The 55195-nt window shown below is 68.7% G+C and carries 55 protein-coding genes and 2 pseudogenes (1 of these 57 cut by a window edge); 25 read left to right on the top strand and 32 right to left on the bottom strand.

Annotated elements, in window-relative coordinates; genetic code table 11:
* Nucleotides 1–218: 218 nt before the first annotated feature.
* Nucleotides 219–1493, bottom strand: a complete 1275-nt coding sequence (locus ACFPJ1_RS37120) for an MFS transporter (RefSeq protein ID WP_465261103.1) — start codon at nt 1491–1493, stop codon at nt 219–221.
* 70 nt (nt 1494–1563) lie between these two features.
* Here ACFPJ1_RS37120 and ACFPJ1_RS37125 point away from each other — a divergent pair, with 70 nt between their 5' ends.
* The gene (locus ACFPJ1_RS37125) at nt 1564–2547 is read left to right on the top strand and encodes a GlxA family transcriptional regulator (RefSeq protein ID WP_380110991.1); all 984 of its coding nucleotides are present in this window, start codon (nt 1564–1566) and stop codon (nt 2545–2547) included.
* 28 nt (nt 2548–2575) lie between these two features.
* Here ACFPJ1_RS37125 and ACFPJ1_RS37130 read toward each other — a convergent pair whose 3' ends face one another.
* Nucleotides 2576–3703, bottom strand: a complete 1128-nt coding sequence (locus tag ACFPJ1_RS37130; RefSeq protein ID WP_380110992.1) for a M24 family metallopeptidase — start codon at nt 3701–3703, stop codon at nt 2576–2578.
* An 87-nt stretch (nt 3704–3790) separates the two neighbouring features.
* On the opposite strand from ACFPJ1_RS37130, the gene ACFPJ1_RS37135 reads away from it, so the two are divergent.
* The 6 genes from ACFPJ1_RS37135 (at nt 3791) to hrpA (ending at nt 12893) form a co-directional block, all read left to right on the top strand.
* Nucleotides 3791–4588, top strand: coding sequence for an alpha/beta fold hydrolase (locus ACFPJ1_RS37135; RefSeq protein ID WP_380110993.1), 798 nt, complete (start codon nt 3791–3793; stop codon nt 4586–4588).
* Between the two features lie 40 nt (nt 4589–4628).
* Nucleotides 4629–5513, top strand: coding sequence for an SDR family NAD(P)-dependent oxidoreductase (locus ACFPJ1_RS37140; RefSeq protein ID WP_380110994.1), 885 nt, complete (start codon nt 4629–4631; stop codon nt 5511–5513).
* Between the two features lie 36 nt (nt 5514–5549).
* On the top strand, nt 5550–7205 hold the full coding sequence (locus ACFPJ1_RS37145) for an AMP-binding protein (RefSeq protein WP_380110995.1): 1656 nt from the start codon (nt 5550–5552) through the stop codon (nt 7203–7205).
* A gap of 139 nt (nt 7206–7344) precedes the next feature.
* A complete protein-coding gene (locus tag ACFPJ1_RS37150) occupies nt 7345–7767 on the top strand; it encodes a universal stress protein (RefSeq protein WP_380110996.1) in 423 nt (140 codons plus the stop codon).
* A gap of 80 nt (nt 7768–7847) precedes the next feature.
* Nucleotides 7848–8717 (top strand): TIGR03619 family F420-dependent LLM class oxidoreductase, encoded by an 870-nt coding sequence (locus ACFPJ1_RS37155; RefSeq protein ID WP_380110997.1) that lies wholly within the window; start codon nt 7848–7850, stop codon nt 8715–8717.
* 45 nt (nt 8718–8762) lie between these two features.
* Nucleotides 8763–12893, top strand: coding sequence for an ATP-dependent RNA helicase HrpA (gene hrpA / locus ACFPJ1_RS37160; protein WP_380110998.1), 4131 nt, complete (start codon nt 8763–8765; stop codon nt 12891–12893).
* Here the strand turns inward: hrpA and ACFPJ1_RS37165 are convergent.
* Entirely contained in the window at nt 12880–13701 is an 822-nt protein-coding gene (locus ACFPJ1_RS37165) for an alpha/beta fold hydrolase (protein WP_380110999.1), read from the bottom strand. The two genes, hrpA and ACFPJ1_RS37165, sit on opposite strands and share 14 nt — an antisense overlap.
* Before the next feature lie 387 nt (nt 13702–14088).
* Between ACFPJ1_RS37165 and ACFPJ1_RS37170 the strand changes: the two genes are divergently transcribed.
* On the top strand, nt 14089–14988 hold the full coding sequence (locus ACFPJ1_RS37170; RefSeq protein ID WP_380111000.1) for an LTA synthase family protein: 900 nt from the start codon (nt 14089–14091) through the stop codon (nt 14986–14988).
* 17 nt (nt 14989–15005) lie between these two features.
* On the opposite strand, the gene ACFPJ1_RS37175 is transcribed toward ACFPJ1_RS37170, so the two are convergent.
* Nucleotides 15006–15857, bottom strand: a complete 852-nt coding sequence (locus ACFPJ1_RS37175; RefSeq protein ID WP_380111001.1) for a helix-turn-helix transcriptional regulator — start codon at nt 15855–15857, stop codon at nt 15006–15008.
* Between the two features lie 93 nt (nt 15858–15950).
* Between ACFPJ1_RS37175 and ACFPJ1_RS37180 the strand changes: the two genes are divergently transcribed.
* Complete coding sequence (locus tag ACFPJ1_RS37180; RefSeq protein WP_380111002.1) at nt 15951–16742, top strand: phytanoyl-CoA dioxygenase family protein; 792 nt, start codon at nt 15951–15953, stop codon at nt 16740–16742.
* Nucleotides 16743–16819: 77 nt separating this feature from the next.
* Here the strand turns inward: ACFPJ1_RS37180 and ACFPJ1_RS37185 are convergent, their stop codons facing one another.
* Nucleotides 16820–17239: a VOC family protein gene (locus ACFPJ1_RS37185; RefSeq protein WP_380111003.1), complete on the bottom strand. Its 420-nt coding sequence runs from the start codon at nt 17237–17239 to the stop codon at nt 16820–16822.
* 180 nt (nt 17240–17419) lie between these two features.
* Here ACFPJ1_RS37185 and ACFPJ1_RS37190 point away from each other — a divergent pair.
* From ACFPJ1_RS37190 to ACFPJ1_RS37200, 3 genes and pseudogenes are all read left to right on the top strand, one after another.
* Nucleotides 17420–18394: pseudogene (locus ACFPJ1_RS37190) on the top strand (MFS transporter); the annotation flags it as partial.
* A gap of 274 nt (nt 18395–18668) precedes the next feature.
* A complete protein-coding gene (locus tag ACFPJ1_RS37195; RefSeq protein ID WP_380111004.1) occupies nt 18669–19433 on the top strand; it encodes a fructosamine kinase family protein in 765 nt (254 codons plus the stop codon).
* 80 nt (nt 19434–19513) lie between these two features.
* Nucleotides 19514–21124 carry a beta-N-acetylhexosaminidase gene (locus tag ACFPJ1_RS37200; protein ID WP_380111005.1) on the top strand — a complete coding sequence of 537 codons (1611 nt, stop codon included), beginning with the start codon at nt 19514–19516 and terminating at the stop codon, nt 21122–21124.
* 10 nt (nt 21125–21134) lie between these two features.
* Here the strand turns inward: ACFPJ1_RS37200 and ACFPJ1_RS37205 are convergent, their stop codons facing one another.
* On the bottom strand, nt 21135–21431 hold the full coding sequence (locus ACFPJ1_RS37205; RefSeq protein ID WP_380111006.1) for a protealysin inhibitor emfourin: 297 nt from the start codon (nt 21429–21431) through the stop codon (nt 21135–21137).
* 482 nt (nt 21432–21913) lie between these two features.
* Between ACFPJ1_RS37205 and ACFPJ1_RS37210 the strand changes: the two genes are divergently transcribed.
* A complete protein-coding gene (locus tag ACFPJ1_RS37210) occupies nt 21914–22117 on the top strand; it encodes a cold-shock protein (protein ID WP_012921273.1) in 204 nt (67 codons plus the stop codon).
* Between the two features lie 171 nt (nt 22118–22288).
* On the top strand, nt 22289–22786 hold the full coding sequence (locus ACFPJ1_RS37215) for a DUF6328 family protein (RefSeq protein ID WP_380111007.1): 498 nt from the start codon (nt 22289–22291) through the stop codon (nt 22784–22786).
* On the opposite strand, the gene ACFPJ1_RS37220 is transcribed toward ACFPJ1_RS37215, so the two are convergent.
* Complete coding sequence (locus ACFPJ1_RS37220) at nt 22767–23624, bottom strand: LLM class flavin-dependent oxidoreductase (RefSeq protein WP_380111008.1); 858 nt, start codon at nt 23622–23624, stop codon at nt 22767–22769. The two genes, ACFPJ1_RS37215 and ACFPJ1_RS37220, sit on opposite strands and share 20 nt — an antisense overlap.
* 138 nt (nt 23625–23762) lie before the next feature.
* On the opposite strand from ACFPJ1_RS37220, the gene ACFPJ1_RS37225 reads away from it, so the two are divergent.
* Entirely contained in the window at nt 23763–24560 is a 798-nt protein-coding gene (locus ACFPJ1_RS37225) for a dioxygenase family protein (protein ID WP_380111009.1), read from the top strand.
* 93 nt (nt 24561–24653) lie between these two features.
* On the opposite strand, the gene ACFPJ1_RS37230 is transcribed toward ACFPJ1_RS37225, so the two are convergent.
* Nucleotides 24654–25640, bottom strand: a complete 987-nt coding sequence (locus ACFPJ1_RS37230; protein ID WP_380111010.1) for an SMP-30/gluconolactonase/LRE family protein — start codon at nt 25638–25640, stop codon at nt 24654–24656.
* Between the two features lie 176 nt (nt 25641–25816).
* Between ACFPJ1_RS37230 and ACFPJ1_RS37235 the strand changes: the two genes are divergently transcribed.
* Nucleotides 25817–26236, top strand: a complete 420-nt coding sequence (locus ACFPJ1_RS37235; protein ID WP_380111011.1) for an SRPBCC family protein — start codon at nt 25817–25819, stop codon at nt 26234–26236.
* Between the two features lie 39 nt (nt 26237–26275).
* Here ACFPJ1_RS37235 and ACFPJ1_RS37240 read toward each other — a convergent pair whose 3' ends face one another.
* Nucleotides 26276–26779: a DinB family protein gene (locus ACFPJ1_RS37240; protein ID WP_380111012.1), complete on the bottom strand. Its 504-nt coding sequence runs from the start codon at nt 26777–26779 to the stop codon at nt 26276–26278.
* A gap of 114 nt (nt 26780–26893) precedes the next feature.
* On the opposite strand from ACFPJ1_RS37240, the gene ACFPJ1_RS37245 reads away from it, so the two are divergent.
* Entirely contained in the window at nt 26894–27712 is an 819-nt protein-coding gene (locus ACFPJ1_RS37245; protein WP_380111013.1) for an LLM class F420-dependent oxidoreductase, read from the top strand.
* 81 nt (nt 27713–27793) lie between these two features.
* Nucleotides 27794–28402 carry a peptide deformylase gene (gene def, locus ACFPJ1_RS37250; protein ID WP_380111014.1) on the top strand — a complete coding sequence of 203 codons (609 nt, stop codon included), beginning with the start codon at nt 27794–27796 and terminating at the stop codon, nt 28400–28402.
* A gap of 51 nt (nt 28403–28453) precedes the next feature.
* On the opposite strand, the gene ACFPJ1_RS37255 is transcribed toward def, so the two are convergent.
* Nucleotides 28454–29011, bottom strand: coding sequence for an AAA family ATPase (locus ACFPJ1_RS37255; RefSeq protein ID WP_380111015.1), 558 nt, complete (start codon nt 29009–29011; stop codon nt 28454–28456).
* A gap of 52 nt (nt 29012–29063) precedes the next feature.
* On the opposite strand from ACFPJ1_RS37255, the gene ACFPJ1_RS37260 reads away from it, so the two are divergent.
* Nucleotides 29064–30116, top strand: coding sequence for a LacI family DNA-binding transcriptional regulator (locus ACFPJ1_RS37260; protein WP_380111016.1), 1053 nt, complete (start codon nt 29064–29066; stop codon nt 30114–30116).
* 177 nt (nt 30117–30293) lie between these two features.
* Here ACFPJ1_RS37260 and ACFPJ1_RS37265 read toward each other — a convergent pair.
* The 4 genes and pseudogenes from ACFPJ1_RS37265 to cobT form a co-directional block, all read right to left on the bottom strand.
* Nucleotides 30294–30644: pseudogene (locus tag ACFPJ1_RS37265) on the bottom strand (GNAT family N-acetyltransferase); the annotation flags it as partial.
* Between the two features lie 19 nt (nt 30645–30663).
* Nucleotides 30664–31479, bottom strand: coding sequence for a TrmH family RNA methyltransferase (locus tag ACFPJ1_RS37270; RefSeq protein WP_380111017.1), 816 nt, complete (start codon nt 31477–31479; stop codon nt 30664–30666).
* On the bottom strand, nt 31476–32693 hold the full coding sequence (gene cobA / locus ACFPJ1_RS37275) for a uroporphyrinogen-III C-methyltransferase (protein ID WP_380111018.1): 1218 nt from the start codon (nt 32691–32693) through the stop codon (nt 31476–31478). The genes ACFPJ1_RS37270 and cobA overlap by 4 nt, the downstream gene beginning before the upstream one ends.
* Nucleotides 32690–33742, bottom strand: a complete 1053-nt coding sequence (gene cobT / locus ACFPJ1_RS37280; RefSeq protein ID WP_380111019.1) for a nicotinate-nucleotide--dimethylbenzimidazole phosphoribosyltransferase — start codon at nt 33740–33742, stop codon at nt 32690–32692. The genes cobA and cobT overlap by 4 nt, the downstream gene beginning before the upstream one ends.
* Nucleotides 33743–33922: 180 nt before the next feature.
* Between cobT and ACFPJ1_RS37285 the strand changes: the two genes are divergently transcribed.
* Nucleotides 33923–34459, top strand: a complete 537-nt coding sequence (locus ACFPJ1_RS37285; protein ID WP_380111020.1) for a YbhB/YbcL family Raf kinase inhibitor-like protein — start codon at nt 33923–33925, stop codon at nt 34457–34459.
* A 57-nt stretch (nt 34460–34516) separates the two neighbouring features.
* On the opposite strand, the gene ACFPJ1_RS37290 is transcribed toward ACFPJ1_RS37285, so the two are convergent.
* From ACFPJ1_RS37290 to ACFPJ1_RS37310, 5 genes are all read right to left on the bottom strand, one after another.
* Nucleotides 34517–35404, bottom strand: a complete 888-nt coding sequence (locus ACFPJ1_RS37290; RefSeq protein ID WP_380111021.1) for a carbohydrate ABC transporter permease — start codon at nt 35402–35404, stop codon at nt 34517–34519.
* The gene (locus ACFPJ1_RS37295) at nt 35404–36357 is read right to left on the bottom strand and encodes a carbohydrate ABC transporter permease (protein WP_380111022.1); all 954 of its coding nucleotides are present in this window, start codon (nt 36355–36357) and stop codon (nt 35404–35406) included. Before ACFPJ1_RS37295 ends, ACFPJ1_RS37290 begins: the two co-directional genes overlap by 1 nt.
* Nucleotides 36354–37637, bottom strand: coding sequence for an ABC transporter substrate-binding protein (locus ACFPJ1_RS37300; RefSeq protein ID WP_380111023.1), 1284 nt, complete (start codon nt 37635–37637; stop codon nt 36354–36356). Before ACFPJ1_RS37300 ends, ACFPJ1_RS37295 begins: the two co-directional genes overlap by 4 nt.
* A gap of 348 nt (nt 37638–37985) precedes the next feature.
* Nucleotides 37986–40130, bottom strand: coding sequence for a 3-hydroxyacyl-CoA dehydrogenase NAD-binding domain-containing protein (locus ACFPJ1_RS37305; protein WP_380111024.1), 2145 nt, complete (start codon nt 40128–40130; stop codon nt 37986–37988).
* A complete protein-coding gene (locus ACFPJ1_RS37310; protein WP_380111025.1) occupies nt 40127–41353 on the bottom strand; it encodes an acetyl-CoA C-acetyltransferase in 1227 nt (408 codons plus the stop codon). Before ACFPJ1_RS37310 ends, ACFPJ1_RS37305 begins: the two co-directional genes overlap by 4 nt.
* A gap of 103 nt (nt 41354–41456) precedes the next feature.
* Here ACFPJ1_RS37310 and ACFPJ1_RS37315 point away from each other — a divergent pair, with 103 nt between their 5' ends.
* Nucleotides 41457–42224 (top strand): MerR family transcriptional regulator, encoded by a 768-nt coding sequence (locus ACFPJ1_RS37315; RefSeq protein WP_380111026.1) that lies wholly within the window; start codon nt 41457–41459, stop codon nt 42222–42224.
* A gap of 49 nt (nt 42225–42273) precedes the next feature.
* On the opposite strand, the gene ACFPJ1_RS37320 is transcribed toward ACFPJ1_RS37315, so the two are convergent.
* The 10 genes from ACFPJ1_RS37320 to ACFPJ1_RS37365 form a co-directional block, all read right to left on the bottom strand.
* A complete protein-coding gene (locus tag ACFPJ1_RS37320) occupies nt 42274–42552 on the bottom strand; it encodes a DUF6510 family protein (RefSeq protein WP_132300301.1) in 279 nt (92 codons plus the stop codon).
* Nucleotides 42549–43304: a ferredoxin reductase gene (locus tag ACFPJ1_RS37325; RefSeq protein ID WP_380111027.1), complete on the bottom strand. Its 756-nt coding sequence runs from the start codon at nt 43302–43304 to the stop codon at nt 42549–42551. The genes ACFPJ1_RS37320 and ACFPJ1_RS37325 overlap by 4 nt, the downstream gene beginning before the upstream one ends.
* Nucleotides 43274–43870 (bottom strand): molybdopterin-dependent oxidoreductase, encoded by a 597-nt coding sequence (locus ACFPJ1_RS37330; RefSeq protein ID WP_380111028.1) that lies wholly within the window; start codon nt 43868–43870, stop codon nt 43274–43276. Before ACFPJ1_RS37330 ends, ACFPJ1_RS37325 begins: the two co-directional genes overlap by 31 nt.
* Before the next feature lie 77 nt (nt 43871–43947).
* Nucleotides 43948–45090 (bottom strand): acyl-CoA dehydrogenase family protein, encoded by a 1143-nt coding sequence (locus ACFPJ1_RS37335; protein ID WP_380111029.1) that lies wholly within the window; start codon nt 45088–45090, stop codon nt 43948–43950.
* Between the two features lie 25 nt (nt 45091–45115).
* On the bottom strand, nt 45116–46240 hold the full coding sequence (locus ACFPJ1_RS37340; RefSeq protein ID WP_380111030.1) for a CaiB/BaiF CoA transferase family protein: 1125 nt from the start codon (nt 46238–46240) through the stop codon (nt 45116–45118).
* Between the two features lie 34 nt (nt 46241–46274).
* Complete coding sequence (locus ACFPJ1_RS37345; protein WP_380111031.1) at nt 46275–46682, bottom strand: hypothetical protein; 408 nt, start codon at nt 46680–46682, stop codon at nt 46275–46277.
* Nucleotides 46679–47428, bottom strand: coding sequence for an SDR family oxidoreductase (locus tag ACFPJ1_RS37350; protein ID WP_380111032.1), 750 nt, complete (start codon nt 47426–47428; stop codon nt 46679–46681). Before ACFPJ1_RS37350 ends, ACFPJ1_RS37345 begins: the two co-directional genes overlap by 4 nt.
* Nucleotides 47429–47446: 18 nt before the next feature.
* Entirely contained in the window at nt 47447–48373 is a 927-nt protein-coding gene (locus tag ACFPJ1_RS37355) for an RNA polymerase sigma-70 factor (protein ID WP_380111033.1), read from the bottom strand.
* A gap of 41 nt (nt 48374–48414) precedes the next feature.
* A complete protein-coding gene (locus ACFPJ1_RS37360; protein ID WP_380111034.1) occupies nt 48415–48984 on the bottom strand; it encodes a DinB family protein in 570 nt (189 codons plus the stop codon).
* Between the two features lie 33 nt (nt 48985–49017).
* On the bottom strand, nt 49018–50502 hold the full coding sequence (locus ACFPJ1_RS37365) for a cobyric acid synthase (RefSeq protein ID WP_380111035.1): 1485 nt from the start codon (nt 50500–50502) through the stop codon (nt 49018–49020).
* Nucleotides 50503–50611: 109 nt separating this feature from the next.
* On the opposite strand from ACFPJ1_RS37365, the gene ACFPJ1_RS37370 reads away from it, so the two are divergent.
* The 3 genes from ACFPJ1_RS37370 (at nt 50612) to ACFPJ1_RS37380 (ending at nt 52399) form a co-directional block, all read left to right on the top strand.
* A complete protein-coding gene (locus tag ACFPJ1_RS37370; protein ID WP_380111036.1) occupies nt 50612–50914 on the top strand; it encodes a GNAT family N-acetyltransferase in 303 nt (100 codons plus the stop codon).
* A complete protein-coding gene (locus tag ACFPJ1_RS37375) occupies nt 50911–51444 on the top strand; it encodes a YbaK/EbsC family protein (protein ID WP_380111037.1) in 534 nt (177 codons plus the stop codon). The genes ACFPJ1_RS37370 and ACFPJ1_RS37375 overlap by 4 nt, the downstream gene beginning before the upstream one ends.
* A gap of 130 nt (nt 51445–51574) precedes the next feature.
* The gene (locus ACFPJ1_RS37380; protein ID WP_380111097.1) at nt 51575–52399 is read left to right on the top strand and encodes a helix-turn-helix domain-containing protein; all 825 of its coding nucleotides are present in this window, start codon (nt 51575–51577) and stop codon (nt 52397–52399) included.
* A gap of 53 nt (nt 52400–52452) precedes the next feature.
* Here the strand turns inward: ACFPJ1_RS37380 and ACFPJ1_RS37385 are convergent, their stop codons facing one another.
* On the bottom strand, nt 52453–52881 hold the full coding sequence (locus ACFPJ1_RS37385; RefSeq protein ID WP_380111038.1) for an organic hydroperoxide resistance protein: 429 nt from the start codon (nt 52879–52881) through the stop codon (nt 52453–52455).
* Nucleotides 52882–52920: 39 nt separating this feature from the next.
* Nucleotides 52921–53874 carry a quinone oxidoreductase family protein gene (locus ACFPJ1_RS37390; RefSeq protein ID WP_380111039.1) on the bottom strand — a complete coding sequence of 318 codons (954 nt, stop codon included), beginning with the start codon at nt 53872–53874 and terminating at the stop codon, nt 52921–52923.
* Between the two features lie 103 nt (nt 53875–53977).
* Here ACFPJ1_RS37390 and ACFPJ1_RS37395 point away from each other — a divergent pair, with 103 nt between their 5' ends.
* Nucleotides 53978–54643, top strand: coding sequence for a TetR/AcrR family transcriptional regulator (locus tag ACFPJ1_RS37395; protein WP_380111040.1), 666 nt, complete (start codon nt 53978–53980; stop codon nt 54641–54643).
* 7 nt (nt 54644–54650) lie between these two features.
* Here ACFPJ1_RS37395 and ACFPJ1_RS37400 read toward each other — a convergent pair whose 3' ends face one another.
* Nucleotides 54651–55195, bottom strand: the 3' portion of a protein-coding gene (locus ACFPJ1_RS37400) for a sulfite exporter TauE/SafE family protein (RefSeq protein WP_380111041.1). 202 nt of this gene lie beyond the right edge of the window; the window shows 545 of its 747 coding nt (coding positions 203–747); its start codon lies beyond the right edge, outside the window; it ends in the stop codon at nt 54651–54653.

Consider the following 55195-nt stretch of genomic DNA (forward strand, 5'->3'; position numbering starts at 1 on the left):
CTTTCCAACACCACCCGACCCCAGCCAGGACCTACCCAGGCGCGTCACCCAAAAAGCAACAGGCTCTCGAGGTCCCCAGATGGTGTTCGGACCCACCACAGATGCTCGGCTGACAAAGACACCTGGGGGCCGGGCGTGGGTGGCTGGTGGGGCCTGGGCGATCACCACCGCGGCATACGAGCTCCGTGGCCAGCTGCGGGAGGTCGGCCGGGTACGGGCTAGGTGGCTACGACTAGTTTGCGGCCGATGCTGGCGGACATCAGGGCCGCGGCGGCGCAGAGGCCGCCGGCCAGGTACCAGGCGAGGTTGTACGTGCCCTGGGCGTCGCGGATCGCGCCGGCGCCGGTCGCCGCGAACGCCGCGCCGATCTGGTGCGACGCGAACACCCAGCCGAACACGATCGGCCCGTCCACGCCGAACCACTCGCGGCACAGCGCGACGGTCGGCGGAACGGTCGCGACCCAGTCCAGCCCGTAGAAGATGATGAACACCCAGATGCTCGGTTGAGCGGACGACCCGAGCAGCGACGGCAGCACCAGCAGCGACAGACCACGCAGCGAGTAATACGCGATCAGCAGGTAGCGGGGATCCCAGCGGTCGGTCAGCCAGCCCGACGCGATCGTGCCGCCGACGTCGAACACACCGACCAGCGCAAGCAGGGAAGCAGCGGTCGTCGCGGGCATGCCGTGATCGTGGGCGGCCGTGACGAAGTGAGTGCCGATCAGTCCGTTCGTCGACGCGCCACAGATCGCGAACCCACCCGCGAGCAGCCAGAAGGCCGGCCGATGCATGGCCTTCCACAACGCCGTGACCGCGCGCACCGCACTACTGCCGGTCGTCTCGACCCGCTGCCCGACCGTGCTGCCCTCGGGAGCCCCGTACGCCGTGAGGCCGACGTCGCTCGGGTAGTCGCGCAGGAAGAGCAGCACCAACGGGATCACTGCGAGCGCGGACGCGGCAGCTACCAGCGCGGGCACGCGCCAGCCGTACGCCCCGGCGAGCGCCGCGATCAGCGGCAGGAAGATCAGCTGACCAGTGGCTCCAGCGGCAGTGAGTATGCCGGTGACGAGTCCACGGCGCTGCACGAACCAGCGCCCGGTGATGGTCGCGACGAACGTCATCGACATGGACCCAGTACCGATGCCGACCAGAAGTCCCCAGCAGATCAGGAGTTGCCACGACGAGGTCATGAAGATCGTCAGGCCGCTGCCGAGCGCGATCAGCAGGAGTGCTCCGCTGACCACCCGGCGCAGGCCGAGGCGGTCCATCAGGGCTGCCGCGAACGGCGAGATCAGGCCGTAGAGGAGCAGGTTGATCGACACTGCGGCCGAGATCGTCGCGTGCGACCAGCCGAACTCGTCGTGTAGCGGATCGAGCAGGACGCCCGGCACGGAACGGAAGCCGGCGGCTCCGATCAGGGTGATGAAGCCGACCGCGGCGACGGGCCAGGCGCGGTGCAGCCGGACCGTCTTCTTCTCCAGGATCTCAGTCACCAGAAGAGTTTGCCGATTTCGCCGCCGCGGAAACAGTGGCCAGAACGCCACCATGTGTCAAGATATGGCCATGGCCCGTCGTCTGAGCTCCGTCCGCCCGCACCGGATCGCCGTCCTGGCTCTCGAGCCGGTGGTCGGCTTCGACCTGACCATCCCGCCGACCGTCTTCGGAACGGCCACCCGCTCCGACGGCACTCCCCTGTACGACGTTCAGGTGTGCGGGCTGGAGGTGGCGCCGGTCCGCGTCAGCGCGGGGTACAGCCTCATCCCGCAGTACGGCGTGGAGGCGCTGGCCGAGGCGGACACCGTGATCATCCCGGGCACGTACATCCCGCAGCCACGGTACGAGGGGACCCTGCCCGACGACCTGGCCGCAGCGCTCGCCACGATCCGGCCGGGTACGAGGATCGCGTCGATCTGCACCGGCGCGTTCGTGCTCGCCGCCGCCGGATTGCTCGACGGCCGTCCGGCGACCACGCACTGGGAGCGTGCCGACATGTTCCGCGCGCTCTATCCGAAGGTGCTGCTCAACGAGGACCTCCTCTTCATCGACGACGGGGACATCATCACCTCGGCCGGACTCGCGGCAGGCGTGGATCTCTGTCTGCACCTGATCCGTCGCGACTACGGCAGCGAGGTGGCCAACCGGGCCGCGCGACACTGCGTCGTACCGCCGTGGCGTGACGGTGGACAGTCCCAGTTCATCGAGCGGGTCGTCCCGGAGGAGGGCACCGACGGCACCGCGCCGACCCGCGCCTGGGCGCTGGAGAGGCTGGACGAGGAACTCAGCCTCGCCGCGATGGCCGCGCAGGCGAAAATGAGCGTCCGGACGTTCAGCCGGCGGTTCAAGGCCGAGACGGGTCAGTCGCCAGGCACCTGGCTGATGCAGCAACGCGTCCGGCACGCGTGCCATCTGCTCGAGACCACAGACCTCTCGGTCGACCGCGTCGCCGAGTCGGCCGGTCTCGGCACGGCGGCCTCGTTGCGTCATCACCTTCGCTCCGAGCTCGGCGTTTCTCCTCTCGCTTACCGCAAGACCTTCCGGGCCGGCTGATCCCACACGGAAGGTCCCACGAGGTTTCTCAGACGATCGCCAGCTCGTGCGGACGCTGGTTGACGGACTCGACACCGCCCTCGGTGACCACCACGATGTCCTCGATCCGCGCACCCCACCGGCCCAGTTGGTAGATGCCCGGCTCGACGCTGAACGCCATGCCTGGTTCGAGAATCAGCTCGTTCCCACTGACAATGTACGGCTCTTCGTGCACGTCCAGCCCGATCCCGTGACCCGTCCTGTGGATAAAGAACTCGCCGAACCCGGCGGCCTCGATCACCTCGCGCGCGGCCGCATCGATCGATTCGGCAGACACTCCCGGCCGCACCGCATCCACCGCCGCCTGCTGCGCCAGCCGCAGTACCTCGTAGGTCGCCGCGACGTCGGCGTCACGCGGGTCGCCGACCGAGTAAGTCCGAGTGGAGTCGGAGTTGTAGCCCTCGGGCAGCGGTCCGCCGATATCGACCACAACCACGTCCCCACGTTCGATCACGCGATCCGACACGTCGTGGTGCGGGCTTGCTCCGTTGGGGCCACTCGCGACGATGACGAAGTCCGCCTCGGCGTGGCCCTCCTCGACAATGGCCGCGGCGATGTCGGCACCGACCTCGGCCTCAGTCCGGCCCGCCCGCAGCAGGTCGCCGACGCGCGCATGCACCCGATCGATCGCGGCGCCTGCCTTGCGAAGAGCATCGACCTCGGCCGCATCCTTGCGCATCCGCAACTCCCGCACGATCGGCCCGGCCAGTACCTGCTCAGCCGCCGGGAGGGCCTCGCGGAGCGCCAGTACATGCAAGGCCGGGGTGAAGTCGCTCACCGCGACCCGGTCGGATCCACCCAGTCTCTTGGCGGCAACGGCATACGGGTCGTCGCCGTCGACCCAGGTGATCACGTCGACGCCGAGCTCATCCATCGGCACGTCGGCATACCCGGGCGCTTCGAGCTTCGGTACTACGAGCGCCGGTGCGCCGTCGGCCGGGATGACCAGGGTGGTCAGCCGTTCGAAGGAGCCGCCGGCCTGGCCGAGCAGATAGCGCAGGTCGGAGCCCGGCGCGATCAGCAGGCCGGTACCTCGAGCGGCTTCGCGAGCGCGGTCCAGCCGGGCTCGCAGTACGGCGGAATCGGGCGCGGGATGATGCAGAGATCGACGTGACATGAGGCGAGCCTAGTTCCGCCGACGAGAACTGTCGGCGGCATTTGTTAGAACTCGTCCCGCAAGATCGGCACAGTGAAAGGGCACGACATGACGCTCCACCACGTCTCGCACGGCGAGGCCATCCCGGTGCTCGCGCTGCATGGCTGGTCCCCCGACCATCGGCTGATGACCGGCTGTCTCGAGCCGATCTTCGCGGACCTCCCGGGGTACCGAAGGCTCTACCCCGACCTGCCCGGGATGGGGCAGAGCCCGGCCGGATCGATCGACAGCTCGGACGGCATCCTGGCGGCCGTCGAGGAGTTCATCGACGCCGAGATCGGCGCCGAGCCGTTCGTGCTGATCGGCGAGTCGTACGGCGGCTACCTCTCGCGCGGCCTGATCGCGAAACGACCCGAGCAGATCCTCGGGCTCGGGCTGATCTGCTCGATCGGTGTCGAGTTGGAGAACGCCGACCGGACCGTGCCGGAACACGTCGTCCTGCAGCTGGATCCGGGCGTGCTCGACGGGTTGACCGAGCAGCAGGTCGGCGACTTCACCGAGATCACCGTCGTCCAGACCGCCGAGACGTACCGGCACTATCGCGACGACGTGGTGCCAGGGCTGGACGCCGCCGATGACGAGGCGATGGAGCGGATCCGGAAGAACTGGGCTCTCACGATCGCGCCGGAGAGCGGACCGCGGTACGAGCGGCCCTCGCTGATCCTGTGCGGACGACAGGACTCCGTCACCGGGTACGAGGACCAGTACCCGCTGCTCCCGCACTACCCGCGCGCCACGTACGCCGTACTGGACATGGCCGGCCACAATCTCCAGATCGAGCAACCCGGACTGCTCGCGGCGCTCGTGCGCGAGTGGCTCGGCCGGGTGGCGGGGGAGGCCGGCTGAGGGCTGCCCAGAATGGCTACCAGCCGGTAATGTCGAGGTCATGGTGACTGGGAAGCGTCCGATCGGGTGGCCTCTGCTGGTGGCGTTGACCAACGGGCGGACGCGGATTCCCGACGATCGCCTCGCGGCCGCCGTCCGAGGCAAGGTCGTCCTGGTCACCGGTTCGTCGTACGGGATCGGTGAGGCGACGGCCCAGCGATTGGCGCGCGCAGGAGCGACCGTCCTGCTGGTGGCCCGGACGGCCGATCGACTCGAGATCGTCGCCGAGGAGATCCGGGCGGACGGCGGCAAGGCATTCACGTATCCGGCGAATCTGGCGGAGCCGACGGCGATCGAGGAACTGGTCGCGAAGGTGCTGGTTGAGCACGGTCAGGTGGACGTGCTGGTGAGCAATGCCGGGAAGTCGATCAGGCGGTCGGTCGCGGATTCGTACCAGCGGTTCCACGACATCGAGCGGACGAACTCGGTCAACTATCTCGGTCCTGCCAAGCTCGTACTGGAGTTGTTGCCCTCCATGCGCGAACGCAGGGCAGGACATATCGTCAACGTGTCGACAGCCGGTGTGCGTACTCCGCCGATGGCGCGGTGGTCGGCCTATCTGGCGTCGAAGAGCGCGTTCGATGTGTGGTTGCGGTGCGTGGCGCAGGAGGTTCGCGATGACGGGGTGACGACCTCGACGGTCTACATGGGGCTGGTGCACACGCGGATGAGCGAGCCCACTCCCCTGCTCAACAAGATGCCCGGGCTGAGTCCGGAGCAGGCGGCTGATCAGGTGTGCACGGCGGTGGCCGACAAGCCGCACAACATCACGCCACCGTTCGTCCGGCCTGCCGGTGCCCTGGGCAATCTCTTCCGGGTGCCGACGGACCGCCTCTTCGAGCAGTACTACCGCCGAACCAACCGCCCGCGAAAGGAAGAACCGTGACCGGGCGGAGCTGGAGTGCCCGATGAGGAGCGCTCGATGAAGGGTGCGATGAGGCCGCGGCCGATCGCGCCCATCCGGCCGCCCGGGTGGCTGGTCAAGGGGGCTGCCGAGGTCGGTGGGATGTCGGTCGCACTCGTGAGGTCGGGGGTGTGGCGGTCGGCTCGACCTTCGCACCTGGTGCCGATCGAGCGGGCGCTGCGGCAGTGGGGTCAGTCGATGGCGGCGCTCGGGGTGATCGCCGCGATCCGGTACCCGGATCAGCCGGCCGTGATCGACGAGCGGGGCACGATCACCTACCGCGAGTTGGACCAGCGCTGTTCGCGACAGGCCGCCGCGCTGCACGTGCGGTACGGGATTGTTGCTGGGAGCAAGGTTGCGGTGTTGTGCCGGAACCATCGGTGGTTCCTGCAGGCCACGCTGGCAGCGTCGCGGCTCGGGGCGGACGTGTTGTTCGTGAACACGGAGTTCGCCCCGCCGCAGTTGAACGCGGTGCTCGAGCAGCATCGGCCGGATCTGCTCATCCACGATCAGGAGTTCACCGACGCTCTGCCCGACGACCTGCCCACCGTGCTGGCCTGGGTCGACGGCCCGAGCGAGACCGCGAGCCTCGATGACCTTGCCGCTGCCCGCCAGGATGCCGAGGCCGAACCACCCAAGCCGGACAAACCAGGCCACATCACGATCCTGACCTCCGGCACGACCGGCGCTCCGAAGGCCGCGCCGCGCACGCCGACCGCGCTCGCGCTCGCCGGACTGACCGTCAGCGCGCTCAATCGGATCGGCCTGCGCTCCGGTGAACCGATGGTGATCTGCCCGCCGCTCTTCCACGGACTCGGCCTGCTCAACTCGATGCTCGCGCTGTTCCTCGGCTCGCCTCTCGTGCTGTCCCGCCGGTACGACGCTGCGGAGGTTCTCGCCGCGGTCGACCAGAACCGCGTCGGCTCGATCGTCGCAGTACCGGTGATGCTGCAGCGGATGCTCGACCTCGGGCCGGCCGCGATCGCCGACCACGACCTGAGGTCGCTGCGTGCGGTCATCTCCGGCGCCTCGGCGTTGGGCCCGGCTCTGGCGGAGCGGTTCATCGCGCAGTTCGGGCCGGTGCTCTGCGACGCGTACGGGTCGAGCGAGATCGGGATCGCCACCATCGCCACCTCGGCGGACCTTCTCGCGGCGCCGGGCACCGTCGGCCGACCCTGCCTCGGGAGTTCGGTGCGGATCCTCGACGCCGACGACCGACCGGTGCCCGTCGGTGAGACCGGGCGTATCTTCGCCGGCGGCGGCCTGGTCTTCGGCGGCTACTCCGACGGCAGCAGCAAGACCGTCGTCGACGGCCGGATGAGCACCGGTGACCTCGGGCACCTCGACGGGTCCGGCCGGTTGTTCGTGGATGGCCGCGAGGACGACATGATCGTTTCGGGCGGCGAGAACGTGTACCCGGTCGAGGTCGAGGACTGCCTGATGAGCCACCCGGCCGTCGTCGACGCGGCGGTGGTCGGCGTCCCCGACGAAGAGTTCGGCCAGCGACTCATCGCGTACGTCGTACCGAGCGGTCCCGTGACGGAGGACGAACTCATCGCCCACGTCCGCGCAAACCTGGCCCGCTTCAAGACCCCCCGCAAGATCGTCCTGGTGGACGACCTCCCCCGCAACGCGACAGGCAAGGTCCTCCGGAATCGCCTCAACGAGAGCTAGCCCGCCAGTCCCCTGGCCGGCGATTCACTATCGTGCTGACCGTGCTGACGCTGTTCGTCCCCTGACTTCCGCGTATCGTCGCCCGCATCCGGGTACCGAGGCTAGCCGGGGCCGGCTCACCTTCGGTGAGGACGACTTGATGACGGGAGAGGGCCGAGTGAAGATCCTGGTCGGGTACGTGCCGACGGCCGAGGGCGAGGCCGCACTGGATGCGGCCGCCGCCGAGGCCAAGCTTCGCGGCGCCTCCGTGCTGCTGCTCAACACCAGCCGCGGCGACTCCTACATCGACACCCGCTACGCGAACCAGGCCGAGCTCGACGCCGCCGGGGCACGCCTGCGGGAGCTCGGGGTCGAGGTGACGATCCAGCAGGCGGTGAGCAGCGGCGACGTCGCGCACGAACTGCTGAAGGCCGCCGAGGCGAACGACGTCAAGCTGATCGTGCTCGGCCTGCGCCGCCGCAGCCCGGTCGGCAAACTCATCCTCGGCAGCACCGCCCAACGCGTCCTCCTCGAGTCCCCCGTCCCGGTGCTGGCCGTGAAGGTTCCCTCACCCCGCGACTGATTGTCAAGAACGTCCGCGCGGCTCCGTACTACGAGGTAGGAGCCGCCCTGTCGTGGGCGGTGCGACGAGAGGACGACGGGATGAGCTATCCGCAGGTTGGGGTCGGGCTGCCGATCCTGGGGGCGCAGGCGACTCCCCGGGCGATCGTGGAGGTGGCTTCGGCCGCCGATCGGCTCGGGTTCCAGGCAGTGGCCGTGTTCGAGCGGTTGCTGTTGCCCGCGGCACCCGACTGGGTGAACTACGCCGGTCTGCCCGAGGACCCGGCGTACGACGCGCTCGAGACGCTGACGTGGGTCGCGGCGGCGACTGAGCGGGTCCGGCTGCATACCGCGGTGCTGGTGCCGTTGTTCCAGCAGCCCGTTGTGCTGGCCCGGCGGGTGGCGACGATCGACCACTTCTCCGGTGGGCGGATGGACCTCGGCATCGCGCTCGGCTGGCTGCCGGAGGAGTTCGTCGCGACCGGAGTACCGGAGCGGGGCCGGGTGGCGGCGTACGAGGAGGCGGTCGCGGTACTGCGCGCCTGCTGGGGGCCGGACCCGGTGGAGTTCAGCGGGAAGCACTTCACGATCCCGCCGGCCAAGATCGGGCCGAAACCGCTCTCCCAGCTCTCCCTGTACGGCGGTGGGGTGACACGACCGGCGATCGAGCGGGCGGCCCGGATCACCGACGGGCTCACTCTGGCGTTCCGGGACTGGGACTCCTGCCGCGAGAGCATCAAGTGGTACCGCGACGCGGGCGGCACCGGCGACATCATCCTCCGCGCCGGCCCGATGAAACCCCACCCGATGCTCGAGGGTCCACCCGCGTTCACCCAGGACTCCATCCTCGACGACCTCCAACGGGCCGCCGCCGAAGGCATCACCCGAGTCGACTGGGACCTCAACATCATCGACACCCCGATCCCGGAGCAGCTGACCGCGTTCCAGAAGCTCGCGGAGCGTGTCTGGTAAATCCGGGTGAGTGGCTGGGGTGGGGCGCCTAAACTGGCTGGTGACATGCCTGATGCCCGGACCGAATCGACCAGTCCTGCCCCAGCCACCGGTTCCGCACAGGACCCCGGGCGGCCGCGCCGACCCCGCCGCCGGCGCCCCAAGAAACCCGCAGGCGCTCAACCCACCCCGACCACCGGTACTGCGGACGCAGCAGCCGCTACTGCGGGACGGGGTGCGGGTGCCACACGCGGACGTGGTCCGGACGCCTCCGCGGCCACTGGTGTTGCTGAGCTGGCGGCGCGGCTGGAAGGCCTGGCTGCTGCTGATCGGGAGCAGTTGGGGCGGCGGTTGGAGCGGTTGCGGGGGCTGCGGGAGGACGGGAAGCGGCAGGGAGCGCTCTCAGACATCACCGCGCGGATCGAGCAGGCCGAGGAGCGGGTCGAGCGGCGCAGGCTGTCCGTTCCCGAGATCACGTATCCGGAAGAGCTGCCGGTCAGCCAGCTCAAGGACGACATCGCCGCCGCGATCCGGGACCACCAGGTCGTCGTGATCGCCGGTGAGACCGGGTCCGGCAAGACCACCCAGATCCCGAAGATCTGCCTCGAGCTCGGCCGCGGCGTACTCGGCATGATCGGGCACACACAGCCCCGGCGGCTCGCGGCGCGGACGGTGGCCGAGCGGATCGCCGAGGAGCTCCACACCGAGCTGGGCGACGCGATCGGGTACGCGGTGCGCTTCACCGACAAGGTGAGTGAGCGCTCTCTGGTGAAGCTGATGACGGACGGCATCCTGCTCGCCGAGCTGCAGCGGGACCGCGACCTGAGCCGGTACGACACGCTCATCATCGACGAGGCGCACGAGCGCAGCCTGAACATCGACTTCATCCTCGGCTACCTCAGGCAACTGCTCCCCCGCCGCCCGGACCTGAAGGTGATCATCACCTCGGCGACGATCGACCCGGAGCGCTTCGCCGAGCACTTCGCGGACAGCAAGGGCGAGCCCGCCCCGATCGTCGAGGTGTCCGGCCGCACGTACCCCGTCGAGGTCCGCTACCGGCCGATCAACGACCCGGACGACCCGAGCACCCTCGATCGCGACCAGACCCAGGCGATCCTCGACGCCGTGGACGAGCTCGCGCACGAGGCGCCAGGCGACGTACTGGTGTTCCTCAGCGGTGAGCGGGAGATCCGCGACACGGCGGACGCTCTCGCCGACCGCAACCTGCGGAACACCGAGATCCTGTCGCTGTACGCGCGGTTGTCCAACGCGGAGCAGCATCGGGTCTTCCAGTCGCACGGCGCGTCGCGACGGATCGTGCTGGCCACGAACGTCGCCGAGACGTCGTTGACCGTGCCCGGCATCAAGTATGTGATCGACCCCGGCACCGCCCGGATCAGCAGGTACTCCCACCGCACGAAGGTCCAGCACCTCCCGATCGAGCCGGTCTCGCAGGCCAGCGCGAACCAGCGCAAGGGCCGCTGTGGCCGCACCAGCGACGGCATCTGCATCCGGCTGTACTCCGAAGAGCATTTCGAGGGCCGGCCGGAGTACACCGACCCTGAGATCCTGCGCACGAACCTCGCCTCGGTCATCCTGCAGATGACGTCGATCGGTCTCGGCGACATCGCCGCGTTCCCGTTCATCGACGAGCCGGACAAGCGCAGCATCACCGACGGCCTGCAGTTGCTGACCGAGCTCGGCGCGATCGACTCGGCCAAGGCGGCGGACCGCTCGCGCCGACTCACCCCGACCGGCCGTCAGCTCGCGCAGATCCCGCTCGACCCCCGGCTGGCCCGGATGATCGTCGAGGCGGACAAGCACGGCTGTGTCCGCGAGGTGATGGTGATCGCGTCCGCGCTCTCGATCCAGGATCCCCGCGAGCGCCCGACCGATGCGGAGGCGCAGGCCACCCAGGCGCACGCGCGGTTCCGCGATCCGAACTCCGACTTCCTCGGCTTCCTGAACCTGTGGAACTACCTCAAGAAGCAGCAGAAGGAGCTGTCCGGCAACCAGTTCCGCCGGATGTGCCGCAGCGAGTACCTGAACTACCTGCGCGTCCGCGAGTGGCAGGACATCTTCGCGCAACTGCGCCAGGTCGCGAGCCAGATCGGTGTCACCCTCAACTCCGGTGAGGCGGCGGACCCACAGAGCGTGCACGTCTCGCTGATGGCGGGCCTGCTCTCCCACCTCGGCATGAAGGACCCCGCGAACCAGCACCAGTACCTCGGCGCGCGTGGCACCAAGTTCGCGATCTTCCCGGGCTCCGGGCTGTTCAAGAAGCCGCCGCAGTTCGTGATGGCCGCCGAACTGGTGGAGACGTCCCGCCTGTGGGCCCGGGTGAACGCGAAGATCGAGCCCGAGTGGGCCGAGGACATCGCCCAGCACCTGATCAAACGCAGCTACTCCGAGCCGCACTGGGAACGCAAGGCCGGCGCCGTGATGGCCTACGAGAAGGTCACCCTGTACGGCGTGCCGATCGTTGCCCGGCGCAAGGTCAACTACGGCAAGGTGGACCAGGAGGTGTCCCGCGAGCTGTTCATCCGGCACGCGCTGGTCGAGGGCGACTGGGACACCCACCACAAGTTCTTCCACGAGAACCGCAAGCTGATCGAGGAGGTCGAGGAGCTGGAGGAACGCACCCGGCGCCGCGATCTGCTGGTCGACGACGAGACGCTGTTCGCCTTCTACGACGAACGCATCGGGTCCGACGTCGTCACCGGGAGGCACTTCGACACCTGGTGGAAGACGGCCCGGCAGCGCGATCCGGATCTGCTCGACTTCGAGCGGTCGCTGGTGGTCCGTGAGGGTGCGGAGGTCAAGGAGGAGGAGTTCCCGCTCACCTGGACCCAGAACGGGATGACCTTCGACCTGACGTACGCCTTCGAGCCCGGCACCGACGCGGACGGTGTCACCGTGCACCTCCCGCTGCTGGTGCTGAACCAGGTCACCGCCGACGGCTTCGAGTGGAGCGTGCCCGGCTTCCGCGAGGAGCTCGTCACGACCCTGATCAAGTCGTTGCCGAAGGCGATCCGGCGCAACATCGTGCCGGCGCCCGACAACGCCCGGCAGGTGCTGCCGCTGCTCGATCCGGCCTCGGGTCCACTGACCGATGCGCTGGCCCGGGAATTCCGCTCGCTGCGGGACGTGGTGATCGAGCCGGAGGACTGGGACTGGACGCGGGTGCCGGAGCACTTGCGGATGACTTTCCGGGTCGTCGACGACCAACGGAAGACTGTGGCCGAGGGCAAGGATCTCGCGGCGTTGAAGGAGCGGCTGAAGCCTAGGACGAAGGCGGCGATCTCCCAGGTCGCGTCGAAGGCGGTCAGCGGTCTGGAGCGCTCCGGGCTGACCGACTGGACCTTCGGCGACCTGCCGCGCAGCTTCTCCGAGCACCGCAACGGTCTGACCGTGGCGGGATACCCGGCGCTGGTCGACGAGGGCAAGACCGTGGCGATCCGGCTGCAGGAGACCGAGCGGGACCAGGCGGCGGCGATGTGGAACGGCACCCGGCGGCTCCTGCTGCTGACGATGCCCTCCGTCATCGACGTGGTGCAGCGCAGCCTGACCAACCAGCAGAAGATGACGCTGCTGGCCGGGCCGCACCGCAATGTCGGCGACCTGCTGGACGACGCGATCTCCGCGGCGGTCGATCAACTGATGGCGGGAGCGGGTGGCCCGGTCTGGAACCTCACTGGTTTCGCCGGTCTCCGTGATGCCGTTCGGTCGAATCTCGCCGACACCGTGCTGACGATCCTGCAGCAGGTCGAGCAGGTCCTGGCGCACGCGCGCACGGTGGACAAGCAGATCTCCAGGTCGTCCAGTCCGGCCCTGCTCGCGGCGCTGTCCGACGTACGGGGTCAGCTGGAGGGGCTTGTGCACCGCGGCTTCATCACCGAGGCCGGAGCGAAGCGGCTGCCCGATCTGGTGCGTTATCTGCGCGGGATCGAGCAGCGGCTGGACAAGATCGGCGCCAACGCGATGCGGGATCGGTCGGGGATGGCGATCGTGCAGACACTGACCGACGAGTACCAGAAGCGGTTGCGCGCGGTACCGACCGGGAAGTACCCGAGCCCGGAGCTCCTCGAGGTCCGGTGGATGCTCGAGGAACTCCGGATCAGCCTCTTCGCTCAGACCCTCGGCACGCCGTACCCGGTCTCGGACAAGCGCATCCGCAAGGCACTCACGACTGCGTAGCCTCCGGCATCGGGGCGTCGAGGAAGGTCAGTACGACGTCGCTGACCAGGTTGGTACGAGCCATCCCGAAGAAGTGGGTCGTGCCGGGGAACACCGCGAGCTGCGACGCGGGGACACCGACGAAGTCGCCGTTGACGTCGCTGCCGCGTAACTGCGCGAACTTCACCGCGTGCTCCAACTTCACGGCGTCGTTGTCGCCGACGGTGTACAGCGTGGGCGCGGCGATTCCGCGGATGTCGTCGTCGGACCAGCCGCTGGTGCCGCGGTCGTAACCGCCCAGCTTGTTGAGCAGCACCTGCAGGTGCTCGAGGTCGGGGTGCGGCGACTTGGCCAGGTAGGCCGCTTCCATCGGCGTGCCGGCGATCATCTCGACCTTCATCTCACCCACCGCGTCGGCGTTCTCCGCACGGTCGCCGTCCGGGTGGAAGGACGCCGAGGAGATGATCGCCTTCCGGATCAGCTCGGGGTTGCGGATCGCGAGATGCAGGGCGACCGCGCCGCCCACGCTGAAACCGAAGACGTCGACCTTCGGCACGCCGAGGTGCTCGAGCAGGCCGATCACGTCGGAGGCCAGGGCGACGGTCCCCAGCGCCCGATCGATGTCGTTGGTGCGCCCGTGGCCCTGGAAGTCGGTGGCGATCACCTGGCGGTTCTCCGCCAGACTCGGCAGCACCGCTCCGAACTGCTGGTCGATGTCGAACAACCCGCCGTGCAGCAGGAGCAGCGGCGTACCGCCCTCGCCGTGGATCTCGTAGTACATCTGCAGGCCGTTCACCGGCGCGTACCCGGTCTGCGGTGCGTTGGTCACGACGTTCTCCCCTTGGGTCGGATGCTCCCTGGATATCAGGCCCCGGGGGCACCCGACCATCCGTCAGGGGTAGCTGACCACGTAGCGCCGCAATCAGGAGATGGACGGGGCGGCATCCAGCGGACCGTGGTGATCGACCACGGGCCACCTTGTCCTGCAGGTAATGAGAGAGCGTTCTCCCAGAGAGTGACCCGTCGCCCCCGGACAGTCAAGGGAACGTTCCCCGAGTCTGGTTCCGGAACTTGGGAGCAGCTTGATCCAGTGGGGTCTTGCCGTCCGCGTCTCCGGCTGCCAGCGTGGAAGACACCCCCCGGGCGCGACCACGGCAATTGTTGCCATGGCCATCTATCTGGAAGCGAGTAGCAGAACCCCCAGGGAAGTGATCTCATGAAGGAACTCGTGAAAGACCTCTGGCGCGAGGGTCGGTTCACGCCGGCAGCGCCGTACCAGCGCTTCGCCTACGTGTGCGGCGCGCTGCTGATCCTCAGCGGCATCTTCCACGCTTTCGTGTACCTCGTCGACGGCGGTCCGTGGACGGGACCGGTGTCCTGGCGGAAGCCGATCGTGTTCGGCCTGTCCTTCGGCATCACGCTGATCACCTTGTCGTGGTTCATGACGTTCCTGCGGCCGAGGCGGATCATCGCCTGGCTCGCGCTCGGTGTCTTCGCACTCGCCTCGCTCGGCGAGGTCTTCCTGATCAGCCTGCAGAAGTGGCGCGGGGTCGCGTCCCACTTCAACGAGACCACGACGTTCGACGAGAGCATCTTCTCGATGATGGGGATGCTGGTGGCACTGGTGGCGCTCGTCACCGTCTACGTCACGATCCGGTCGTTCTTCCGCGTCGACGCAGCGCCCAGCCTGGCCTGGGCCATCCGCATCGGCCTGGTCCTGATGCTGGTCAGCCAGGCGGTCGGCGTACAAATGATCGCCGAAGGTGGCAACACGTTCGGCACGGCCGGAGCGTTGAAGATTCCGCACGCGGTCACGCTGCACGCCGTCCAGGTGCTCCCGGCGCTGGCCCTCGTGCTCGGACTGTCCGCGTACGCCGAGCGCCGCCGGCTCCGGATCGTGGCTCTCGGCGCGAGCGGCTACGCCGTCCTGATCGCCTCGACCATGGTCCAGACGTACGACGGCCGCGGCCCCCTGGACCTCAGCTTCCTCACCTCCGGGCTCGCACTGATCGGGCTCGGACTCCTCGCCGCGAGCGCGGTGATCGCCCTGCGCGGCATCGCCCCCCGGCTTCGGTCCACTCCCCCCATTCTCGGCTCGCCGACCGCGGGGAGTTGACGGCTCTCGCCGATCGGTCAGGGGACGAAGGCGCGTTGGGCCTGGTGGCGGAACGCCCGGGGGGACATGGCGTGGGCGGCGGTGAAGCAGCGGGTGAAGTAGGACTGGCTGGAGAAGCCACAGCGGACGGCGATCTCCGCGATCGGGTCGGTGGTTGCCGCCAGCAACGAGGCGGCGTGCTCGAGGCGGAGATCGGCGACGAAGTCCGTCGGCCTCATCCCGTACGCCGTCCGCAGGGTGCGGGACAGATGCGCCGGACTGACCCGGGCCAGCTCGAGCAGCCGCGGCACTCCCCCGCGCAGGTTGTCCTCGGCGCGCATCGCCCCGCAGGCCTCCACCAACCAGTCCGGCGCCTGCTGGCCGGATGCGGTCGCGGGCAGCTCCTCGGGCGATACCTGCGGGAGGAGATCGATCCAGAAGTGCATCAGGTCGAAGGTTCCGGGACCGTCGGAGAAGCGCTCCAGGGCGCTCTCGAACGTCGCCACCACGCCGTCCGGATCACCCGGCCGGAAGGTAATCGGTTGCCGGGCCGCGTCCCAACTGCCGGTCGGATTCGTCCTGGTCAGGTTCAGGAATCCCTGCCACGCCGAGCTCGGGAAGGCCACGTTGACGAACTCCAGACCGTCCGGCGCCGAGCCTCGAAACGCGTGCTGGTCGCGTGGCCGGACGAGGACGACGTCGCCCGGCTCCAGAGGGACCGCGCCGGTGTCCAGCAGGTGTTCACCACGGCCGCGGATCACGCCCATGAACTCGTGGAAGTCGGCATGCGTGTGCGGTTCGGACGGACGTGTCCGCGGGGTCAGCAGCACCCGCGCCGCGTGGTACGGACGTCCGAGCGCCCAGGACGCGAACCGCAGTACCTGACTCACATCAACAAGCTACAAGTTTGCGTCAGCTCGCTGCTAGCCCGGCCACGCGCCGTCCCGGAGGATTCTGACAGGACGACCAGAGGGAGACACGGCATGACTTCAGTGGCGCAGAACCAGCTCTCCGGGGACGCGGTCGAGGCTTTCGAGCGCGACGGCTCCGTCATCTTCCGCGGCGTGATCGACGAGCAGCTGATCAACGAAGTGAACGATCACGTCGGGTGGCTGCAGGCCAGGCATCCGGATGTCCGGCCCGAACAACTCGGTCACGTGTTCCTGCGCGACGACCCGTTCTGGGTACGGCTGGTGAGCGATCCGCGGTTGCTCGAGGTCGCCTCGCTGTTCGTCGGGCCGGACCTCGCGCTCTTCGCCTCGCACTACATCTCCAAGCCGCCGTACTCCGGTCAGCCGGTGCTCTGGCACCAGGACGCCGCGTTCTGGCCGCTCGACCCGATGAGCGTGGTCACGTTGTGGCTCGCGGTCGACCACTCGACCCCGGAGAACGGCTGCGTGCGGGTGATCCCTGGCAGCCACCGCGGGCCGATCGCCGAGATGCGCGACAACGAGACCGTGGAGAGCGTTCTCGGCAAGGAGATCGCGGTCGAGGTGGACGAGTCCGAGGCGGTCGACATGGTGCTGGCGCCGGGCGACGTCGAGGTGCACCACCCGAACATCGTGCACGGCAGCAACGCGAACACCTCACCGAACAGGCGCTGCGGCCTGACCATCCGCTACATCCCGACCTCGACCCGGATCACCGATCCCGAGGTGCCGTACCCGAGCGCGTTCCATCTCCAGGGCTCCCCCGGCGTGAACAGCTACCAGCCGCGCCCGCGGTACGTCGAAGGTCGCGATTTCCCGTTCGCCGGGTGCTCCGAGTGGACCTGAGCTGGCGCCCGACCACGGCGCGCACGCGAAACCACCCGGCTCAGCGATGGTTCCTGAGCCGGGTGGTGCGTGCGGAGTCACTCCAGGCAGATCCTGAAGGGGTGGCCGGCCGGGTCGGCGTACACACGCCAGCCGCGCTCGTTCTCGGCGGGCGGGGCGTCGACCGGGTCGAGGGGTTCCGCCCCGAGGGCGACGACCGTCGCGTGTCCGCTCGACAGGTCGTCGACGATGAGGTCGAGGTGGAGTTGCTGACCATCGGCACCGGTCGAGCCGGCCGGCCCGGGCCAGGTGGCCGGGACGTAGTCCTCGGAGCGACGGAAGCCGAGCGTCGACCCGGGGCCGGTCAGGCTCCGCCAGTCGTCGTCACCGTGCTCGTCGATCTCGAGGCCGAACAGCGCCGAGTAGAACCGGGCGAGCTCGAGCGGGTCCGGGCAATCCAGCACCACCGAGCCGAGCCGCCCGGCAGTGCTGCCCGGCTGCTCTGCCACCTGCGTCATCTGTCCTCCAGCTTCCTTGTCAGGATGATCACTGAGCCGCGCCCACTCTGGTTGGCAGGCCCGACCGACCGCCAACGATGACAGGTCGGACCGACAGTCCGCATCTTTCGACACGCCTTGTTGAGGAGTCAGTCGTCTCCGGCCGACGAACATCCAGGCGAACACCGCGAGGAGTAACCCATGGCTGTCCCGGTCAACGCTCCGGCCGTGTCCCCCCGGCGCGCGGCCGCCGCCTTGACGGTGCTGGCGGTCTCGACGTTCACGTTCGTGACCACCGAGGTCCTGCCGATGGGACTTCTCACGGTGATGGCGGACGACCTCGACCGGTCCCGGTCTGAGGTCGGGCACCTCGTCACCGGCTACGCGGTCGTCGTGGTGCTCGCCTCCCTGCCCCTCGCGCGCCTGACCCAGAAACTGCCGCGCAGGCTCGTGCTGACCTGCACTCTCGGCGTCTTCGGTGCAGCGACACTGCTGTCCGCGCTGGCCCCCAGCTACCCGGTTCTGCTGGCCGCTCGCCTCGTCATCGGGCTCACCCAGGCGCTGTTCTGGTCAGTGGTCGCACCGGCCGCCGTCGGACTGTTCCCGCCTGAGAGACGCGGGCGCGTCGTCGCCCGGCTGGCCATCGGTACTTCGCTCGCTCCCGTGCTGGGTATCCCCTTGGGCACGTGGCTCGGCCAGCAGGCCGGCTGGCGGACGCCGTTCGTCGTGATGGGCGCCCTGGGCCTCCTGGCCTGCGCGGGCATCGCGGTGCTCCTGCCCACGATCGCCCCGGCGGACAGCAACTCGGCCCGCGGGAGCGCTCCGGACCTCCGCCGGTACCTGCTCCTGATCTTCAGCTCCGCGGTCGCCGTCACCGGACTCCTGACCGTCAACACCTACGTCGCGCCGTTCCTCCTCGATGTCAGCGGCTTCTCACCTGCCCTGCTCGGGCCCGTCCTGCTCGCGACCGGACTCGGCGGCCTGGTCGGCACGCTGGTGGTCGGAACACTCCTCGACCGGCACCCCTGGGCAGCGGTCGTCTGGCCGCTCGGACTCGCCACCTGCGCGCTGCTCAGCCTCTTCGCCCTGGGCCAGTACCGGCCTGTGGCCATCGCCCTGCTCACGGCGATCGGTGTGGCCTTCAGCGCGTTCGCCGTCGCCGGGCAGAACAGGACCCTCCAGGTAGCACCGGGTAGTACCGACATCGCGCTGGCAGGCAGCAGTTCCGCTTTCAACGTGGGTATCGCCGGGGGCGCGCTGATCGGTGGACTGCTGATCGACAACACAGGGGTGCGCAGCATCGCAATGGTCGGGGGCCTGCTGACGGCCGTGGCCGTCGCAGCCATGCTCACCGAACCCTGGCTGGCTCGCCGGTCCCGGAGCAACGGCGGCCAAGGTGAGGCTGATCGCTATTTCCTCGATGACGAAGGCTTCGTGGCAGAGTGCCGCCATGATCGACGCCTTCGTGAAGGAGAGGCACGACGCTCCGCCCGGGTTCTTCGAGGTCGAGGCCGCCGGTCTGCGCTGGCTGGACGTCCCCGGCGGCGTCCCGGTGGTGCAGCCGCTGCAAGTGTCCCCCGGCCGCCTGGCGACCCCACGGCTCCGTCCGGCGCCGCCGAAGGGCGCTGCCGCTGACGAGTTCGGCCGGAGGCTGGCAGTCCTGCACGACGCCGGCGCGCGCCACTTCGGCGTACCGCCTGACGGGTGGGAGACGGACGGCTACATCGGCACGATCGAGTTGCCGCACAGCTCGGAACCGACGAAGGCGTGGGGTGAGTTCTACGCATCTCTGCGGATCCAGCCCTATCTGCGGATGGCCTACGACCAGGGCACGATCGACGACCACCAGCTGGCCGTCTTCGAGCGCCTGTGCCGCAGGTTGACCGACGGCGCGTACGACGACCCGGCGGAGCAGCCGTGCCGGATCCACGGTGACCTGTGGTCCGGCAACGTCTTCTGGACCGCTGACGGAGTGCACCTGATCGACCCAGCGGCTCACGGGGGCCACCGCGAGACGGACCTGGCCATGCTCGGGCTCTTCGGCATGCCGAAGTTGGAGCGAGTACTGCGCGCCTACGACGAGGCCCACCCCCTGACAGACGGGTGGCGTGACCGGGTCGGCCTGCACCGGCTCCACCCGCTGCTGACCCATGTGGTGATGTTCGGCTCGTCGTACGTGCCCCAGGCCCTGGCGACGGCGCGGAAGTACGACTGAGTTCGCCGTACGCACGAGTAATGCAGAGAGATTGCCGAAAGACCTTGACTGGGGCTGTGAGCAGACGTTCACTTCGGGTCATGACACGACTCGCACGCCCCAGCCGTCGGGTCTCGCTGGCCGGCCTCCTCACCGCCGCCCTGCTAGCGACTCCCCTGATCGCCACCACCACGCCGGCCGCGGCCCAGCCGCAGACCGCCTCCACACCCGCCCTGATCCCCAAGCCGGTGTCCCAGCACGCTCTCGTCGGCCAGGACTTCACTCTGAAGCCCTGGAGCATCGTGGGCGTCGCTTCGAGCGCCAAGGAGAGTAAGGCCGCCCGCAAGGTCGCAGACCAGCTCACTACTCAGCTGCGACGGTCCACTGGCTACCCGCTGCCGGTGATCCCGCTTGTGCCTGGGGTGGCCGACATCAAGCTGTCCACCAACGGCCCGGCGTCTCTCGGGGCCGAGGGATACCAGCTGCGCGCCGACCGCTCCGCCGTGAGTGTGACAGCGGCCACCCCCGAGGGCCTGTTCCGCGGGGTCACCACACTCCGGCAGCTACTGCCCGCCAAGGCCGACGCTGCCAGCCGCCAGGCCGGCCCGTGGCGCGTCGCCGGTACTACGATCGCCGACTCCCCGCGGTACGGGTATCGCGGCGCCATGCTCGACGTGTCCCGGCACTTCTTCTCGGTGGCCGAGGTGAAGCGCTACATAGATCTCATCTCGCTCTACAAGCTGAACAAGCTCCACCTGCATCTCGCGGACGACCAGGGCTGGCGGATCCAGGTGGACTCCTGGCCGAGGCTCACGACGTACGGGGGCAGCCTGGAGGTCAACGGCACGCCCGGCGGCTCGTACACGAAGGCGGACTTCGCCGAGATCGTCCGGTACGCCGCCGACCACTACCTGACGGTGATCCCGGAGATCGACACCCCGGGTCACACCAACGCCGCGCTGGCGTCGTACGCCGAGCTGAACTGCGACGGGGTGGCTCCGCCGCTCTACACCGGCACGGACGTGGGCTTCAGCTCGCTCTGCGTCGGCAAGGAGATCACCTACGAGTTCCTGGACGACGTATTCCGTGAGGTCGCGCAGCAGGCGCCCGGCGACGTCATCCACCTGGGCGGCGACGAGGCGCACTCCACACCGCACTCGGATTACCTCACCTTCGTCCCGAAGGCGGCCGCACTCGTCACCAAGCAGCACAAGCGGGTGATGGGTTGGCAGGAGATCGCCGAGACACCCCTGCCCGCCGGCAGCATCGCGCAGTACTGGGGTACGGACGACGCGCGTTCGCAGGAACTGGCCCGCAAGGCCGCCGCTCAGGGCGCCAAGGTCGTGATGTCCCCGGCGAACCGGGCGTACCTGGACATGAAGTACGACGACAGCACGCCGTACGGGCAGGACTGGGCCGGTCTGGTCGACGTGCAGACGGCGTACGACTGGAACCCGTCCACGCTGGTCCCCGACCTGCCGGAGAGCGCTGTCGCCGGGGTGGAGGCGCCGATCTGGACGGAGACCTTGGACGACCTCGACAAGCTCGAGTACATGGCATTCCCGCGTCTGCCGGGCGTGGCCGAGCTGGGCTGGTCGCAGGCGTCCGCGCTCGACTGGACCGCCTACAAGGACCGCCTGGGCGCCCAGGGCTCCCGCTGGGACGTCCTCAGCGTGAACTTCTACCGCGCACCCGAGATCAACTGGCGCTGACTGGCGCGGGCTAGGCTCCGCCGCCTGGCTCCTGGGACTGCAGCACGCGGTCCAGGAGCCAGGCGGTCTCCTGGTCGAGGTCCTGCTCGGCCAGGGTGAGCTCCGTCGGGTCCGCGTCGTCGCTGTCACGCACCTCGAGCTGGTAGACGTACCTGTCGGGCTGCGGGCGCCCGGAGCCCAGTCGAGCCTGGTCCAGGCCGCGGGCGACCCGTTCGAGCCGGTCCGCGTCCGGATCAGACGACGTGTCGAGCTCGCCCCGCGCCATCAGGCCGGCGAAACCACCGCTGCGTACCACTCTGAGGATCAATGCCGGGCCTCTCGTCCGCGTCGTACCAAACCTTTGCCCGCGCCGCGGCGGTTGTCCAGCGCCGTACGACACGCCGGAGGAATTCACACCGGACTTGCGGCCATTACCGGGCGTACAGGGCCTGTTGTCCACCCTTGTCGGGGGTCCGGACCCGCTGCCGCATCCCTGCCTGAGCGCGAATCTGCAGGTCCGCGGGGGTTTCGTTGTCCACGGCCTGGCCGGGCCAGCCCCGCGGGAATCGGTCATCTTGAGTGGCCGAAGACCACGGAGCGTGGTGGAGCGCGACTTTCCGCGACACGTGTTCGCGGTCACCCCCCACACGAGGCTCCAGATCGGCTACAGTTATCGCGTTGCAGTTTTGGACTCCCACTGACTTTTGCTGTGCTGTACGGCCGGTTTCGTCGTCTGGGGCCTTTCGGCGACACGCGGTTCATGAGGTGTGGATCGCGTCTTGTTACAAGCCATCAAGGAGATAGACAACAATGGCTGTCGGTACTGTCAAGTGGTTCAACGCTGACAAGGGCTTCGGCTTCATCACCCCGGATGACGGTGGCGCGGACGTGTTCGCGCACTACTCGGCCATCCAGACCTCGGGCTTCCGCTCGCTGGACGAGAACCAGCGCGTTGAGTTCGAGATCACCCAGGGCCAGAAGGGCCTGCAGGCGGAGAACATCCGCCCGATCTGATCCGAGGATCAGGACCTTCTAAGAACTGAATAACGCGAGGGCCGCTCACCAACCGGTGAGCGGCCCTTTCGCTTCCCCTTGTTCGCTGGCCCCGTTGGCCTGCCCCTTCGCCTGCCGGGTAGGAGCGGCCACAGTTTCCTCGCGGGGTACCTGTCCGGCGTGAGGAGACAGATGACCGACGAAGACCGTCCCGGCGACTACCGGCGTAAGGAAGAGGACGAGGGCGAGCGCCTCGACCGGCACTGGAACGAGTTGCTGCAGGAACTCCGGCTGGCCCAGACCGGCACGCAGATCCTGTTCGCGTTCCTGCTCAGCATCGCCTTCACCAACCGGTTCCAGGATGCGGACGCCTTCACCCACGACGTCTACGCCGGCACCCTGATCGCGTCCGCCCTGGCGATGGCCCTGTTCCTGGCGCCGGTGTCCTTCCACCGGATCGTCTTCCAGAAGAAGTTGCGGGACCGGATGATCCCGATCGCGCATCACCTCACCAGTGGCGGCCTGGTCTTCCTGCTGATCGCGATCTGCGGTGGCGTGCTGCTGGCGATCGACGTGGTGCTGAGCCGCACGGTGGCGATCATCACCGTCGCGCTCGTGCTCGCCTGGTTCGTCGCCTTCTGGTACGTCCTGCCCGCCTACGTCCGCCGTACTAGCGAAGACGAGGAATGACCTCGGTCGCGATCTTCTCGAGGGTGTCCTCACTGCCGGCGTAGACGCCTTCGGTGCGGGGCCAGTGGGTGATGACGTCGGTGAAGCCGAGGTCCGCCGCGCGGCCGACGACGTCCTCGAAGGCGTCGACGCTGCTCAGGGAGTAACGCGCCGAGTCCAGCGCGAGGTACCGGTCGAACGCCCGCCCCTCATCCAGTACGTCGTCCAGCCGGTGGCTGAGGTCGCGCACCGAGGAGAACCAGGTCTCGTAGTCGGCCGACTTCAGCCCGGTGGTCACCCAGCCGGCGCCGTACCTGGTGGCCAGGCGGAGTGAGCGCGGGCCGTTCGCCGCCATGATGAAGGGCACCCGCGGTTGCTGGACGCACCCGGGCAGCGTGCGGGCGTTCCGGGTCTCGAAGTACTCGCCCTGGTGGTCGACGCCGTCCGTGGTGAGCAACGTGTCGAGCAGTCCGACGAACTCCTCGAACCGGTCGACCTTCTGCCGCGCCGTCAACTCGTCGCCGCCGAGGATGGTCTGGTCGATGCCGCCGCCGGAGCCGATCCCGCAAAGGAAGCGGCCCCGCGAGATGTCGTCCAGGGCGAGGATCTCGCGGGTCAGCGTCAGCGGGTGCCGGAAGTTCGGCGAGGTGACGAACGTGCCGAGCTTGATCGTCGAGGTCACCAGCGCCGCCGCGGTGAGCGTCTGCGTGGTCCCGTACCACGGGGAGTCCTGCAGGCCGTGCCAGGTCAGGTGGTCATAGGTCCAGGCGTGATCGAAGCCGAGCCCCTCCGCCCGTCGCCACTTCGGCTCCGCCTCGGACCAGCGGTACTCCGGCAGGATCGTGATTCCGAATCGCATGATCCGCACAGTAACGCGAGCGCCGGCGAACGGCCGCGGCAGCGCGACTCGCCACCTCGCCGACCCCGGAGCCGTAGAAATAAATTGAGTGTTCAACTACATTGGAAGGAGCAAGAACCCGAGAGGCGGAGAGCGACGATGAGCGACACCCTGGAAATCAGCCGGACGCCGGTGCTGTACCTGAGCCACGGCGCGCCCCCGCTGGCCGACGACCGGCAGTGGACGGCCGAGCTCGCCGCCATCTCCCCCGGCTTCACCAGGCCGAAGGCGATCCTGATCGTGTCGGCGCACTGGGAGGCCGCGCCGCTCACCCTCGCCGCTACGGAGACCGTGCCGCTGCTGTACGACTTCTGGGGCTTCCCGGAGCGCTACTACCAGGTCCAGTACGCCGCTCCCGGCGCGCCCGAACTCGCCGACCAAGTCCGCAAACTTCTGCACTCCCCGGCGACTCCCGTGTACGACGACCCCACCCGCGGCCTGGACCACGGTGCATACGTGCCGTTGAAGGAGATGTACCCCGAGGCAGACATCCCCGTCCTGCAGATCTCGATGCCAACGCTGGACCCGAAGCAGTTGTTCGACATCGGCCGCAAACTCGCGCCGCTCCGCGACCAGGGCGTGCTGATCGTCGGCAGCGGGTTCACCACGCACAACCTGAGCGCGGTCAACCTCGGCGGCTCGCCCGACGGGGCCGCGCCGAACTGGTCGATCGAGTTCGACGACTGGGCCAGGCGAGCACTCGCCGCCCAGGACGTCGACTCGCTGATCGACTTCCTGCACAAGGGACCGGCCGCGTCGATCGCCCACCCGCGGACCGAGCACTTCGCGCCGCTGTTCGTGTCGCTCGGCGCCGCAGAGGACTCGCTCGGCTCGGCCGACACCGTGGTGGACGGCTTCTGGTACGGCCTGTCCAAACGCTCCTGGCAGCTCGGCTGACCGTTCCTACCCTTGCGTCCGAAGAACCGAGGGCTATGACCTCGGCTTCTTCGGACGCAAGCGGGTTGGCGGACGCAAGCGGGTTGGCGGACGCTAGCGCGTCGGGGTGTCGAAGGTCGCGAGGTGGGTGGTGCCGATGCTGCTCAGCCACACCTTCCCGTCGCGCTCCCGTACTCCGGTGGGCATCCGGAAGTCCGGGTGCTTGCCCCGCAGATCGTGCACCAGGTTCCCGTCGTCGTCGTACGCCTGGATCTCGATGATGTCGGCCGCCTTCGGCTTCAGCGACTCGGGCAGACCCCAGACCACCTTGCGCAGTACGGGCGGCTTGGGCAGCAGGAAGTCCAGCAGGGCGTTGCGCGGTGAGCCGACCGCGACCCAGATCAGGCCGTCCGAGCCGCGCGCGATGTTGTCCGGCAGCCCGGGGATCATCGCGACCAGTTCGGGCTCGGCGTCCTCGGTGGTCAGGTCGAGCTTGAACAGGCCGTAGCTCGCGGTCTCGGCGAAGAACAACGTGTTCTGGTCACCGCTCAGCGCGACCCCGTTGGGGAACGGGCGGTCGGTCGTCAGCCGGGTGAGCTCGCCATCCGGAGTGAGCCGGTACAGGCTGCCAGTGCTGGAGTGCTCGAGCAGGTCCGCCATCCACTCGTCGACACCGAACCGGGTGGAGGAGTCGGTGAAGTAGATCGTGCCGTCGGGCAGGATGTCCGCGTTGTTGCAGAACCTCATCGGCCGGCCGTCGATCTCCGCGAGCAGCGTGGTGATCCGCCCGTCCTTGTCGAGCGTCAGCAGCCCGCGGTTGGCGTCGCAGATCAGCACCTTGCCGTCCGGCAGCCACTCCAGGCCCAGCGGGCGGCCGCCGGTGTCGGCCAGCACGCTGATCGCGCTGCCGTCGGCGCTGACCCGGAGGATCCGGCCGTCCAGCAGGCCGGTGAGGACGCTGCCGTCCTCGTCGATCAGAGCGTCCTCGGGTCCGGTGCCCGGCAACGCGACGGTCCGCACGTCGATCCGCTGCGGTTGGCGGGCCGCGGGAGCTGCCGGAGGCGTCCAGCGAACCGGGGCGATGCTCGACTTCGGGCTCATGACCCGACAGTAACGGTCTGAACCACCCGAGTGCTCGTTGCCGGTCGGAGCCGGAGCGCCGTCAACAGATCGAAAACAATCCAGAACGGGTGTCGGCCAGAGTGAGGGCCATCAGATCTTGCCAGCCCAGATCTTCCAGCCCAGTTCTTTCCAGCCCAGTCCCGAAGGAGCCCACGATGTTCACCTTCACCCGTACTGTCGAAGCAGCCCCGGACCAGGTGGTCCGTTCCTTCACCGAACCGGAGTACTTCGCGCGGTGGTTCGTCGCCGAAGGTTTCACGACACCGGCCGATCGCGTCACCATCGAGGTCCGTCCGGGCGGGGCCATCTCGGCGGTCTTCGTGGCCACGCAGGACGGGACAGAGGTCCCGTTCTCCTTGAAGTTCGGTGAGCTCGATCTGCCGCGGACGGTCGTCATCCACTTGTCCGGGCCCGACGAGGTCGTCACGGTGACACTGCGCGAACTCGCCGCCGACCGGACCGAGCTGACCTACCAGAGCTCCGGCCTGACCCCGGAACAGCAGGCCCAGGTCGAGTCCGGCGTCTCCCACATGCTCGACCTGCTGGCCGACTCCCACCGCGCCGACCCGGCCTGAGCAGCACTACTCGCTCAGCCGGGTCGCTGGTATGGCGCGTTACTCGCCGGTGGAGCCGTCCAGGCGTTCGCGGAGGAGGTCGGCGTGGCCGTTGTGGCGGGCGTACTCCTCGATCATGTGGGCGAGCACCCAGCGCAGTGTGTAGCGCTTGCCGTCGTCCTCGACGGTGTACCCGGGATCGAGGTCCTTGACCACCGATCGCGCCCGCTCGACCGCCTCGTCGTACCGGTGCAGGTCGGCGTCGTACTGCGAGGGGTCCAGGCCGATCCAGTCGCCTTCGGGATTCTCGCGTGAGGAGTACGCGTAGACGACCGGCTCGTCGGTGAAGGTGCCGACCGACCAGCCGAGCTCGACCTCGGTCAGGTGCCGGACCAGGCCGTGCAGCGTCATCGACGAGGGGTCGATCGCCGCGGTGCCGAGTTGCTCCGGGGTCAGGCCTTCGCACTTCCAGCGGAGCGTGGCGCGCTGGAAGTCGAGGAAGCCGACCAGCGTCTCCTTCTCCCCCGCGTCCGTGGGCGGGTCAGGTCTGCCGTTGAGGTCCATGCCCGGAACCTACCGTCCAGAACCGACAGCCGCTGACCAACGGCAGTGGGTCGGTCAGTTCGGATGGTGGCCGTACCGGAGGATCCTCCGATATGGCGTATAGGCTTCTCCACCATGACATCGACTGAGTCCACTGCCCGTCCGTACAGCGCCTTCCCGGTACGGATCGGCGTTCAGGTTCAGCCCCAGCACGCCGAGTACGCCGACATCCGGCGGACCGTCGCCGCGGCCGAGGAGATCGGCGTCGACGTGGCGTTCAACTGGGACCACTTCTACCCGCTCTCGGGTGAGCCGGACGGCCTGCACTTCGAGGCCTGGACCATGCTCGCCGCCTGGGCGGAGGCCACCGAGCGCGTCGAGATCGGCGCCCTGGTCACCTGCAACTCCTACCGCAACCCCGAACTGCTCGCCGACATGGCGCGGACCGTCGACCACATCAGCGACGGCCGGCTGATCCTCGGCATCGGGTCCGGCTGGTTCCAGCGGGACTACGACGAGTACGGCTATGAGTTCGGCACGGCGGGCGGCCGGCTGGACGCGCTCGGCGAGGCGCTGCCGCGGATCGAGCAGCGCTGGACCAAGCTCAACCCGAAGCCGACCCGCGACATCCCGGTGCTGATCGGCGGTGGCGGCGAGAAGAAGACGCTGAAGCTCGTCGCGCAGCACGCGAACATCTGGCACGGCTTCGGCGACGCCGAGACGATCGCGCACAAGCACGCCGTGCTCGACGGGCACTGCAAGACCATCGGCCGCGACCCGGGCGAGATCGAGCGCTCGGCCGCCGTCGGCGACAAGACTCCCGAGGAGCTGGGCAAGTCCCTGCTCGACGTCGGCACCCGGCTGTTCACCATCCACACCTCCGGCCCGGACTACGACCTCGGTCTGGTCCGCGACTGGGTCGCCTGGCGCGACGAGGTCAACGGCCAGGTCTGACCACCTGACGCCCGCGGTCCGCAGTACCGGCGGAGGACCGCGGGCGTGTCGGTGGCGCCTGGCTTCGCTAGGATTTCCGCCATGCCTACGCTGCCTACGAACGGTTCGGTGCTGCCCATCACCCGGTGGGGCGAGGACGTCATGCACCGGCTGAACAAGCCCGTCACCGAGTTCGGCGAGGACCTGCACAAGCTCGTCGCGGACATGGTCGCGACGATGAACGCCGCCGAGGGTGTCGGTCTGGCCGCGAACCAGGTCGGAGTCGACCTGCAACTGTTCGTCTTCGACTGCCCCGACAAGGACGGCGTGCAGCACCAGGGCGTCGTCTGCAACCCGGTCGTCGAGATCCCCGAGGGCAAGGACCGCCAGCTGGACGAGGGCGAGGAGGGCTGCCTGTCGCTGCCCGGCGCCTTCACCAAGTGCATCCGCCCGGACTGGGCCCGCGTCACCGGCGTCGACGAGAACGGCGAGCCGGTCAGCTACGAAGGCACCGGCCTCTTCGCCCGCTGCCTGCAGCACGAGACGGACCACACCCAGGGCACCGTCTTCGGCGACCGCATCTCCCGCAAGTACCGCAAGCGCCTCTACGCCGAGGCCGAGGAGCTCGCCCCCGACTACCCGTCCGACTGGCCCGTCTCCCCCATGCTCCACCCCGAGGACCACCAGGAAGAAGAAGGCCTCAACGCCTGACCTGTACTCCGGGTCCGCGGGGCAGCGTGTTCGTTCCGGCCGGCCGCGGTCTCACCAGAGGGACGATTTGAGGTCGTCTTCGACGATGGCGGCGACGGTTTCGTCGGGGGTCTGACCGGTGGTGTCCAACCAGAGACCTCGGCGAGGTGTGTCGGCGAGGCCGGTCTGCAGAACCTTGACGGCGTCCGCGAGGGTGCCGCCAGGGGGTTGCCAGTCGCGGTAGGAGTTGGAGCCCCGGGCCAGTTCTCGTTCGACGATCGAGTCGACGGACGGGGTCAGGACGACCAGGTGGGGCTCGGCCAGGTCGGCGAAGGAGTCGAGCCAGCGGGTGACGTCGTCGCCCATCATGATGTCCGAGCAGACGAAGTCGAGGCCGGCCTCGAGGTAATGCCGGGCCACGAGAGCAGTCGCGTCGTACCGGAGTTGGAGCTGGCGGACCGCCTCGTCGGAAGGCTCGGGCGTCATCACCGCGGCCCCGGCGACGACCGCGTGGAAGAACACGTCGCCGTCGATGGTGGCGGCGGGTGGGCCGAGGCTGGCGGCGAGCAGTGGGGCGATGGTGGACTTCCCGGCGGCCTGCATCCCGATGATCAGCACGACTTTCCGCATGACCGCAATCCCATCACGAGCGTCCAGCGGTTTTCGGCCATAAACTGCGGCAGTGAGTGGAGCGTCGCGAGGCTCAGGTCCGAGACGGCCGGTCACCCTCGACGATGTCGCGCGGCAGGCGGGTGTCTCGCAGCCGACCGCGTCCAGGGTGCTCAACGGCTCGTCCCGCAAGGTCGCCGAGAGTTATCGCGAGCGGGTCCTGCTCGCGGCCCGCGAGCTCGGCTACACCCCGAACCTCCCGGCCCAGGCGATGGCCCGCGGTACGTCGCGAACGATCGCGCTGGTGATCAGCCTGATCTCCGACCCGTACTTCTCGGCGATGGCGGCCGAGATCATGAAGCAGGCCGAGATCCTGGGGCTGCACGTGTCGATCGCCGTGACCGAGCGGCAGGCGGACCGCGAGCTCGACCTGGTTCGTGAACTCCGTGGTCAGCAACCGCGAGCGATCATCCTGGCCGGTTCCGGGTACGTCGATCCGCCGTCCGAGGAGCATCTCGTCGACGAGCTCCAGCGGTACGAGGAGACCGGCGGCCGGGTCGTCCTGATCAGCCGATCGGACCTTCCGTTCGAGACGGTCGACTTCGACAACCAGGAAGGAGCCCGGCAGTTGGCACTTCAGCTCGCCGGGCTCGGCTACCAGCGCTGCCTCGTGCTCGGCAGCGATACTCCCCTGCTGAGCATGCAGCGACGCGTCGAGGGATTCGTCGCCGGCCTCGAGGAATCGGGGGTCGCGGACGCCGGCGCCCGGGTGCACCACCCTGACTTCAGCTGGTCCGGAGCCCGCGAGTTCGTGCTCGGCCTGAGCGACGATGAACTCCGCGACCTGCAACTGGTGTTCGCCGTCACGGACGACATGGCGCTGGGCGCGCTCGCCGGCCTGCGCGAACGCGGTCTCCGCATCCCCGAAGACCTCGGCGTGGCCGGCTTCGACGACATCACCACGCTCCGGGACGTAGTACCGAACCTCACCACCGTCCACGTAGCCCTGGACGCCGTCGCAGCGGAAGCCGTCCACCGAGCCACCACCACCGACCCGAACCCCACCCGCCGAACCGCCCCCGCCTACCCAGTACTCCGCGCCAGCACCCCGCCCCTCACACCCTGACCCCACGCTGGGCCGAGCAGGCACCTGGACGGGCGGATGACTGGTGGGTGGCCCGGACCGCCAGCACTCACCAACTACGCCCGACCCTCTAGCGCGCCGCCTGACGACGCCGGGCCCGGCACCTGTCGGCGAGGTTGGTGAGTGCTGGCCGTCCGCTGGATCACCCAGGTCGAGTTCGGTGAACGCGTAGTCCAGCCACGACTTGGCCGCCTCCGTCGCGTAGCCATGGCCCCAGTACTCCCGGGCCAGCCGCCAGCCGAGCTCCATCTCGTCGGGATACCAGGGCTCCCGTTGCAGGCCGCCCGCCCCGAGGAACGCGCCGTCGGACCTTCGCTCGATCGTGAGGAAGCCAATTCCCTCGGCGTCGTGCTGTGCGTTCACCGCACCGGCGATCCAGTCCGACTTCTCGCGGGTGAGCGGCTCGCCGCCCAGGAACTCCATCACCTCGGGATCAGCGTTCATCGCGGCCCACTCCGGCAGGTCCTCGTCCCGGAACGGCCTCAGCACCAGGCGGTCCGTAGTACGCATCGCGACTCCTCGGGACCGGTCAGGGACGGGTGGCGTAGAAGGCGACGGCTGCTGAGGATGCCACGTTCAGGGAGTCGACGCCGCCGGACATCGGGATCCGCACGGTGAGGTCGGCCTGCGCTAACACGTGTGGCTTCAACCCGTGGCCCTCGGTCCCGAAGATCAGCGCGAGCTTGTCGTCCTGCCGGGCAACCAGTTCGTCCAAGCTGATCGAGTCTTCGGACAGCGCGAAGCCGGCCGCCACGAACCCGCGCTTCTGCAGCCGAGCAAGATCTCCCGGCCAGCTGATCAGCCGCGTCCACGGCACCTGGAAGACCGTCCCCATCGACACCTTCACCGACCGCCGGTACAGCGGATCCGCGCAGGTCGGGGATACCAGGACCGCGTCGACCCCCATCGCCGCGGCCGCCCGGAACCCAGCCCCGACGTTCGTGTGATCGACGATGTCGTCGAAGATCGCCACCCGCGCCCGATCACCTAATCCTTCGAGCAGAGCTTCCAACCCGACCGAAGCCCGACGCTTGTACGACGCCAGCGCGCCCCGGTGCACGTGGAATCCGGTTGCCTTCTCGGCCAGTTCCTCCGACACCACATAGACCGGCACCGAAGGCCACTTGTCGAGCACGTCCTGCAGGGTGTCCAGCCAGCGCGGCGCCAGCAGGAACGACCGCGGCTCGTACCCCGCTTCGGCCGCCCGCCGGATCACCTTGGCGCCCTCGGCGATGAACAGCCCGTGCTCCTCCTCGAGCAGCCGGCGCAGGTTCACCTCCCGCAGTTGGACATAGTCAGCCAGCCGCTCATCAGCGGCATCTTCCAGCGGGATCAACCGGCTCATGACACCTGCGCGGCCACGTCGACGACGTTGCCGATGACAACGATCGCAGGGGCGCCGACGCCCGCGGCGGCCATCGTGGCGGCGATACCGGCCAGATCGGACCTGACCTGCTGCTGACCGGGAAGGGTGCCGTCGGCAATCGCCGCGGCGGGTGTGGAGGCCGGCCGGCCGTGCTCCATCAGCGTCGCCGCGATGGCCGGCAGGTTCTCCACTGCCATCAGCAGCACCAGCGTCCCGGAGAGCTGAGCGAGCGCCTGCCAGTTGATCAGCGAGTCCGGGTGTCCCGGCGGGATGTGCCCGGACACCACCGTGAACTCATGCGTCACGCCGCGATGCGTCACCGGGATCCCGGCCACGGCAGGCACCGAGATCGAGCTGGTGATCCCCGGCACCACTGTCCACGGCACCCCGGCCTCGGCGCAGGCGAGCGCCTCCTCGAAGCCCCGCCCGAAGACGTAAGGGTCGCCGCCCTTCAGCCGCACGACGACCTTGCCCTGCCGCGCACGATCGACCAGGATCCGGTTGATCTCCTCCTGCTGCGCCGACCGACCACGCGGAAGCTTCGCCGCGTCGATCAACTCGACGTCCGGGTGCAACTCCTCCAGCAAAGGCTGCGGCGCCAGCCGATCGGCGACGACCACGTCAGCCTCGGCGAGCAACCGCCGCCCGCGCACGGTGATCAGGTCTGGATCACCAGGCCCGCCTCCGACGAGGTACACCCCAGGCTGCTTGGCCAGCGAGTCGCGAGCCCCGAGCGCGCCAGTCCGGAGTTCTTCCAGGATCGCGTCCCGTACGGCGGCCGACCGCCGGTGGTCACCGCCACCCAGTACGCCGATCGTCACCTGGTCGTGCTGCCCGGAGGCCGGAGTCCAGGCGGTCGCGCGGGACCGGTCGTCGGAGCGGACGCAGAAGATGCGCCGCTCCTCGGCCTCCGCGGACACCTGATCGTTGACCGCGGGGTCATCCGTCGCCACCACCACGTACCAGGCGCCGTCGAGGTCACCCTCGGCGTACCCGCGTTCGACCCAGCGCAGGTTCGGGTTCGTCAGCAGGCCCTCGATCGTCGGCGTGATCGCCGGCGAGATCAGGTCGATCTGAGCGCCCGTCTCGAGCAGCCTGGGCAATCGCCGCTGCGCCACCCCGCCGCCACCGACGACCACGACGCGGCGGCCGGTCAGGACCAGCCCGGACAGGTACGGCGCGGGTTCGGTCACGCGTCGTCCTCCGCGGTGATCCCCGCGGACTCGAACGTCGCCATCTCGGCCAGCGCCCGGACCGCGCAGGTCAGAATCGGGTAGGCCAGTACTGCGCCGGTGCCCTCGCCCAGGCGCAGATCGAGATCCACCAGCGGCTGCAGGCCGAGCGTCTTCAGCGCCACCGCGTGACCTGGCTCGGCCGACCGGTGCCCGGCGACGCAGTACTCGATGGCCGCCGGGTGGAGCGCCTGGGCGACCAAGGCGGCTGCGCCCGCGATCACCCCGTCGAGGATCACCGGCACCTTGTTCGCGGCTCCACCGAGGATGTATCCGGCGAGCGCGGTGTGCTCCAGCCCGCCGTACGCGGAGAGCGCTCCCAGCGGATCCGACGCCGGTACGCCGTGCAACGCCAGGGCGGAGCGGACCACCGAGGTCTTGTGGGCCAGGGTGGCGTCGTCGATCCCGGTCCCCCGGCCGGTCACGTCCTCGGCGGTCATCCCGGTGAAGGTGGCGATCAGCGCGGCGGAGGCGGTCGTGTTCGCGATCCCCATGTCGCCGGTGAGCAGGCAGCGGTAGCCGTCGCGGACGAGGTTGTCCGCGAGTTCGAAGCCCACTGTGACCGCGGCCAGCACCTCCTCCTGAGAGAGCGCTTTCTCCGTCGCCAGATCGCGAGTCCCGGGGCGCACCTTGGCGTGCACGATGTCCAGCCCGTGCACGTCGCTCGCCACCCCGACGTCCACCACCCGGACATCGACCCGGTTGTTCGCAGCGAAGGCGTTCACCGCTGCACCGCCGGCGGCGAAGTTCGCCAGCATGGCGGCGGTCACCGCCTGTGGCCAGGGGGAAACGCCCTGGGCGTGCACACCGTGGTCGGCCGCGAACACCGTGACGACGGCGGGGCTCGGCACCGCGGGCGGGCAGGAGCCGGTCATTCCGGCCACCCGGACGGACAGGTCCTCGAGCACACCGAGGGAACCGGCCGGTTTCGTCAGCGCGAGCTGACGCTCCGTGGCGGCGCGCATCGCCCGCTCGTCCGCCGGCCCGATCCGGGCCAGAAAGTCCTCCACCGCTGGTGCCTCCACTCCAGTTGCGGCCACCTGAACGCGGCCAGCACCGATCTTCGCATCTCCGCGCCCGCGACCCGACCTGATCCCGGCCAATGATGGAGGCTGCCGGGGTGGGGACCGCCTGAATCGGCCAGTAATGTCGGAATCACCACACGTCGCGAGATCCCGGAGGATCACAGAATGTCGCTCGAACGGCCGGTCGCACCGGACCCCTACGAACTGCTCCCGACGGTCGGCTCCTTCACCGTCACGAGCACCGACGTCGCCGACGGCGAGCCGCTCGGCGCCGCCCAGGTGTTTGCCGGTGGCAACACGTCACCTCAGCTCAGCTGGGAGGGCTTCCCGGCCGAGACCAAGGGCTTCGTGGTGACCTGTTACGACCCGGACGCCCCGACGCCGTCGGGCTTCTGGCACTGGATCCTGGTCAACCTGCCCGCCACTGTCACCGAACTGCCGGCCGGCGCCGGCGCGACGCCGCGGCTCGACAACGGCGCCTTCCACGTCCGCAGTGACTACAGCACCAAGGCGTTCGGCGGCGCCGCCCCGCCGGCCGGCGACCGCGTGCACCGCTACTACTTCGTCGTGCACGCGATCGATGTCGAGGCCCTGGACGTCGACGACGAGGCCAGCGCCGCGGTGGTCAGCTTCAACCTGGCCTTCCACACCCTGGCCCGCGCGATCATCACGCCGACCTACCAGGAGCCGGCGGCTAGCTGAGCGTCTCGATGGTGAAGCGGCGGGAGCCGGTCAGGGACTCCCGCCGCAGCCTGTGGGTCAGTCCTTGATACCGGACTGGGTGACTCCCTGGATCAGGTAGCGCTGCAGGAAGGCGAAGATCAGCACCAGCGGCAGGATCGACACCGCGACCGCCATGAAGAGCTCGTGGATGTTGATCGTCTGAGCCGTGACGAAGGTCGACATCGCCACCTGGATGGTCCAGGACGACGAGTCCTGGCCGATCACCAGCGGCCACAGGAACGAGTTCCAGTTGCCGATGAAGGTGATCGCGGCCAGCGCCGCGAAGAACGGCAGCGAGTTCGGCACCACGATCCGCCAGAAGGTGCCGAAGTGGCCTGCGCCGTCCACCCGGGCCGCTTCCTCGAGCTCCTTGGGGAAGTTCAGGAAGTACTGCCGGAAGAGGAACGCCGCGAACCCACTGAACAACGTCGGGATGATCAGCCCGCGCAGCGAGCTGACCCAGCCCAGCGACGAGACCACGATGAAGCTCGGGATGAACGTCACCGCGCCCGGGATCATCAGCGTTGCCACGATCGCGTAGAAGACCTTGTCCGCGTGCCGGTACGGGATCCGGGCCAGGCCGTAGCCCGCCATGGACGCGAGCAGCAATTGACCCGCGGTACCGAGGATGCCGACGACCGCCGAGTTGTAGAGGGCCCGGGCGATCGGGACCTGGGTGTCCTTGAACAGTTCGCTGATGTTCCCCCACTGCAGGTCCTTGGGGAACAACGTCCACTCGGGCGAGGTGATGTCCGCCTCCGTCGACAGCGCGTTCCGCAGTACCAGGTAGAACGGCAGCAGGAAGAGAATGACCGCGATCACGAGCGCGAACCAGCGCAGGACGAGGGCGATCTTGCCGAGCGTGCTGCGGGAGTAGCCGATCGGCTGCGGGGTCCCGGTGGTCCGGTCGATCACGGTGGCCATCAGTCCCCCGCCTTCCCGAAGCCGAAGATCCTGCTCTGCAACAGCGTCACCAGCATGATGATCACCGCCAGGATCAGCGCACCCGCGCTCCCGTGCCCGAGGTCCTGGATCGTCCCGAGCGAGATTCCGTACAGGTAGACCAGCGGCGGCCGGGCGAAGTTCACGTTGCCGATCAGGTTGTAGAACTCGTCGAAGGCCTGGTAGGCCGCGATCAGGTTCAGGATCAGTACTGCGACCGAGGTCGCGCGCAACTGCGGCAACGTGATGAACCGGAACGTCTGCCAGCCCGGCTTCGCCCCGTCCACGTACGCCGCCTCGTAGAGCGTCGGGTTGATCCGCTGCAGCCCCGCGATGAACAGGATCATGTAGAACCCGAGCTGCAACCACAACCGCACGGTCACGATCGGCAGCCAGAACCACGGCGGGTCCACCGTCGAGAGCCAGGCGATCCCGTCGATCCCGAACCAGCCGAGCACCGTGTTCGCCAGGCCGAAGCGGACGCCGTTGAAGATCGACAACCGCCAGATCAGCGACGCCACGACGTACGAGCAGGCGGTCGGCAGGAAGAAGACGGACCGAAAGAACGCCCGGGCCACCTTCACCTGGTTCACCAGCAGCGCCAGCGCGAGCGAGAGCACGAACGTCAGCGGCACGATGAAGATGGCGAACACGGTGAACGTGCCCAGGCTGGACAGGAAGTTGTGGTCGGTCAGCATGTCGACGTAGTTGCGCAGGCCGACGAACTCCGACGGCGTGACGGTGTTCTGCGCCTCGAAGAAGCTGAGGACCAGGCTCCAGATGATCGGCAGGTAGGAGAAGATCAGCAGCCCGACGACGAAGGGCCCGACGAAGAGCCAGAACCACAGGGTGTTGCCGGCGATCCCCTTCCGGTTGCCCCGCCGCTCCGGCACCTTGCCGACCGGTGCCGGAGCGAGGGCGGTGCGGGTGCTCATCCGAACAGCCGCGTGAGTTCTGTGTTGACCGTCTTCTCGGCCTTACTGATCTCACCCGCGGGGTCGGATCCCTTCCGGATGATGTTGGTGAGCATGTCGTTGAAGGCGCTGCCCATCTTCGGGGTCCAGGACGGGTTGTCTGTCCTGCCGTAGTCCTGGGTCAGCTTGACCGTCTCGGCCGCGGCGCCCGTCTGCAGCTTGGAGGCCTTGGCTGCAAGGCTCTTGCGCGGTGGGATGTGGAAGCCGTAATTGAGGCACCAGTCCTCCTGGTCCTCCGCGTTGTCGATCCACAGCCACTTGACGAACTTCTTCGCCGCGTCGACGTTCTGGCTCTTCGCCGAGACGAACTGGGTCCAGCCACCGGAGTACACGGCCGGGGTGCCCTGCGCGTCGAGCTTCGGGAACGCGAAGACACCGAGGTCGTCGCCGAACGCCTTCTGCATGGCCGGCAGCGCCCACATCCCGATCCACTGCATGGCGACCAGGCCCTGGAGGATCGCACTCGGATCGGTCCAGTCGGTCGGTGCGCCGAGCAGCGTGCTCTTGCTGGCGTAGAGCTCGTGCAGCTTGGAGAACGCCTGGGCCGCCCGGTCGCCGGTGAAGCCCGGCTTGTTGTCCGGCGTGAGGTACGCGCCGCCGGATGACCACAGCGCCGGGCCGCCGAGGGCGAGGCCGCCGTCGTTGCCGACGAAGATGCCCTTCACCTTGTTCGTGGTGAGCGCCTTCGACGCGGCGATCAGGTCGTCGATCGTCTCCGGCGGCTTGATCCCGGCCTTGTCCAGCAGGCTCTTGCGGTAGTAGATGACCTGGGGGTCGACAATCATCCGGATCCCGTAGACCTTGCCGTCGATCGTGTTGGTGGCCAGGTCCTCCTCGGCGAAGTCGCTCTTCACGTCGGCGAGGATGTCGTCCAGCGCCACCACCTGGTTGCCCTTCACCATCGCGATGTTGAGCTGGCTCTCGAACACGTCCGGGCCCTTGTTGGACAGCAGTCCGGAGGAGAGCTTGGCGCCGTAGTCGCCCGGGGTCCACTGCACGGCGACGTTGGCGTCCGGGTAGGCCTTCGCGTACTTGAGGGCCGCTTCCTTCGTACCGGTCTCGCCGTACTGGTGATACCACTGCGACAGGGTGGCCTTGTCGCCGCCACCGCCTCCGGGGTCCGCCGGGCGGCCGGTGTTGCCGCCGCAGGCCGCGGTGAACGCGGCGAGGGCCGCTAGGCCACCCGTCCGCTTGAGCAGGTCACGCCGGGTCAGGCCGGCGTTCGGAACATGAGCGGGCATGAGACCACCTCCGAGAGCAGCGCCGCGACGCTGCGGCGCAAGCGGGATGCCCCGTAGTTACTTAACAGCGTTAAGCATCTCGGGTTTCGCACACGTTACAACTGAATCAAACATCGCAACAGGGCTGGGCAGGTGACAGTTCGGGTACGGCGGCTAACTGAGCGCAGGATTTCCAACGATTGATCGTCAGGTGAATCGTTGGAGATTGCCTTGACGATGGCCGAAAAGCCCTCCCGGCGCAAGAGCACATCACCAAGGCGCCGCGCGACTTTCTCGTCGCGCGGCGCCTGGAGACACGAAGCGTCACAATTCAACGTGAACGATCACCGCAGGTGATCGCGAGCAGGATCAGGCGAACGTCTCCCCGGCCTCGGCCTTGCGGACCAGCAACGCCGGCGGTTCGAAACGCGCGCCGTAGGTCTTGGCCAGTTCGCGACTCCGTGCGACGAAGCCGGCCGGTCCGCCGGAGTACGCGTTGATGTACTGCAGTGCGCCACCGTGCAGCGGCGGGAAGCCGATGCCGAAGATCGAGCCGATGTTGGCGTCGGCGACAGACCGCAGCACGCCCTCGTCGAGACACTTCACCGTCTCGAGCGACATCGCGAACGCCATCCGCTCCTGCAGGTCGATCACCGGTACGTCGACGTCATCCTTGACGAAGTGCTCCCACAACCCCGGCCACAGGTGCTTCGGCCCGTCAGCCGGGTACTCGTAGAAGCCGGCACCGGCCGCCTTGCCCTTCCGGTCGAACTCCGTCACCAGCCGGTCGGCCACTGCCATCCCGGGGTGCTCGTCGAAGGCGCCCGCGCTGTCCCCGGCCGCCCGGGCCGCGTCGCGGATCTTCATCGGCAGCGTCAGGGTGACCTCGTCCAGCATCGCCAGTGGCGGCGCCGGGAAACCCAGCTGGGTCGCGGCCCGCTCGATCGTGACCGGATTGACGCCCTCGGCAACCATCGCGGCGCCTTCCATCACCAGCGTGCCGAACACCCGCGAGGTGAAGAAGCCGCGGCTGTCGTTCACCACGATCGGCGTCTTCTTGATCTGCCGGACCACGTCGTAGGCCCTGGCCAGCGCCCGGTCGGAGGTCTTCTCCCCCACGATCAGCTCGACCAGCGGCATCCGGTCCACCGGCGAGAAGAAGTGCATCCCGATGAAGTCGTCCGGCCGGTCGATCCCGTCGGCCAGCGAGGTGATCGGCAGCGTGGACGTGTTCGAGCACAGCAGCGCGTCCGGCTCCACCACAGCGGCGATCTCGGCGAAGACCTTCTGCTTCAGCTCCTCGCTCTCGAACACCGCCTCGATCACCAGGTCGCACCCGGCCAGCTCGTTCGGATCCGCCGTCGGCGTGATCAGGCTGAGGAATGCCTCGGCCTTCTGCGGCGTACTGCGGCCCTTCTGCACCTGCTTGGCGAGCAGCTTCTCGGAGTACGTCTTGCCCTTCTCGGCGGCCTCCAGGGAGACGTCCTTCAGGACCACCTCGATACCGGCCTTCGCGCAGACGTAGGCGATCCCGGCGCCCATCATCCCCGCACCGAGCACACCCACCTTGCGAGCCTGGTACTTCGGGACGTCGGCCGGGCGGGATGCCCCGGCGTTGATCGCCTGGAGCTCGAAGAAGAACGCGTTGATCATGTTCTTCGCGATCTGCCCGGTGGCGAGGGAGACGAAGTACCGGGACTCGATCCGGCTCGCGGTGGCGAAGTCCACCTGGCTGCCCTCGACGGCGGCGCTCATGATCGCCTTCGGGGCCGGGTAGGGAGCGCCCTTCAGTTGCTTGCGGAGGTTCGCCGGGAAGGCGGGGAGGAACGCGGCCAGCTTGGGCGAGGCCGGAGTACCGCCTGGGATCTTGTAGCCGTCGCGGTCCCACGGCTGCTTCGCGTCACCATCGTACGAATCGATCCAGCGGTAGGCGGCGTCGAGCAGTTCACCGGCCGGGACGACCTCGTCCACGATGCCGACGGACTTGGCGTGGGCGGGCTTCATCCGCTGGCCCTGGAGGAGCACCTTCATCAGGGCGTCCTGGAGGCCGAGCAGGCGCACCGTGCGGGTGATGCCGCCACCGCCGGGCAGCAGGCCGAGCGTCACCTCGGGGACGCCGATCTCGATTCGGTTGTCGTCGGCAACGATCCGGTGGTGGCAGGCGAGCGCGATCTCCAGGCCGCCGCCGAGGGCCGCGCCGTTGATCGCGGCGACGACCGGGACGCCGAGCGTCTCCAGCACCCGGAGCTGGCGCTTGACCTCCTCGATCGTCTCGAAGACCTCGGCCGCGTTCTCCGGCTGGATCTGAGACAGCATCTGCAGATTCCCACCTGCGAAGAAGGTCTGCTTGGCGCTGGTGATCACCACACCCTTCAGCTCCGCCTTCTCGGCCTGCAGGCGCTCGACCGTCGAGGCCATCGCGGCGATGTAGGTGTCGTTCATCGTGTTCGCCGACGCCGCTGGGTCGTTCATCGTCAGGGTGACGACGCCGTCGTTGTTGGACCAGTCGATCATGCGGCAAGCCTCTCGATGATGGTTGCGACGCCCATGCCGCCGCCGACGCACAGGGTGGCCAGACCGTACCGGAGCTCACGGCGCTCCAGCTCGTCCAGCAGGGTTCCGATCAGCATGGCGCCGGTCGCGCCGAGCGGGTGGCCGAGCGCTATCGCGCCGCCGTTGACATTGACCTTCTCGTGCGGGACGCCGAGGTCGTTCATGAAGTGCAGCACGGCCGCCGCAAAGGCCTCGTTCATCTCGAACAGGTCGATGTCGGAGACCTCGAGCCCCGCCTTGGCCAGCGCCTTGCGCGCGGCCGGCGCGGGACCGGTCAGCATGATCGTCGGATCGGTGCCACTGACCGCCGCGGCGACCACCCGGCCGCGAGGAGCCTGGCCGAGCGCCTCGCCGGCCTTCTCGTTGCCGATCGCAACCAGCGCTGCGCCGTCCACGATGCCGGACGAGTTGCCCGCGTGGTGGACGTGGTTGATCCGCTCGACCGTCACGTACTTCTCCAGGGCGACCGAGTCGAACCCGCCGTGCTCGCCGATCGCCGCGAACGACACCGGCAGACCGGCGAGGGTCTCGACGGTCGTCCCGGGCCGGACCAGTTGGTCGTGGTCGAGGATCTGCAGCCCGTTCCGGTCGAGCACTGGCACCACCGAGCGGGCGAAGTACCCGTTGGCCCAGGCCTTGGCGGCGCGGGCGTGCGACTCGGCGGCGTACGCGTCGACGTCGGTGCGGGACAAGCCGTCGATGGTCGCGATCAGGTCGGCGCTGATGCCCTGCGGGATGAAGTTGGTCTGGATCGCGGTCTCCGGGTCCATCGCCCAGGCGCCACCGTCGGAGGCCATCGGCACCCGCGACATCGACTCGACGCCACCGGCCAGGATGAAGTCCTCCCAGCCCGAGCGGATCCGCTGCGCCGCCTGGTTCACCGCCTCCAGGCCAGACGCGCAGAACCGGTTGAGCTGGACGCCGCCGGTCGTCTCGGGATACCCCGCCGCCAGCACCGCGGTGCGGGCGATGTCCATGCCCTGGTCGCCGATCGGGGTGACCACGCCGAGCACCAGGTCGTCGATCACGGTCGGGTCGAGCTCGGGGTGCCGGGCGCGGAGCTCGGTCAGCAGGCCGGTGATCAGCTGGATCGGCTTCACCTCGTGCAGGGCGCCGGCCGCCTTGCCCTTGCCACGGGGAGTCCGGATCGCGTCGTACAGGAAGGCTTCACTGGGTGCGGTCATGGGGGTCCCGTCGTCTGCCGCGAGTGCCGTGATGGCTCTGACCAACCGATTGTGACAGTTCTGGTGTCACGATGGTCAAGTGGGGCCCACTATGATCTGCGCCATGCCTTTGTCGCCAGTGCCCGCCGATGCCGAACCGACCGGTGCCGACGAGGCAATGCTGACCGTCGACGAACTGTCCGCCCGGGTCGGGATGACCGTGCGCACGCTGCGCTTCTACGCCGGCCGGGGCCTGATCCCCCCGCCTGTACGCCGCGGGCGCGTCGGGTACTACGGACCCGAGCACATCGCGCGGCTCGACCTCGTCCGCGAGCTCCAGGCGCACGGGTTCACCCTGTCCGCGATCGAGGGCTACCTGGACCGCATCCCGGTCGACGCCACCCCGCAGGACATCGCGCTGCACCGCACGCTGCTGACCCCGTGGATGCGGGACCTGCCGGAGACGCTCGATCGCGCCGCGCTGGTCCGGCGTACCGGGCGGGACCTGACCGACGACGACATCGAGATGCTCGTCGCGCTCGGCGTGGTCGAGCCGACGCCGGACGAGGACGTCTTCCAGGTCGCCACGGCGCACCTCAGCCTCGGGGTGGAACTGCTCGACCTCGATCTGCCGGTAGAGGCGGTGCTCGACGCCGGGCGCATCTTCACCGAGCACGGCCGGGCCCTGGCCGAGGAGCTCACCGAGGTGTTCCGCACCAAGGTCTGGCCGCACTACCGCGACTCCGGCGGTCCTCCCGAGCACATCCAGCAACTCGTCGAACGCTTCAAGCCCGTCACCATCCAGGGCCTGGTCCTCGCCTACGAACGCGCCGTCGGCGAGACCCAGCGCGACACCATCCGCCGCTCCCGCACCAAACCCCCACGCCGCTGAACCGCGGTCCGACCCGACCAGGTCCGGGCGGGTCAGACCGGTTCCGTGGTCAGGTGGTCGGGGTGCGGATGCGGAGGTAAGTGAGGCCCCGGAAGTCGAGGTAGGTGGAGTCGGGGGTGGAGACGACGCGGACCATGACGTCGTCGCACCTGCGGCAACGAGCCACCATGCCGGGCGCATCTACGTACAATCGCGCCTCTGCGAAAGCCCCGCGGTCGCCGCAGCCGGCGCACTGCCCGGTCGCCGCGGTGATGTCGACCGCGAACACCTCGCGCATCGCACCCGCCGCCGCATTGCCATCCAAGTATGTGGGTTCGTCCGCTGTCATCGCGGTCCTCCTGTGGGTCCGAAGCGTTCGGTTCTCACCCGGGCCGGGTCGTGGCCCGCGGCGACGAGCAGGTCGGCCACCGTCTCGACGAACGGTGTCGGCCCGCAGACGTAGGTGGTCGGTTGGTCCTCCGGCTGGAAGGCGACCGACTTGAGCAGCTTCGCGTCGATCCGCCTGGGCTTCCGCGACTCCCCCGGCGGCGCCTCGCGGGTGTAGGCGAAGGTGACCGCCACGTCCTCGGACATCGCGACGTCCTTGAGGTCGCTCACGTAGATCACCGAGGCCGGCCGACGCACGGAGTACAGCAACCGCGCCGGCGCGGTGCTGCCGCCGGCCGAGTGCGCACGCAGCATCGCCATCAGCGGTACGACGCCCGAACCGCCGCCGATCAGCTGGACCGGACCGGGCTGCTCGGGCTTCCAGACGAACCAGCCGCCGACGGGGCCGCGGATCTCGAGCGGATCGCCGACCTTGAGCACGTCGACGAGGTACGGCGAGACCTCACCGTCGGGCACCTGCTCCACGGTCAACTCGATCCCCGCGCCGGTCCAGGCGGAGGCGATCGAGTACGACCGGGAAGCCTTGTACCCGTCGGGGGCGGTCAGCCGGACGTCGAGATGCTGCCCGGCGAGGTGCCCCGGCCAGTCCGGTACGTCGAGGGCGATGGTCCGGGCGGTCTCCGTCTCCTCCCGGACCTCGGTGACGGTGCCGACCTGCCAGGTCAGTCGCCGGCGTATCGCTGTTCTTTCCATGGGTCTCCGTACTCGTGGTAGCCGGCCGTCTCCCAGAAGCCCAGGTCCTCGGTGTCGGAGAGCACCAGGCCGCGCACCCATTTGGCGCTCTTCCAGAGGTAAAGGTGGGGAACCAGCAGCCGGGCCGGACCGCCGTGCTCCGGGTGCAGCGGCTCGCCGTCGTACTCGTAGGCGACCCAGGCCCGGCCGTCCAGCAGGTCCTCGAGCGGCACGTTCGTCGTGTAGCCGCCGTAGCTGTGCGCCATCACGTAGTCGGCGCCGGTCTCGACGTCGGCCAGCAGGGTGTCGAGGGAGACGCCCCGCCAGTCCGTGCCGAGCTTGGACCACCGGGTCACGCAGTGCAGGTCCTTGGTGATCTCTTCACTCGGCAACGCCGTGAAGGCGGACCAGTCCCAGCGGGTGACCTCGCCCGTCTCCGTGGTGACGGTGAACTCCCAGTGCTCCGGGAGGATGTGCGGGGTCGGACCGGCCGACAGGACCGGGAAATCGTGAGTCAGGTACTGCCCGGGCGGCAAGTCCGCACCACCCCGGCGACGGCCGGTGAATCCCGGCGACACAATGTCCATCAGAGGACCTCCCTCAAACCTGGAACCACTCCCCGAAGTCAACCACGAACCCCCGGGATCATGGACCGGCAGGGGCCTCAGATTCCCATCGTGCGGCCGATGATTTCCTTCATGATCTCGGTGGTGCCGCCGTAGATGGTCTGGATGCGGGTGTCGAGGTAGGCCTTCGCGATCGGGTACTCGGTCATGAAGCCGTAGCCGCCGTGCAGTTGCAGGCAGCGGTCGACGACCTTCTTCTGCAGCTCGGTGGTCCACCACTTGGCCATCGCGGCGTCGGAAACGGTCAGGGCGCCGGCGTTGAGCTCCTCGATGCACCGGTCGACGAAGACCCGGGCGATCTGGGTCTCGGTGGCCAGCTCGGCGAGCACGAACCGGCTGTTCTGGAACGACCCGATCGGCCGCCCGAACGCCTTCCGGTCCTTCACGTATTGGAGGGTCATCTCGATCATGCCCTCGCAGGCGGCGGCCGCCACCACCGCGATGGTGAGCCGCTCCTGCGGGAGTTTCTCCATCAGGTAGATGAAGCCCTTGCCCTCCTCGCCGAGCAGGTTCGCGGCGGGCACCCGGACGTTGTCGAAGAACAGCTCCGCGGTGTCCTGCGCCTTCAGGCCGATCTTGTCGAGGTTGCGGCCACGCTCGAAGCCCTCCATCCCCCGCTCGACCATGAGCAGCGAGATGCCCTGGTACCCGGCGGACGGGTCGGTCTTCGCGACCACCACGACGAGGTCGGCCAGGATGCCGTTCGAGATGAAAGTCTTCTGGCCGTTCAGGATGTAGTCGTCGCCGTCCCGGATGGCGGTCGTCTGGATGCCTTGCAGGTCGCTGCCGGCGCCGGGCTCGGTCATCGCGATCGCGGTGATCGTCTCGCCCGTACAGAACTTCGGCAGCCACCGCGCCTTCTGCTCCTCCGACGCGTAGTCGAGCAGGTACCCCGAGACGACGTCGGCGTGGATCGTGAAGCCGGGACCACTCGCGCGTGCCTTGGTGACCTCCTCGATCACGACCGTGTTGAACCGGAAGTCCCGCGCACCGCCACCGCCGTACTGCTCCGGCACCATGAAGCCGAGCAGGCCCGCGTCGCCGGCCGCGGTCCACAGCTCCCGCGGCACGATGCCGGCCTCCTCCCAGCTGTCGTGGTGCGGCACGATCTCCTTCTCGCAGAACGCGCGCGCGGTCTCGCGGAAGGCATCGTGATCGGCATCGAAGAGGTGACGTTCCACGGGCGGTCTCCTGGGTCTGAGAGGGTCAGTCGGCCTGTACTGCGGTGCCGGAGCGGAGGAGTTCGTCCACGTCGGCCACACCCCAGTCGGTCAGGGCAGCGCGGGTGTGCTGCCCGGGCCGGGCCGGGGGTTCGGACAGCTCCGAGGGCGTGCGCGAGAAGCGGGGAGCGGGCGCGGCCTGCCGTACGCCGTCCTTCTCGACGAAGGTGCCTCGGGCGGCAAGGTGCGGATGCTCGCCGGCCAGCGGCAGAACAGGTGACACGCAGGCGTCCGAGCCGTCGAACACCTCGGTCCACTCTGCCTGCGTGCGCTGGGCGAAGGTCTCGGTCAGCACCTTGCGGAGCTCCGGCCAGCTCGCCAGGTCGTACCGGTCCGGCACGGTGATCCTGAGCAACCTGATCAACTCGTCGTAGAACTGCGGCTCCAACGCACCGACCGCCATGTACTGCGCGTCGGCCGTTTCGTACACGTCGTAGAAAGGCGCACCGGTGTCGAGCAGGTTCGTCCCGCGCTCCTGCTTCCAACTCCCACCCGCCAGCGCGCCGAGCAACATCGTGGTGAGGTGCGCCGAGCCGTCCACGATCGCGGCGTCGACGACCTGCCCCTGTCCACTCCCCCGTGCTTCGACCAGCGCGGCGAGCACGCCGACTACGAGGTACAGGGAGCCCCCGGCGAAGTCGCCGAGCAGGTTCGCCGGCACCTGCGGTGGTCCACCTGCCCGGCCGATCAGGTGCAGCGCACCCGACAGCGCGAGGTAGTCGATGTCGTGTCCGGCCGCCTGAGCGAGCGGACCGTCCTGGCCCCAGCCGGTCATCCGCCCGTAGACGAGCTTCGGGTTGACCTCGTGGCACGCCTCGGGCCCCAGGCCGAGCCGCTCGGCGACCCCGGGCCGGAAGCCCTCGACCAGCACGTCAGCGCCCGCGACGAGCTGGAGCACCGCGTCGACCGCAGCCGGATTCTTCAAGTCCATCGCGACGTTGCGCCGGCCGCGGTTCACCAGTTCGAGCTCGGGTGGACCCATCGCGAGCCCACCGCCCGGCCGCTCGATCCGCAGTACCTCCGCGCCGAGCTCGGCCAGCAGCATGCAGGCGAACGGCGCCGGCCCGATCCCCGCCAGCTCGACGACCTTCACCCCATCCAATGGCCCCATGCGAGCCATTGTGACAGTACGACTGTCACAGTCGTCAAGTCACCGTCCGCCGCGGCAGTGTCCTGGCCGCCACCACCACCAACGTGGCAGGCAACAGCACTGACAGCACCACGACGACGAACAGCCCGGCCGACAACGCCGGCGAATCGCCCTCCAGATGCTCCGCATGGAAGATCGCGTGCGGGAAGGAGAAGGCCAGGTAGGACAGCAAGGCGACGATCACCAGGCGGCGCTCCAGCCAGATCGCCGCGGCGATCATCACAACCGCCAGGCCGAGCGTGGCACCACCGAAATCCCGGAACAGATGCTCGCTGTACGGCGGGGTCCAGTCGACCGTCGGCACGTCGTTGTAGAAGCTCGCCGGGAACAGCAAGGTCCACACCCCGAGCACCACCTGGATCGCGGCAAGCACGACCAGGCCCGCCCTCACCAGGCCGTTCACGCGGACACCCCGAAACGGTCAGCCAGGAAGTCAGCGAAGGTCCGCCGCCCATAGCCGGTCCCCGACGCGCAGGCGGCACCACCGGCATACGCGCGGAACGCCTTCCCAGGCAGCCGCAGGGGAACCACCGGCCGACGCGATCCCTTGGCCTGCTTCCAGGCGCGGGCCAGAGCCGGGAGGTTGGTCTGCTCGGGGCCGCCGATGTCGGGGAGTCGGCCGGCGGGCGAACCACCGGCGATCTCGGTCAGCCGTACGGCGACGTCCTCGACCGCGATCGGCTGAATCTTCACTGCCGGCGCTAGCAGCACCGGCAGGAATCTCTGCGCGCCGAGCACCTCATCCACCAGATTGTGGAACTGGGTGGCGCGCAGGAGCGAGTACGGGACCTTCGACTCGGTCATGAGCCGCTCGATCTCCAGCTTGTCGCGGTAGTACGGCATCGGGATCTGGTCGATCCCGACGATCGAGATCAGCACCAGATGGCCGATCCCAGCGGCACCGACGACTACGAGCAACCGCTGCATGTGGGCTATGTCTTTGTGACTCCGGCTGGTAGCCAGATGCACGACAGTGTCCACACCGTAGACGGCCTCCTGGAGGCCTACGCCGGTGGACAGATCCCCGGTCAGCAGACCAGGCCCGCGCTGACGGCTCAGCACCCGTACTTCGTGGCCGGCTCGGCGGAGGCGTTCGACGGTCGGGCGGCCGACGGTACCTGTTCCCCCGGTGACGAGGATGGTTCGCATGGAATGGTGTCCTTTCGCTCACCAGCCCAGACTCGACAGCCCTCCGATTCGTGACAACTGCCGCTCGGTGAAGCCCAGCTTGTCCGGATTCATCGCCAGATCCAGCACCACGAGCCGGTCCTGGTCGTCGAACCGGAGGAAGCAAACCGCGCGCACCCCGTCAGGGCCGACGGCAACCACCGCGGGCTCGCCGTTGACCTCGGCGAATCCCGGCACGACGCCGGCGCCGAACTTCTCCAGGACACCGATCAGGTAGCGAGCCACCTTCTGCCGGCCGATCACCGGGTTGCGGGCCGCAACGACCTTGCCGCCACCGTCCGCCCGAGACACGACGTCCTCGGCCAGCAACGCCTCCAGGCCGGCAACGTCGCCGAGCTGCGCCGCCGCGACAAACCGTTCCACCAGTAGCCGCCATCGGCCCGGATCGACCCGCCGCGGCGGCGTCTCGGCCGCGAGTCGCTTGCGCGCCCTTGAGTGGAGCTGCCGCGCGTTCGCCTCCGTAGTACCGATGAGCTCGGCGACCTCGCGGTGGCTGTAGCCGAACGCCTCGCGCAGCACGTACGCCGCACGCTCGGCCGGGCTGAGACGTTCGAGCAGCATCAGCAGGGCCATCGACACCGACTCGCGCTCGGCCACCACCTCGAGCGGGCCCAGGTCGTCCAGCCGTGGATCGGTGAGAACCGGCTCGGGCAGCCACTCGCCGACGTAGGTCTCACGACGAGCGCGGGCGGTCGTCAGCCGAGTCAGGCAAAGGTTTGTGACCGTCTTCGCCAGGTAGGCGGCCGGGTCGTCCACGCGGGACCGGTCGGTGGCCTGCCAGCGGAGCCAGACGTCCTGCAGCACTTCCTCGGCATCGGTGGCCGTGCCGAGGATCCGGTAAGCGATGCCGAACATCCGGCCTCGCTGCTGCTGGAACACCTCCAGCCCGTCCACGTCGACTGACACCACGCCATGATCTCAGCACCCGCGGGGCAGCCGGCGGAAGGTCAGTCGCGGAATGTCTCCGCGGCCTGTTGCACCTTCGCCGAGTAGGCCTGCCAGCCCTCCTCGTCGAGCAAGTCCGCATCGGAGCCGCCCTGGCCGTCGATCAGTTCACGGACGACGTCCGCGTGGCCGGCATGGTGAGCGGTCTCGTCGACCATGCGGATCAGCAGCACGCCCAAGGTGGTCTTGCGCCCGCCCTCCGGCCAGTGCGCCACCTCGCCCGGTGTGTCCAGATCGAGCTCGGAGATCGTCTGGTCCGCGAAGGCGCAGGCCCGTTGGTACAGGCCGGTCAGGTAGTCGCTGCTCTCCGACGGCAGCGCCCACATGTCCGCGCCGTCCCAGATCGACCCGTCCTCGACCCAGGCCAGCTTCTCTCCGGGCGCTCGGCCGAAGCACTCGCCCAGGTAGGTGTACTCCAGGCCGGACAGGTGCTTCACCAGGCCGAGCAGGTTCGTCCCGGACGGCACCAGCGGTCGACGACGGTCGTACTCACTCAGGCCGTCGAGCTTCGCCAGCATCACCGCGCGGGACTCCCGGAGTTTGCTGTGCAGTTCTGCCTTGATGTCCGTCATCCGAAGAGCCTCCCAGTCGAGTTCTCGGCGACGCTAGTCGACGCTGCGGACAGTTTCCGTCGGTGCACCGGGCGGGATGAACGGGACTCCCGCAGGAGCGCCACCTTCGATCAGCGCCAGCAGAGCGGCCGTGTCCAGATGCTCATCGATGGCGTCCGCGAGCCGGTCCAGCCGGGATTCGCGCAGCGCGGCGAACGACACGGACCCGTCCGGCGCGGCCTTGCCCGTCAGCCCGGCCACCTCGGTCAGGAAGGCCCGCCGAGCCTCGTCATCGTCGAGCAACCCGTGCCAGATCGTCCCCCAGACCACCCCGGACCGGCACCCACCAGGGAACTCGCCGGCCTCCCCGGTCACCGTCACCACCCCGTGATGGATCTCGTACGCCGTCGGCGCCGGGCGGGCCAGCACCTTCTCCGCGGCGAAGTCCGTTGCCACTGGCAACAGCCCGAGGCCGCGGTGGTCGCCGCCACCCTCGACACCCAGCGGATCCGAGATCGACTCGCCGAGCAACTGATAGCCACCGCAGATCCCCAGCACAGGCTGTCCTGCCGCGACCCGACCAGCCACGGCATCCGCAAGACCGGTGGATCGTAACCAGGCCAGGTCCGCGGTCGTCGCGCGCGATCCGGGGAGCACCACCAGATCGGCATCGCGGACCTCGGCCGGGCTCGCGCTGAAGAACACACTCGTGGTCGGCTCGACAGCGAGCGCGTCCAGATCCGTGAAGTTGCTGATCCGCGGGAATCGCACCACCGCGATCGTGAGCACCTCTCCCTCACTGGAGGACGCGCGACGAGCCGGTACATCGAGGGCGTCCTCAGAATCCAGCCAGAGGTCCGGAAGCCACGGGATCACCCCATAGGTGGGACGACCGGTCACGGCCTGGAGCATGTCGATCCCGGGCTGGAGCAACGACACGTCCCCGCGGAACTTGTTCACCACGAACCCGCTGATCAACCGCTGGTCCGCCGCGTCGAGCAGAGCCACCGTGCCGAACATCGACGCGAAGACCCCGCCCCGGTCGATGTCCCCGACCACCACGACCGGCGCCTGGGCGTGCTGGGCGAGCCCCATGTTCACGTAGTCGGCCCGCCGCAGGTTGATCTCCGTCGGACTCCCCGCGCCCTCACTGATCACCACGTCGTACCGGCTCGCCAGGTCGTCGTACGCGGCGAAGGCCGCCTTGGCCAGCTCGGCCCGCTCGGTCAGGAATCCCCGGGCGGTCAGCTCACCCCAGGGCTCCCCCATCAGTACTACGTGACTGCGACGGTCGCTGCCCGGCTTCAGCAGGACCGGGTTCATCGCGGCCTCGGGTTCCACGCCGGCGGCGACGGCCTGGATCCACTGGGCTCGGCCGATCTCGGCGCCGTCGGCACAGACCATCGAGTTGTTCGACATGTTCTGCGCCTTGAACGGAGCCACCCGGACGCCTTGCCGGGCCAGCCACCGGCACAGGGCGGTCACGACGGTCGTCTTCCCCGCATCGGACGTCGTACCGGCGACCAGAAGTGAACCCACGGCGAGATCTTAGGGTGCCCTGGAAGCGGGTCGAGGAGGCGGGCGGCCCCCAACCCTCTGTCACCCGGACGGGCGAAGCGCCTCGCCGGAGGTAGATAGAGTGGCTGGCATGGAGAACGAGATCACCATTGCGGACGCACCGGACAGCAGCCGGTACGAGGCCCGCGATGCCGACGGCAACCTGATGGGCTTCGCCGACTACAAACTGAGCAGCTCGGTGATCGCCTTCCTGCACGCGGAGACGCTGCCGGACTACCGCGGCCGCGGCGTGGCGGGCAAGATCGCGGTGAAGTCGCTCGAGGACGCCCGGGACGCCGGCCTGCGGGTCAAGCCGCTGTGCCCCTTCTACGAGCAGTTCCTCAAGGAGCACACCGAGTACGCCGACCTCGTCGGCGCCCCGGACGCGAAGTGACCGCGCCGGTGCTCGGCAGCCTCGCGTGGAAACCGGCCGCCGAGGTGCCCGACCTGCTGGCCGAGCCGGTCCGCGCCACGCTGGGCGACATCCCCGCCTACGCGGCCGCGATCGACCCCACGCTGGCTGACACCGCCGCCTTCTGCGCGGAGTACGACGTGCCGATGGCGGCGTCGGCGAACTGCGTGATCGTGCACGGCAAGCGCGCCGGCGAGTCGACGTACGCCGCGGTGATGGTGCTCGCCACCCATCGCGCGGACGTGAACGGCGTGATCCGCAAGCACCTGGGCGTCCGGAAGATCTCCTTCGCGGCGCAGGACGACGCGGTGGGTTCGACCGGCATGGAGTACGGCGGGATCACCCCGATCGGGTTGCCCACCGACTGGCCGGTGCTCGTCGACGAGGCCGTCGCGCAGGCCGGTCCGGTTGTCATCGGCAGCGGGATCCGCGGCTCCAAGTTGCTCGTCGAGGGCGCCGAGCTGGCCAAACTGCCGACCGCCACGGTGCTCGCGCTGGCCTCCGCGAGCTGAAGTTCCGGATAGCATCAGAACGCTCTCATTGTGCTGGCCCGGCTTGCGGCTGACCGGGCATGACCTACGGGGACGTGATGACCGCGTGACGGTGGCTGGTGGCGAGGGTGGGCCGACCGCGCTGCGGATCATGCTCGGCGGGCACCTGCGCCGGATGCGTGAGGCGGCGAAGATCAGCCGTGCCGACGCCGGCTGGCAGATCCGCGCCTCCGAGTCCAAGGTGAGCCGGATGGAGCTCGGCCGGGTCGGCTTCAAGGAACGCGACGTCAGCGACCTGCTCGACCTGTACGAGCTGAAGGACCCCGAGGAACGCGAGCGGCTGATGGATCTGGCCCGCGCCGCGAACAACCCCGGCTGGTGGTCGCGGTACGGCGATGTGATGCCGAGCTGGTTCTCGAACTACGTCGGGCTCGAGGTGGCCGCCAAGCTGATCCGGACCTACGAGGTGCTCTTCGTGCCCGGCCTGCTGCAGACCGAGGATTACGCCCGCGCCGTCGTCCAGCTCGGCAAGGCGTACCTGCCCGCCGAGGAGATCGAGCAGCGGGTGTCGCTCCGGGTGACCCGCCAGCAGATCCTCACCCGGCACGACCCGGCGAAGCTCTGGGTGGTCATCGACGAGGCAGTCCTGCACCGGCCGGTGGGTGGACGCGCGACGATGCGCGAGCAGATCGAGTACCTGATGAAGATGGCGAAGCTGCCGAACATCACCCTGCAGGTGATGCCGTTCAGCAGCATCGGTTACCCGGGCGCCGGTGGCGCCTTCAGCATCCTGCGGTTCCCGGAAGGCGATCTGCCGGACGTGGTCTACATCGAGCACGCCGCGAGCGCGCTGTACCTGGACAAGCTCGAGGACCTGGACGAGTACACCGCGATCATGGAGGCGCTGACGATCTCGGCGGCGCCTGTTACCGCCACCCAGCCGATGCTCGCCGAGGCGCTCGAACGAATGTCCTGAAACAGCTCAGCCCCCGCGAAGCCGTGCTTCACGGGGGCTGAACCAGCAGAGCGTCAGGCGACCACGAGGTCGACCTTGATGTTGCCGCGGGTGGCGTTGGAGTACGGGCAGACCTCGTGGGCCTTGGCGACGAGGTCTTCCGCGATCGCGCGGTCGACGTCCGGCAGGCTGACGACCAGCTGGACCTCGAGCCCGTAGCCGGCGCCACTGTGGATCGGGCCGATGCCGACCTCCGCGGTGACCGTCGAGTGGTCGACGTCTTGCCGGGCCCGGCGGCCGACCACCTTCAGCGCGCTGTGGAAGCAGGACGCGAAGCCGGCGGCGAACAACTGCTCGGGGTTCGTACCCTCACCGTTGCCACCCATCTCCTTCGGCGGCGCGACGGTGACATCGAGCTTGCCGTCGTCGCTGGCGGTGTGGCCGTCACGACCACCGTGAGCGGTGGCGCGGGCGGTGTACAGAACCTTATCGACTGCGATCATCAGTTAGGACTTCTTTCGGGGGGTTGTTGGGGGGTGTGATCAGCGGGCGGGATCCAGTACGAGCTTGCCGACGGTACGGCGGGCTCGCAGGTCTTCGTGGGCGGTGGCGACCTCGGACATCGCGTAGTCGCCACCGACGATCGGGTGGAGTTGGCCGGCACCGGCCAGCTCGAACAGTTCGTTCAACGGGTCGCCGAGCAACGCCGGGGTCTTGAAGCAGTCAGCCAGCCAGAAGCCGGCGAGCGTCTTCGAACCCTTCATCAGCCGGCTCGGCTCGATCGCGTTGGCGCTCTGGCGGGAGGCCGCGCCGAAGGTGACCAGGCGGCCGAACCGACCGAGGGCCGCGAACGACTCGTCGAACACCGGACCGCCGACCATCTCCAGCACGATGTCGACGGGCTTGCCGCCGTTCGCCTCGATGATGCGGTCCTTCAGGCCCTCGGGGTCGCCGTCGATGGCGGCGTCCGCACCGAGCTCTAGAGTTTGCTTGCGCTTGTCGTCACTCGAGGCGGTCGCTATCACGCGCCCGGCGCCCCAGAGCTTGGCGAGCTGGATCGCGAGCGAGCCGACGCCACCGGCGCCCGCGTGCACCAGCACCGACTCCCCGGCCTTGAGGTGGGTCGACGTCTTCAGCAGGTGCCAGGCGGTCGTGCCCTGCAGGACCAGCGCCAGCGCTTCCCCATCGCTGACACCTTCCGGTACGTCGAACACGTACGGCGCGTGCGCCACGGCCTTCTCCGCATAACCACCGGATCCGACCAGCGCGACCACGCGACGGCCGTCCGCAGTACGGCCGACGACCTCGCCGCCCGGGATCAGCGGCAGCTCGGCCTTCGACAGGTAGCTGTTCTCGACCTGGTGGGTGTCGGCGTAGTTGATCCCGGCCCGGTCGACGGTGATCAGGACTTGTCCCTCACCGGCCGTCGGTTCCTCGACGTCGCTGACCTCGAGGACCTCGGGTCCACCGAACTCGGTGATCTGTACGGCTCGCACGCTGCAGAATCCCTTCGCCTTGGCTACCTGCTCTACGGTGTACTATACACCGTACGGTAGACGTTCCGTAGTGATCTAGGACCCATCAGGGAGGTACCCCCGGATGCCGGCGAAGACCCGCACTCCGCGCAACACACTCAGCCCCGAGCTGATCGTGCGGACCGCGCTGGACCTGATGGAGGGCCAGGGCAGCGACGCGCTCAGCCTCCGCGGTCTCGCCGCCGAGCTGGGCGTCGGCCCGATGGCGCTCTACACCTACTTCCGCAACAAGGACGACCTGTACGACGCGGTTCGCGACCACCTGATGGGCCTCATCCCACCGGTCCCCGAAGACGTCGCCTGGCCGGACCAGGTCCGCGCCGTCTGCCGGGGACTCCGCGCGCTGATGCTGCAACATCCTTGCCTCGCGCAACTACTTGCCGGCCGGCCACTGAGCGGCCACGAGACCGCCCGGGTGGCCGAAGACCTGCTCGGCGTACTGCGGTCGGCGGGGTTCGACGCGCAGACGGCGGCCCGGACGCACACCACGTTGTTCACCTATGTCCTCGGTGCGACATCGTGGGAGATCCAGATGGCGGCCGAGCGGCAGGACCCGCAAGAGCGACGCCGGCTGCGCGCCACGATCGAGTCGCTCTCCCCCACCGAGTTCCCGACGGTCGTTGCACTGACACCGGAGTTGTCGCGCACGACCGGCGGCGACGAGCAGTTCGACTACGGCCTGGACCTGCTGCTGGCGGGCCTGCAGACCGGCCAGCAGGCCGGCGGGTAGTCCTCGATCAGAAGACCATCGTGACGATGGCGATGATGCCGATCACCACGATGAGGACGCGCAGGGCTGTCGGGTGGAGCCTGCGGCCGTAGCGGGCGCCGACGAAACCGCCGATCGTCGAGCCGACCGCGATCAGCGCCGCGGCCAGCCAGTCCACGTCCGCGACGATGATGAACAAGATCGCCGCGACCGTGTTGACCACGGTGGCGAGCACATTCTTCAAACCGTTCATCCGCTGCAGATTGGCATCCATCCCGATGCCGAGGATCGCCATCAGGAGAACACCCTGGGCGGCGCCGAAGTACCCGCCGTACACACCGGTCGCGAAGACGGCCGGAATCACCCACCAGGCTCCGCGATGGGTGTGCTCAGGAAGGCTGATCCGCTTGGACAGCCACGGCTGCAGCGCCACCAGGACACAGCCGAGCAGGATCAGTCCGGGAACGATCGCCTCGAAGGCGGAGTCGGGCAGCTTGAGCAGCAGGATCGCTCCGACGATGCCCCCGAGCAGCGATGCCGGGATCAGCCGCAGCATCCGGCCACGCTGTCCTT

Source organism: Kribbella qitaiheensis, assembly GCF_042657745.1.
GTDB lineage: Bacteria > Actinomycetota > Actinomycetes > Propionibacteriales > Kribbellaceae > Kribbella > Kribbella qitaiheensis.

Bases quoted from the DNA above. Each gene is read 5' to 3' on its own strand.
- ACFPJ1_RS37305 (WP_380111024.1), bottom strand. From the start codon at position 40,130: ATGATCGACTGGTCCAACAACGACGGCGTCGTCACCCTGACGATGAAC.
- ACFPJ1_RS37230 (WP_380111010.1), bottom strand. From the start codon at position 25,640: ATGAGCCCGAAGTCGAGCATCGCCCCGGTTCGCTGGACGCCTCCGGCA.
- ACFPJ1_RS37140 (WP_380110994.1), top strand. From the start codon at position 4,629: ATGGTGACTGGGAAGCGTCCGATCGGGTGGCCTCTGCTGGTGGCGTTG.
- ACFPJ1_RS37225 (WP_380111009.1), top strand. From the start codon at position 23,763: ATGAGCGACACCCTGGAAATCAGCCGGACGCCGGTGCTGTACCTGAGC.
- ACFPJ1_RS37125 (WP_380110991.1), top strand. From the start codon at position 1,564: ATGGCCCGTCGTCTGAGCTCCGTCCGCCCGCACCGGATCGCCGTCCTG.
- ACFPJ1_RS37315 (WP_380111026.1), top strand. From the start codon at position 41,457: ATGCCTTTGTCGCCAGTGCCCGCCGATGCCGAACCGACCGGTGCCGAC.
- ACFPJ1_RS37370 (WP_380111036.1), top strand. From the start codon at position 50,612: ATGGAGAACGAGATCACCATTGCGGACGCACCGGACAGCAGCCGGTAC.
- ACFPJ1_RS37320 (WP_132300301.1), bottom strand. From the start codon at position 42,552: ATGACAGCGGACGAACCCACATACTTGGATGGCAATGCGGCGGCGGGT.
- ACFPJ1_RS37330 (WP_380111028.1), bottom strand. From the start codon at position 43,870: ATGGACATTGTGTCGCCGGGATTCACCGGCCGTCGCCGGGGTGGTGCG.
- ACFPJ1_RS37210 (WP_012921273.1), top strand. From the start codon at position 21,914: ATGGCTGTCGGTACTGTCAAGTGGTTCAACGCTGACAAGGGCTTCGGC.
- ACFPJ1_RS37360 (WP_380111034.1), bottom strand. From the start codon at position 48,984: ATGACGGACATCAAGGCAGAACTGCACAGCAAACTCCGGGAGTCCCGC.
- ACFPJ1_RS37270 (WP_380111017.1), bottom strand. From the start codon at position 31,479: ATGAGCCGGTTGATCCCGCTGGAAGATGCCGCTGATGAGCGGCTGGCT.
- ACFPJ1_RS37200 (WP_380111005.1), top strand. From the start codon at position 19,514: ATGACACGACTCGCACGCCCCAGCCGTCGGGTCTCGCTGGCCGGCCTC.
- ACFPJ1_RS37385 (WP_380111038.1), bottom strand. From the start codon at position 52,881: ATGATCGCAGTCGATAAGGTTCTGTACACCGCCCGCGCCACCGCTCAC.
- ACFPJ1_RS37170 (WP_380111000.1), top strand. From the start codon at position 14,089: ATGAAGGAACTCGTGAAAGACCTCTGGCGCGAGGGTCGGTTCACGCCG.
- ACFPJ1_RS37240 (WP_380111012.1), bottom strand. From the start codon at position 26,779: ATGGACCTCAACGGCAGACCTGACCCGCCCACGGACGCGGGGGAGAAG.
- ACFPJ1_RS37150 (WP_380110996.1), top strand. From the start codon at position 7,345: ATGACGGGAGAGGGCCGAGTGAAGATCCTGGTCGGGTACGTGCCGACG.
- def (WP_380111014.1), top strand. From the start codon at position 27,794: ATGCCTACGCTGCCTACGAACGGTTCGGTGCTGCCCATCACCCGGTGG.
- ACFPJ1_RS37395 (WP_380111040.1), top strand. From the start codon at position 53,978: ATGCCGGCGAAGACCCGCACTCCGCGCAACACACTCAGCCCCGAGCTG.
- ACFPJ1_RS37340 (WP_380111030.1), bottom strand. From the start codon at position 46,240: ATGGGGCCATTGGATGGGGTGAAGGTCGTCGAGCTGGCGGGGATCGGG.
- ACFPJ1_RS37145 (WP_380110995.1), top strand. From the start codon at position 5,550: ATGAAGGGTGCGATGAGGCCGCGGCCGATCGCGCCCATCCGGCCGCCC.
- ACFPJ1_RS37295 (WP_380111022.1), bottom strand. From the start codon at position 36,357: ATGAGCACCCGCACCGCCCTCGCTCCGGCACCGGTCGGCAAGGTGCCG.
- ACFPJ1_RS37310 (WP_380111025.1), bottom strand. From the start codon at position 41,353: ATGACCGCACCCAGTGAAGCCTTCCTGTACGACGCGATCCGGACTCCC.
- ACFPJ1_RS37195 (WP_380111004.1), top strand. From the start codon at position 18,669: ATGATCGACGCCTTCGTGAAGGAGAGGCACGACGCTCCGCCCGGGTTC.
- ACFPJ1_RS37325 (WP_380111027.1), bottom strand. From the start codon at position 43,304: ATGGAAAGAACAGCGATACGCCGGCGACTGACCTGGCAGGTCGGCACC.
- hrpA (WP_380110998.1), top strand. From the start codon at position 8,763: ATGCCTGATGCCCGGACCGAATCGACCAGTCCTGCCCCAGCCACCGGT.
- ACFPJ1_RS37220 (WP_380111008.1), bottom strand. From the start codon at position 23,624: ATGCGATTCGGAATCACGATCCTGCCGGAGTACCGCTGGTCCGAGGCG.
- ACFPJ1_RS37135 (WP_380110993.1), top strand. From the start codon at position 3,791: ATGACGCTCCACCACGTCTCGCACGGCGAGGCCATCCCGGTGCTCGCG.
- ACFPJ1_RS37300 (WP_380111023.1), bottom strand. From the start codon at position 37,637: ATGCCCGCTCATGTTCCGAACGCCGGCCTGACCCGGCGTGACCTGCTC.
- ACFPJ1_RS37285 (WP_380111020.1), top strand. From the start codon at position 33,923: ATGTCGCTCGAACGGCCGGTCGCACCGGACCCCTACGAACTGCTCCCG.
- ACFPJ1_RS37350 (WP_380111032.1), bottom strand. From the start codon at position 47,428: ATGCGAACCATCCTCGTCACCGGGGGAACAGGTACCGTCGGCCGCCCG.
- ACFPJ1_RS37180 (WP_380111002.1), top strand. From the start codon at position 15,951: ATGACTTCAGTGGCGCAGAACCAGCTCTCCGGGGACGCGGTCGAGGCT.
- ACFPJ1_RS37235 (WP_380111011.1), top strand. From the start codon at position 25,817: ATGTTCACCTTCACCCGTACTGTCGAAGCAGCCCCGGACCAGGTGGTC.
- ACFPJ1_RS37215 (WP_380111007.1), top strand. From the start codon at position 22,289: ATGACCGACGAAGACCGTCCCGGCGACTACCGGCGTAAGGAAGAGGAC.
- ACFPJ1_RS37290 (WP_380111021.1), bottom strand. From the start codon at position 35,404: ATGGCCACCGTGATCGACCGGACCACCGGGACCCCGCAGCCGATCGGC.
- ACFPJ1_RS37255 (WP_380111015.1), bottom strand. From the start codon at position 29,011: ATGCGGAAAGTCGTGCTGATCATCGGGATGCAGGCCGCCGGGAAGTCC.
- ACFPJ1_RS37185 (WP_380111003.1), bottom strand. From the start codon at position 17,239: ATGACGCAGGTGGCAGAGCAGCCGGGCAGCACTGCCGGGCGGCTCGGC.
- ACFPJ1_RS37380 (WP_380111097.1), top strand. From the start codon at position 51,575: ATGCTCGGCGGGCACCTGCGCCGGATGCGTGAGGCGGCGAAGATCAGC.
- ACFPJ1_RS37130 (WP_380110992.1), bottom strand. From the start codon at position 3,703: ATGTCACGTCGATCTCTGCATCATCCCGCGCCCGATTCCGCCGTACTG.
- ACFPJ1_RS37245 (WP_380111013.1), top strand. From the start codon at position 26,894: ATGACATCGACTGAGTCCACTGCCCGTCCGTACAGCGCCTTCCCGGTA.
- ACFPJ1_RS37155 (WP_380110997.1), top strand. From the start codon at position 7,848: ATGAGCTATCCGCAGGTTGGGGTCGGGCTGCCGATCCTGGGGGCGCAG.